Origin of the sequence: Nocardioides sp. ChNu-153 (assembly GCF_030466625.1) — a bacterium.
In the GTDB taxonomy this organism is placed as follows: Bacteria; Actinomycetota; Actinomycetes; order Propionibacteriales; family Nocardioidaceae; genus Nocardioides.
This window is the reverse complement of sequence record NZ_JADEVT010000004.1, coordinates 57,672-115,342: the sequence shown is the minus strand read 5'-3', so window position 1 is coordinate 115,342 and position 57,671 is coordinate 57,672. Positions and strand designations below refer to the sequence as shown.

The window sequence follows — 57,671 nt, the reverse complement described above, 5'->3', positions numbered from 1 at the left end:
CGAGTTCCTGCACCTGACGTCGACCGGCGACACCGCTGCCGCTCCCGTGTCGCGCCTGGCGGCGTGGCAGCGCGCCCCCTGCTGGTACCAGTGACGGGCGCACCGCCGGCAGCGACCGCCGGGGGCGTCAGGGGCGCTCCGTGCGACCGCCGAGGTAGGTGACGGCGTGGTCGAGGCCGACCTCCTCCTGCAGGCGCGCCGCGATCGCCAGACCCTCCGCGCGCCACGCCGCGGTGCCCGCCGTACCGGCCCGTGCGTGCAGCCGTGCCCGGCGCCACTGGACGATGCGCCGGTGCGTGGTCGTCGACCTGCTCACCTGCCGCAGGGGCACCGCGACGGGTCGACCGGCCACCGTGCGGGCCAGGTCTGCGCCCTCGCCCTCACCGGCCAGGACCAACGGTCGGGAGCCGGGGCCGTCCAGGCGCCAGACCTCGTGCTCGTCGCCGAACTCGAGCTGCACCAGGCGGGCGAGCTCGAGGGCCCGGACGTGGTGGTCCAGGAGGCCGCCGCGCATCGGGCCGCCGCTCGCCTCGACGCACCACGCCCTGAGTCGGGCCAGCAGACCGTCGCTGAGGCCCAGCTCGGCGGTGTCGGCGGGACCGACGTCGCCCGGGCCGGGCCCGTGCTGCCACAGCGGTTCGTAGTTGTCGTCACTGAAGAACTCGAGGTACATCTCCGCCCTCCCCGGTACGTCAGGCCGGGGACGTCAGGCCGCGGGGCGCGCGGGCCGGTAGCGCACGACGACGGCACCCGAGGCGAGCTCGCGACGGTCCACCAGCTCGAGCCGGATCCGTTCGCGCAGACCACCGAGCAGGCTGGGGCCGTGCCCGGCGAGGACCGGCTGCGCGAGGAGCTCGTACTCGTCGATGAGCCCCAGGTCCGCCAGCGCGGTGGGGAGCGTCACGCCGCCCACCCACAGGCGCCCACCCGGCTGCTGCTTGAGCCGCCGGACGGCCTGCCCCACGTCGCCCCGCACCAGCTCGGCGTTCCAGTCGACCTCGCCCAGCGTGCTCGACACGACGTACTTCCTCGCCCCGTCGATGGCCTCGGCGAACGGGAGCTCCCACGCGGCCACCCCGTCGGGCCACGCGCCCGACCCCGGCCGGCGCCACGCCGACTCCATCATCTGATAGGTCACCCGGCCGAGCAGCAGCGCGTCGGCCCCCGCCATCTCGGCGGCCCAGTAGCGCATCGACTCCTCGTCCGGGGGGATCCCCGCCTCGTGCGAGACCGAGCCGTCCAGCGTGACGTTGATCGAGTAGCGGAGCGGTCTCATGGTTCTCCCCGGGTGGACGGTGTGAGTCGGACGGTCATCAGACGGCTGCCGGTGACGTTTCTCATCGGTGACGCCCCCGTGCCCCCGTCGGACGACGCCGCCGCCGGACCCGAGGGGCTGCACGGCCCTCGCCGCCGCAACCGAGCAGGACTGCGGGATAGCGTCCACGACGCGTGCTTCGACCACGCGTCGGCGTCGGCGCGTCTGAGACCAGGAGACCACCGGTGTTCCGTCACGTCCCCGTCCTGCCCGTGGTGGTGCCCCTCGGCGTCATCGTCCTCGTCGCGCTCCTGGAGAGCCTGCGTCGCCGCCGCAGCCTCTCCCTGCCGCGAGCGACCGTGGCCGTGGCGTTGTCCGTGTACGTCGCCGGAGTGGTCGCCAACACCGTCTTCCCCATCTACCTGGACAAGCCCGGCCGTGACGCGTCGTGGGACGACTTCCTCGTCCTCGTACCGCTCGCCGACTACGAGGTCGCCGACGCCGCGATGAACGTCGCCGTCTTCGTGCCCGTGGGGGTCCTCGTGCCGCTCGTCCTCGTCGGGGCCTCGTGGGGGCGCGTGCTGGCGATCGCCGCGGCGTCCAGCCTGGGCATCGAGGTCGTCCAGTACGCGACGGCCCACCTGCTGAGCGGTGGCCACATCGCCGACGTGAACGACCTGCTCTTCAACGTCGCGGGCGCCCTGGCCGGCTTCGGAGCACTCCGGCTGCTCACGCGGATCTCGACCGTCGTCGCTCTGCGCGACCGGTTCAGCTGGCACTGAGGGGTCGCACGAGCGGTCGCGCCAGCTGCTCGGTCACGACACCGAACCGGGCCGTCGCGATCCACCGCAGGGTCCGCGCGGCTTTACGGAACCTTGACGCCCCGTCGCCGCCGCGTCGCGAGCACGACGGCGGGGCCGACGGCGAGCAGGGCGGCGAGGGCGACGTACCCCAGGGAGAGGCCGGCGACGGTGGCCACGGCGGCGACGAGGAGCGGCCCGCCGGCGTCGCCGAGCTCGCGGCCGAGCTCGGCGGTGCCCATCGTCTGCCCCATGCGTTCCGGCGGGGTGGACGCGGCGAGGGCCGCGAACCCCAGCGGCGTGATGACGCCGGTGCCCGCACCGACGAGCACCGCCGCGAGCAGCAGCCCGGCCACGTCGGGCACCAGCGGCGCGAGGAGGCCGAGGGCGGTCACGAGCAGCCCCACCCCCAGACCGGTGCGCACGTCGAGGCGCCCCGCGTCCAGCGCGCGACCGGCGCGCGGCTGCACGACGGCGGCCGTCGCGGCCAGCAAGGAGACGGCGGCGCCGGTGACGACGGGACCGAGACCGGCGTCCGCCCCGGTGACGGGGAGGAAGCCCACCCCCACCGACAGGGCTGCGGTCGCACCGGCGAGCGCGGCCGTGGGGACGAGGAAGCCGCCGTCCCCCAGGCGCCGCGCGAGGTCGAGGACCGTCTGGCGCGTGCGGGGCAGCGGGGGTACGGCGGGCACCGCGAGCAGGGCCCACACCGCGACGGCGAGACCGAGCGCGGCGGTCACCGCGAAGAGCAGCCGCAGCCCGCCGACGTGGATGAGCACGCCGCCGAGCAGCGGACCGAGGGTGTAGCCGACGCTCTTGAACGAGCCGTAGGAGCCGAACACCCGCCCGCGGCGGGCCGCCGGGTTCAGCCGTGCGACCAGGGACGAGGCGGCCGGGGAGAACGCCGACGCGGCGGCGCCCTGGCCGAGGCGAGCCGCCCACAGCCAGGCGGGGTCGTCGGCGACCACGAAGACCGCCGACGCGGCGGCGAAGCCGACGAGACCCGCCACGAGCACCGGTCGCGCCCCGACGCGGTCGGCGACCGTCCCGAACACCGGCTTGAGCAGCACCTCCGCGCCGTCGTAGAGGGCCAGCAGCAGTCCGAGCGTCAGCAGGGAGGGCACGACGCCCCCGGAGCCGGTCCCGAGGCTCGCGGCGACGGCGTGCGCCCCGAACGCCGTCGTGAACCCTGCGGCGTAGAGCGGCCACATGCGGGGGTCGCGCCGGGTCGACGGCGGGGCGGAGGCGCCCTCCGCGGGTGCGGTCGTCACGGCCGGGGGCTCAGAGAGCGGGGCGGTAGTACGTCTCGGTCGCGAACGGACCGCCCACGCGGGCGTCCTCCACGGCGTCCTCCGGTCGCGTCGGCAGCCGGTCGGCCCACGCCTCGGCGTCGTCCAGCGGCTCGTAGCCCAGGGCCCGCCCGGGCGCCAGGTCCCACCAGCCCCGGGTGTTGGCGGACACGCCGTACAGCACGGCGAAGCCGGGAGCGGGTGCGGTGAGGGCGGCGAGGACCATCCGCACGCAGTCGTCGGGGGACAGCCACGTCGCGAGGTTGCGGCGCGTCGCCGGCTCCTCCAGGAACGAGCCGATGCGGCACGCCACCGCGTCGATGCCGTACCGGTCGGCGTAGAGGGCCAGCACGGCCTCGGCCGCGACCTTCGCGACGCCGTAGAAGGTGTCGGGACGGGGCGGCGTCGTGACCGGCAGCGGGTCGGCGGGGGAGTACGGCGCGTGCGGCGTGCCCCCGACGGCGTGGTTGGAGGACGCGTAGACGATGCGGTCGACGCGGTGGGCCCGCATGGCGTCGAGCAGCGCCGCGGTGGTCGTCGTGTGCGACGTGAGCGCCTCGACGAGACCGTCCTCGTCGGGGTTCCCGGCGAGGTGGACGACGGCCTGCACGGGGGCGCCGGCCTCCGCCTGGGCGTCGAAGGCGGCGAGCACGGCGTCGGCGTCCGCGCACTCCAGCGTGTGCCAGGGCAGCGTCCAGCCCTCGGGCTCCGGGGCGCGGTCGGCGCCCACGACGTCGTGGCCGGCCGCGGTCAGGCCGCTCACCACCACCCGACCGATGCTCCCGGCCGAGCCGGTGACGAGTACGCGCACGGCGCCCACCCTAGGGGCGGCCCCGCCTCAGCGGCGGTACGACGCGAGGTCGGCGCCCAGCTCGCGGAAGAGCGCCTGGTTGAGGTCGAACGCCACGCGGACCTCGTCGACGACGCGCTGCTTCTCCTCGACGGTCAGGTCGAGCGCGTCGAGCCGGGCGCGGTAGGCGTCCTTGTACGGCTTCGGCTTGGGGATCGCCGGGAAGGCGTAGAAGGCCGTGCCGACGCCCGCCTCGAGGTCGAAGGCCCGCGACAGGATGCGGCCGATGGCCTGGCCGCCCGAGAGGTCGCCGAGGTAGCGCGTGTAGTGGTGGGCGACCAGCAGCGGCGCCCAGGCGGCGCCGGCGCGCACGCGGGCGGCGTACGTCGCGGCGGCCGGGCTGTCCACGGTGCGCGGTCCGCCCGGCGCCCAGTGGTCGAGGTCGGCGTCGATGGCCGCGAGGCGCTCCAGGTCGGTGTCGAGCACGGCGGCCACGGCCGGGTCGTGGGCGTGCGCGCACACCGTCTCCTCGATCGCGGCGTAGACCTGCCGCAGGCGCAGCAGGTAGGCGGCGTACCCCGCCTCGTTCACGCGGCCGGCCAGCAGCTCCGACATGAAGGACGAGTTCTCCGCCGCGGTGTGCTCGGCCTGCGAGCCCTCCCGCATGACGGTGGACAGCGGGGCGTCGAGGTCGGGACGGGTGAGGACGGTCATGGCGGGCTCCCGGGTGGGGCGGTGGGCGGTCGGGGCAGGGGGTGGGACGCGGCGCTGCGTCCGGAGGAAAAGATGCTGACAGAGTGTCGACATGTTCTCGACAGTCTGTCAAGATGTCGCCCGGCGGTAGGCAAGGCTAGCCTCACTTCGGTTAGGGTAACCTAAGTCGACCGCTCGGGGTCGGCACGTTGCCACGTCCCCGTCCTCGACCACGAGAGCCCGCGAGAATGCGCCCTGTCCTGCGACCCCGCCCGTCGCGTCGCCCGTCCCGTCGGCCCTCCCGTCGGCCGGCCGGCCGGACGGCGCTCCGTCCGACCCGCGGGGGCGTCACCGCCGCCCTGGCGCTCGTGCTCGCGGCGGCGCTCGGTGGGTGCGGCTTCGACGGCGTGGGCACGGCGGACGACGGCCACGCCGGCGCCTCCGGGCCCGCGGCGCCGCCGCTCGCCGACGTCACGCCGCTGGACGACGTGCGCGACTGGGAGGGCGAGGTCTCCGCCGTCCTCCCCGAGACGCCGGTCGAGCCGGTGGGGGACCCGACGCCGGAGCTGCCCGTCACCGTCACGGACGCCCAGGGCACGGAGGTGGAGGTCACCGACGTCAGCCGGGTTCTCGCGCTCGACGTCTACGGCACCCTCTCGCGCACGGTCTTCGAGCTCGGCCTCGGCGAGTCGCTGGTGGGGCGCGACGTCAGCACCCAGTTCGCCGAGGCCGCCGATCTGCCCCTGGTGACTCAGAACGGCCACGACCTCAACGCGGAGGCGATCCTCGCCCTCGACCCCACGCTGATCATCACCGACACCTCGCTCGGCCCCTGGGACGTGATGCTGCAGATGCGTGACTCCGGCATCCCGGTGGTCGTCGTCGACTCCCACCGTGGCCTCGACAACCTCGCCAGCCTCACGGGTGAGGTCGCGACGGCGCTGGGCGTGCCGGGGGAGGGGGAGCAGCTCGCGGAGCGCGTCGAGGCCGAGGTCGCCGGGGTGACCGCGCAGATCGCGGAGGTCGCCCCGACGAGCCCCGGCGAGCAGCTGCGCACCGTCTTCCTCTACGTGCGCGGCACCTCGGGGATCTACTACATGTTCGGCGAGGGCTCGGGCGCCGACGCCCTCATCACCGCCGTCGGCGGGTACGACGTGGCCGAGGAGATCGGCTGGGCCGGCATGCGGCCCGTCACGGACGAGGGCATCATCGCCGCCCAGCCGGAGCTCGTGCTGATGATGACGGACGGCCTCGACTCGGCCGGCGGCGTCGACGGCCTGCTCGAGCGGTTGCCCGCCCTGGCCGCCACGCCGGCCGGCGAGAGCCGCCGGTTCGTCGACATGGCGGACGCCCAGATCCTCGGCTACGGCCCGCTCACCGCCCAGGTCCTCAACGCCCTCGCCGTCGCCGTCTACGCGCCCGGGGAGGTGGCGTGACGACGACGCTGCAGCGCGAGGTCGCGGCCACTCCTCGCGGCCGGGTCCGCTCCGTCACCGGAGGCATCGGTCTCATCGGTGTCCTCGCGGCGGCGCTCGTCGTGGCCTGCGTGCTGTCCGCGGCCACGGGCCAGTTCCCCATCCCGCCCGGCGAGGTGCTCGGCTCGGTGCTCCACCGGCTCGGGCTCGACCTCGGCCCGCTGCCCACCCACCCGCAGGCCGAGAACAACCTGTGGAACGTGCGCTTCCCGCGCGTCGTCATGACCGCGATCGTCGGCGCCGCTCTCGCCACGGCGGGCGCGCTCATGCAGGGCGTGTTCGGCAACCCGCTGGCCGAGCCGGGCGTCGTCGGGGTCTCCTCCGGCGCCGCGGTGGCGGCCGCGACCGTCATCGTCTTCTCGCTCGACTTCGCCGGCAGCTGGACGATCGCCGTCTGCGCGTTCGCCGGGGGGCTCGTCACCACGCTCGTCGTCTACGTCATGGCCCGCGACGACGGACGCACCGAGGTGGTGACCCTGGTGCTCACCGGGGTGGCGGTCAACGCCATCACCAGCGCCGGCTTGTCGTTCCTGCTCTTCCTGGCCAACACCTCGGCCCGCGAGGAGATCGTCTTCTGGACCCTCGGCAGCCTCAACGGCTCCCGCTGGGCGGAGGTGCAGGTCGTCACGCCGCTCGTCGTCGTCGGCGTGGTGGCCGCGCTGGTGCTCGCCCGCCAGCTCGACCTCCTGGCCCTGGGGGACCGGGCTGCGCGCCACGTGGGCGTCGACGTCGAGCGCCTGCGCATGATCTGCATCGTCCTGGTCGCCCTCCTGACCGCGGCCGGGGTCGCGTTCTGCGGCGTCATCGCCTTCGTCGGCCTCGTGGTCCCGCACCTGGTGCGGCTCGTCGCCGGGCCGGGCCACCGCGTGCTCGTGCCCGCCAGCGCGCTGGGCGGCGCCGTGCTCCTCGTGCTCGCCGACCTGTGGGCCCGCACGGCGATCGCCAACGCCGACCTGCCCATCGGCATGCTCACCTCGCTGGTCGGCGGCCCCTTCTTCTTCTGGCTGCTGCGCCGCGCCCGTCGTACGGCGGGGGGCTGGGCGTGAGCGCCGGCCTGCGGGCCCGCGGGGTCGGGGTCGTCATCGACGGCACCCCGATCCTCGACGGCGTCGACCTCGACGTCGCCGCGGGCGAGGTCGTGGTGCTGGTCGGCCCGAACGGGGCGGGCAAGTCGACCCTGCTCTCCGTGCTCACCGGCGACGTCGCGCCCACCACTGGCACGGTCGAGCTGGACGGCCGCCCCGTGGCGTCCTACCGGGCGCGCGAGCTGGCCCGGCGCCGCGCCGTGCTGCTCCAGCAGCAGCGCCTCGCCTTCGGGTTCCGCGCCCGCGAGGTCGTCGAGATGGGCCGGGCGCCGTGGCACCGCTCCGCCGAGGCCGAGCGCGACCTCGAGGTCGTCGCCGCCGCCGAGGAGCGCGCCGACGTCGCCCACCTCGCGACCCGGCTCTTCCCCACCCTGTCCGGCGGGGAGCAGGCGCGCGTCTCGATGGCGCGGGTCCTCGCCCAGTCCACGACGCTGCTGCTGCTCGACGAGCCGACGGCGGCGCTCGACCTGCAGCACCAGGAGGCGGTGCTGCGCGTCGCCCGCGAGGAGGCCGCTGCCGGGGCCGCCGTCGTCGTCGTGCTCCACGACCTCTCGCTCGCCGCGGCGTACGCCGACCGCGTGTGCGTGCTCGCGGCTGGCCGGCTCCGCGCGAGCGGCACCCCCCGCGAGGTCGTCACGCCGGCGCTGCTCAGCGAGGTCTACCAGCACCCCGTCGACGTGGTGGAGCACGCCGGCCACCTCGTCGTCGTCCCCGTCCGCCCGCCCCGGGCGCCGGCCACCGCGCCGGCTGCGGCGGCGCCCGCCGTACCCGTCCCGTCCGCCGACCCGCACCAGGAGCAACCGTGCCCGGCCACCTGACCGTCGCGTCCCGTCGCGCCCCCGCCGCCCTGGCCCTCGTGCTGGCGTCCGTGGGCGTGCTCGTGCCGCTCGCCGCCGCCCCGCCCGCGCAGGCCGCGGCGCGCGTCACCGTCGCCAACCCCGACGGCGACGCCGTCGTCGACGCCACCTACGCGACCACGCTCACCGTCTCGGGCCGCGGCTTCCAGTCGGTCGCCGGCGGCCACGGCGGCGTCTACGTCTTCTTCGGCACCGTCGCGGACGGCTGGCAGCCCACCCGCGGCGGCCGCACCGGGGTCGACTACTTCTACGTGCCCGACTCCGAGAGCCGCGACAACCAGGGCTTCCAGAAGTTCGTCGCCTTCCCGGGCTCCGACACCGCGTCGTCCGCCAACGGCGGCACCATCGCCGCCGACGGCTCCTGGTCGACCTCCCTGGTCGTCCCGGGGGCGACCTTCACGGCCTACGACCGCGCGAGCGGCGAGCGCACCGTCGACTGCCGCGAGGTCACCTGCGGGATCATCACCGTCGGCGCCCACGGCGTCGCCAACGGCACGAACGAGACCTTCACGCCGGTCCGCGTCGCCGACCTGTACGACGAGCAGCCCGCCGCCGCGGCCCCCTCCGCGTCGGAGGGGTCGGCGGGGGCGGGCACCGGCACCGCGCCGGGTGCGGCCGCCACCCCGGGGACCCCCGCCGCGGCCGCCGCCCCCGTGGCCGCCGGCCCCGCCGCCCTCGAGGTCGACCGCGGCGCCGCGGTCGCGGGCCGCGTGCTGCCGTTCCAGGCGACCGGCCTCGTGCCCGGACGCCAGGTCAGCGTGACCTTCGACGACGGCGCGGCCGCCGCGGGACCCTTCCAGGTCGCGGCCGACGGCAGCATGGCCGGGGTCATCACCCTCCCGGCGGACACCCCGGCCGGGACGCACGAGCTGCGCATCTTCGGCCTCGACGAGCCGCTCACCGTCAGCTTCGCCGTCCGCGCCGCCGACGACGCCGCCGAGGTCGCGGCCTCCTCGGACGCAGCCCCCGCCGAGGACGCGGGCCCCGACCGCCTCGCCGTCGCGTTCGTCGTGGCCGCCGCCCTCGTGCTCCTCGCCGCCGTCGCCCGCGTGGTGCTCGTGCGAACCAGGGCCGCGCGGTGAGCGGCCGGCACCCCGGCGACCGCGCCGCGCGCCTGCGCGCCGCCGCCCTCGCCGGCGTCGGCGTCCTGGCCCTGTGCACCCTGCTGGTGTCGGTGCTGCTCGGCGTGCCCGGTCCCCGCGCCGCCCAGGCGGTCGAGGCGACCACCGATCCCGCCACGTCCACCCCGTCGGGCACGGCGCCCACCACTACACCCACCACCAGCCAGCCGACGACCGAGCCGACCACCCAGCCCACCACCGCGCCGACCACCCAGCCCACCACGGCACCCACCACCGAGCCGACGACCCCGCCGACGACCGGCGCCGTCGCGGTCGACGACGCCGTGCTGCGCTGGGGACTGACGAACGAGTCGAACAACGCCGCCCACGAGCCCGGCGCGCACAACTTCTTCTCCGCCGGACGCGCGGTGCCCGGGGTCGGCGTCCACCTCCGCGAGCGGCAGTGGGCCGCGAGCGACGGCGGCGTGAGCGTCGAGAAGTGGGACGGCTCGACCTGGCGCACCGCCACGTGGGACGGGCTGCGCACCACGAGCGCCGGAGCGCCCATCACCAACCCGAGCGCCGGCACGTTCAGCAACCACCAGGTCGTGCTGCGCGCCGGGGCGGGGGAGGTGGACCGCGCGGCCGGCACCGCCCGCATCGCGTGGACGGGCACCTTCACCGTCCTCTACTACTCCGGCCGCTCGTTCTTCCACGTCTCCGACCCCGTGCTCGCCGTCGCGGACGGGCGCGGCACCCTGACCGCGACCGTCACCGGCTACGCCTCGTCGCGCGAGGACCCCACGCAGCGGGAGCCCCTCGCGCCCCGGGAGGTGCGCCTCGCCGACCTCCCGGCCGTCGACCTCGATGACGTCACCGGCTTCACCACGACCCCCGCCTACCGCGGGGTGCGGGTGAGCGGCACGGCGCAGCGCACCGACGGCGCCGACGCCGGCTCCTTCCCGCAGTCGTTCGTCACCCTCATGGAGGAGCTCGGCACGGGCGCCTTCTGGTACTCCAGCGGCGCCTCCACCGACGCCTTCAAGGTGGCGCTGCCGGTGACGGTCTCGTACGACGCGTCCGCCCCCGTCGTCGTGCCTCAGCCCGCGCCGGCCCCGACCGTCGTCGTACCCGTGCCGGAGAACACGGCCCTCGCGCCCCCGCCACGCCCGGGCCCCGCTGCCCGGCCCGCCGGGCCGTCGGTCCCGTCGGCCCCGGCGGCGCCGCGGGCGACGGCCGCCCGGGCGCTGGCGGTCCCCGCCGCGGCCGCGGTGGCAGCAGCCGAGCAGCTGGGGTTCGGCTACGACCTCCGGTCGGTCTCCGCGGTCACCGCCGACGAGCCGGCGGCGACGACGGGGACGAGCCCCCTGTGGTGGGTCGGGGGCGGGCTGCTGCTCGCCGCGGCCGCCCTGCTCGCCGTACCCGCCCACCGTCTCCCGGGCCCGCTGGCCCGCTCCCGCCGCTCGGGCGGTGCCCACCCCACCCCACCCCCGGTCTGACCGGCCCTCCTCGGCGCGCCCGCGTCGACCCGAGAAAGGAAGCACCCATGCCCACCCCCACCCGAGCCGGAGCCCGTCGCGGTGTCCGCGCGAGCGCCACGGCGGCCGTCGCGGCCCTCGTGACGGCGCCCCTGGCGCTGGCGACCCCGTCCGCCTCCGCGGCCGACGAGCCCGCCGTCGTCCCCACCCTGCAGTGGGAGATCTCCCAGCAGTTCGACAACCACCTCGCGGTCCACGAGCTCGCCGACGGTGCCACGGAGGACGCGGACGGCGTCGTCACGTTCCCCGGCGGGGTGGGCACGTACGACCCGTTCACCGGCGCCGCGAGCGTCGCCTACGAGGGCTCGGTCTCGGGGACGTTCGGCCCGAACTTCGGGCTCCCCGCGCAGTACACCGTCACGGTCGCCGATCCCGTCGTGACGGTCGGCCCGTCCGGCGCGGGCACGATCGAGGCCACCGTCTCGGCGTGGAACACGGGCGGCTCGGGCAGCACCCCGGCCCAGACCGAGCCCACCCAGGTCGTCGTCACCACCTTCGACGCGCCCGCCGAGTGGACGGCCGGCGACGGCGTCGGCTCCATCACGGCCACGCCCGACTGGGTCGGCGTCCTGCCGGCGGACTCCGAGCAGGCCACCGCCCTCGGCATCCCGGCCGGCCAGCCGGTCGAGGGCGCGTCGTTCGCGCCCGAGTTCCTCGGCGCGCTGACGCCGGGCGTGCGGGCGCACTTCTACCAGAGCCGCGCGAACCAGACGGTCAAGAAGCCGTCGTCGTTCACGGCCACGGCGACCCCGGCCGCCCCGCCGGCGGTGACCTACGAGACGACGTCGACCTCGCACGAGGACGGGCTGCTGCTGCGCGTCTCCGGCACCGGCTTCCGCGGCGTGACGGTCGAGGGGGACAACGGCGTGTACGTCGGGCTCGCCCCGGCCGGCGAGATGCCCGACGTGTCCGACCGCGAGAACACCGCGCTGTTCGCCGGCGTGAACTGGGTGCCCGCGGCGTCCATCGGTGAGGGCGGCACCTTCACCACCTCGGTGAGCGCGCCGACCGAGAAGCTCGACCCGACGGTGGACTACGCGCTCTACACCTGGCAGGCGCACACCTACTCCAACGTCTCGCAGGACACCCAGACCCCGGTCACCATCGACTGGAGCGCCCTCGAGGAGCCCGTCGCCGACGTCACCCTCACCGCGACCGGCTCGACCGGGCAGCGCTACGCCACCACCACCTGGGTCGCCGCGAAGGTCGCCGGCGTCGCCGACGGTGCCGGCACCGTCACCCTGACGGGTGTCGGCGCGGCGCAGTCCACCCCGGTCAAGTACGGCCAGGCCGCGTTCCGGGTGCCCGCCACCCTCGCGCCGGGCACCTACACCGCGCGCTACACCCTCGCCACGGACGGCGCCGGTGACGGCACCACCACCACGACGACCTTCACGGTCCTGCAGGGCACGTCCACCACGGGCGCGTCGTTCCTGTCGAGCCCGTCGAGCCGCAACGCCAGCACGGTGCGCGTCGTCGTCGCCCCCAAGACCAACACGACGGGCGTCCCGGCCGCGGCCGGCCCCGTGGCCGTGAAGTTCTACCAGGGCAACCGCGTCGTCTGGTACTCCGGCGTGAAGCAGCTGGCCGGCGGCCAGCTGCAGGTCACGGTCCCGCGTCTCCCGGCCGGCCGCTACGCGGTCGTGATCGGGTACGCCGGCTCGAACCTGCTGCTGTCGTCGAACCACTCGCGCTACGTCGACGTGCGCTGACACCAGCTCCCACCCCGCACGGGGCCCGGTCCTCCCCAGGACCGGGCCCCGTGTGCGTCCGTGGCGTCTAGGGTGGGCTGGTCGGTGGCCGGGCGCCGGCCCCCGGCCGCACGAGGCGGCCGGGCACCGACGGGAGCCGACATGGGTGAGCAGCGCCGTACCACCGGGGCGAGGTCGTCCGTGCCCGTCCTCGCGGTCGGCGCGGCCGTCGTCGTCCTCGCGGTCCTGGCCGTCCTGGCGTTCGTGCTCCCCGGCGGCCCCGACCCCGCCACGGCGCGCCCCGGTGAGACCGACGGGGCCGGTGGGGCCGCTGGGTCCGACGGGGCCGTCGAGCTGCGGGTGGACGGCCCCACCAGCCTGACCTACGGACGCGTCGACGCGGCGCTGCAGGGCTTCACCGCGTACGTCGCGGGCGACGTCGGGGACGAGGCCCGCGTCGAGGTCAGCGGGGTCGGTGAGCCGACGACCCTCCCGCTCTCGTGGTCCGGCCGCGCCCACGTGCGCCCCGACCCCGCGCTCGGGGCCGGACCCCACGAGGTCGTGGCCACGCTGGACACCGCCGGGGGAGAGGGCGACGGCCTGCGCGCCACCCACGCGTTCGAGGTCCGCAGGGCGGAGTCCGTCGTGGGCGCCTCCTTCATCCGGCCGCCCACCACCCGCGACACCGGCCTGCTGCTCGTGGCGCCCTTCGTCCGGGGCCTCGACGTCACGCCGCCGCAGCCCGACGCCACGGTGTCGGTGAAGGTCTACCTCGGCACCGACAGCGTCTGGAGCTCGGGCACGCTGCCGGTCACCGCCGACGGCACGGTGGTGGTGCGGGTGCCCGTGCTGCGGGCGGGCGACTACCGCCTCGCCGTGGGGTACGGCGGCTCCGCGAACCTCGAGCCCGGCGCCACCGTGCGCGGGCTGCGCGTGCGCTGAGGCGCCGAGCGCCCGACCTCCTCCGCCCGACCTCGCTCACCCCGGGGCGCCCGACGGCCTCCCGGCCGGGGCCCGCGAGCGCTAGGGTCGGGCGTTCGCGGGGGCGGACGCACCGGCCCCTGATCCTTGCTCGGAAGGACCACCGTGACGGCTCGTCGTACCCCCACCCGCTCCTTGCGCCGCGTGGCGCTCGCCTCCCTCGCCGCGCTCGCGCTCGGCGGACCGGCCCTGCTCGCCCCCACCGGCGCCGCCACCGCCGCGGCCACTGCCCCCGCCCCCGCCATCGCGCCCGGCGCCGTCCAGGCCGCCGAGGACGCGTTCACCCTCGACGCCCGGGTGCGCTCCGCCTCGTCCGCCGGCCTCGCGGTCGACGCCACGGCCCGCGGGGTGGTGCTGCCCGCCGAGGGTGGCGGCGCGACCGTGACCTTCGCGCTCGGCCCGGCCGGGCTCACCGATCCCGCGTCCGTCGACCCGTCGGCCTTCGCCGCGGTCGTCGAGGAGCCCGCCGCCGCCGCGGAGGAGTACGCCGGAGCCCTCACCACGACCCTCACCGCGGAGGCCGACCGGGTCCTCGCCGACGCCGACCACGCGGTCTACGCCTGGCAGTCCGACGGCGAGGCGGGCCCGGGCGGCTCCGCCTCGACGCCGCTGGAGGTCGACCGCGACGCCCTGGGCGGCGACGTCGTCGTCGAGTCGTCCGGCCCGAGCGCCCACACCTTCGGTCGCACCGACACCTTCGTCTGGCTCGCCGTGCGCGGCGTCCAGCGGCCCGCCGCGCTCGGCGGACTGCTCACCGGCCTGGACGGTGCCCGGGTGGTGGCCGAGAACCGGGGCGGGGGCGTGCTGCGCTTCCGCGTCCCCGAGCGCACCCTGCCGGGCACCCGCACGCTGCAGCTCGAGGTCACCAGCCCCGAGGCGGCTGCCGACGGGCTGGTCGTCACGCGCCGGCTCGTGGTGTCCCGCGCCGCGACGACGGCCGTGTCGTCCTTCGAGGTCGCGCCCGGTCCCCGGCGGACCGGCAGCCTCCTGGCCGGAGCCGTGGCGACCGACCCCCGGACCGGGTCCACGGTGCCCCGCGCCCGTGGGCCGATCGCGGTGAAGGTCTACCGCGCCGACGGCTCGGTGGCGTGGTCGTCCGGCGTCCAGCAGCTCGTCGCGAACGCGGCGTTCGACGGCCTGCGCCGCTTCGCGGTGCCGGCGCTCCCGGCCGGGTCCTACCGGCTCGTCGTCGGGTACGGCGGGTCCAACGTCTTCGAGCCGTCGAGCGCGACGCGCACGTTCAGCGTGCGCTGATCCCGCCGAGGACGAACTCGACCACGACGTCTGCGGGCACCTGCCGCGGGTTGAGGCAGGCGTGGACGAGGGGGAGGACGGCGTCGACGTCGCGCACCGCGAACTCGCCGCTCGCCACCCCCTCGTCCACGATGTCGCGCAGCACGGTCTCGACCGCCACCACGTGCTCGCGGATCTCGCGCAGCGAGGAGTCCGAGAGCAGTCCGTAGACCTGGGGGCCGAGGCCCAGGTGGAACTGCTCGCCCTCGGCGAGGTGGTGGTGCAGGTAGCGGCGCAGCCGCTCGGTCGGGCTGCCGGCGTCCGCCAGCACCGCCTCGAGCGTCTCGAGGTAGCGGGTCGTCTCGTGGGAGGCGAACGCCACCACCACCGCGTCCTTGTCGGGGAAGTGGTGGTAGATCGACGTGCGTCCCACGCCGGCCCGCGCGGCGAGCTGGGCCATGGTGATGGCCTCGAAGCTGCGCTCGCCGACGAGCTCGACGAACGCCGCGAAGACCCGCTCGCGGATCTGCTCGCGGTGGGCCGACAGGGACTCTCCCGAGATCTTCGGCACGGGCGGCCTAGAGCCTCGGCACCACGGCGCCGAGCAGGGTGCCCATGCGCGTGGCCGCGGAGCGACCGGCCTCGAGCACCTCGGCGTGGTCGAGCGGCTCGCCGGAGATGCCGGCCGCGAGGTTGGTGACCAGCGAGATGCCCAGCACCTCCATGCCCGCCTGACGGGCGGCGATGGCCTCCAGCGTGGTGCTCATGCCGACGAGGTGGCCGCCGATGGCGCGCACCATGCCGATCTCGGCCGGGGTCTCGTAGTGGGGACCGGGGAACTGCACGTAGACACCCTCGTCGAGCCCGGGCTCGACCTCGCGGCACAGGGCGCGCAGCCGGGACGAGTAGAGGTCGGTGAGGTCGACGAACTGCGGGCCCTCGATCGGGGAGCGGCCGGTCAGGTTGATGTGGTCGCTGATGAGCACGGGGGTGCCGGGGGACCAGGTGTCCTTCAGGCCACCGCAGCCGTTGGTCAGCACGATGGTGCGGCACCCGGCGGCGGCGGCGGTGCGCACGCCGTGCACGACGGCGCGCACGCCCCGGCCCTCGTAGTAGTGGGTGCGGCTGAGGAAGACCAGGACGGAGCGGTCGCCGGCGCGCACGGAGCGGATCTTGCCGGCGTGGCCGGCCACCGCGGCGGGGGCGAAGCCGGGCAGGTCGGTGGTGGCGATCTCGGCGACCGTCTCCCCGAGCATGTCGACGGCCGGGAGCCACCCGGAGCCCAGGACGACGGCGGCGTCGTGGCGCTCCACCCCCGTCAGCTCGGCGAGGCGGGCGGCGGCAGCGGTAGCGGCCTCGGTCGGGTCCAGGTCGTCGTGGTGCACGTCGCGAACTGTAGGCCAGAGTGGCGCGCGACACCCGTCGGCGCACGCGGGCGACGTACCTCCCGGCCCCGTTCGCGCAGGGCGTACCGGGCGGTAGCCATCCCGCCCGGGACGGGGCCGTCCGGGTGGATAGTCTGGTCCCCGTGACCCACTTCGATGTCCTCGTCCTTGGTGCCGGCCCCGGTGGATACGTCGCGGCGATCCGAGCCGCCCAGCTCGGCAAGTCCGTCGCCGTCATCGAGGAGAAGTACTGGGGCGGTGTGTGCCTCAACGTCGGCTGCATCCCGTCCAAGGCGCTCCTGAAGAACGCGGAGCTCGCCCACACGCTCACCCACGACAAGGCCAAGTACGGCATCGAGGGTGACGTCACGATGTCCTACGGCCCGACGTTCAAGCGCTCGCGCCAGGTGAGCGCCGGCATCGTCAAGGGCGTCCACTACCTGATGAAGAAGAACAAGATCACCGAGATCGACGGGTGGGGCACCTTCACCGGCCCCAAGTCGATCGACGTGAAGGGCTCCGACGGCTCCACGACGACCTACACCGCCGACGACGTCATCATCGCGTCCGGCGCGAAGGTGCGCACGGTGCCCGGCGTCGAGATCAGCCAGAACGTGGTCACCTACGAGGAGCAGATCCTCGACGAGGACCTGCCGGGCTCGATCATCATCGGCGGCTCGGGCGCGATCGGCGTCGAGTTCGCCTACGTGATGAAGAACTTCGGCGTCGACGTCACCATCGTCGAGTTCCTCGACCGCATCGTGCCGACCGAGGACGCGGACGTGTCGAAGGAGCTGCTCAAGCACTACAAGAAGCTGGGCATCAAGATCATGACCTCGACCGCCGTCAAGGGTGTCGAGGACACGGGCTCGGGCGTGAAGGTCACCGTCGCCCCGGCCGCCGGCGGCGACGAGCAGGTGCTCGAGGCCGACAAGATGCTCGCCGCGTTCGGCTTCGCGCCGCGCACCGAGGGCTACGGCCTGGAGAACACGGGCGTCGAGCTCACCGAGCGCGGCGCCATCGCGATCGACGAGTACGGCCGCACCAACGTGGACGGCGTCTACGCGATCGGCGACGTCACGGGCCGCATGATGCTCGCCCACGTCGCCGAGGCCATGGGCATCGTCGCCGCGGAGGTCATCGCGGGCGCCGAGACCATGCCGGTCGAGTTCGACTTCATCCCGCGCGCGACGTACTGCCACCCCCAGATCGGCTCGTTCGGGTACTCCGAGCAGCAGGCCAAGGACAAGGGGTACGACGTCAAGACGTCCACGTTCCCGTTCAGCGCCAACGGCAAGGCCCAGGGCCTCGGCGACGGCGTCGGGTTCGTCAAGGTGGTCGCGGACGCGGAGCACAACGAGATCCTCGGCGCCCACATGATCGGCCCCGACGTGACCGAGCTGCTGCCCGTGCTGACGCTGGCCCAGAAGTGGGACCTGACCGCCGACGAGGTCGGGCGCAACGTCTTCGCGCACCCGACCCTGACCGAGGCCGTCAAGGAGGCCGTCCACGGCATCTCCGGCCACATGATCAACCTCTGAGGTGCCGATGAACCGCGTCGTCATCGTCGGGGGCGGGCCCGGCGGCTACGAGTCCGCGCTCGTCGCCGCCCAGGCCGGGGCCGAGGTCACCGTGGTCGACACCGACGGTCTGGGCGGCTCGGCCGTGCTGACCGACTGCGTGCCGAGCAAGACCCTCATCGCCACGAGCGAGCTCATGTCGGAGCTGTCGGGCTCCGCCGAGCTGGGGCTCAGCTTCCTCGACGTCGAGGGCGACGCGGCCACCTCGATCCGCGTCGACCTGGGCCGGGTCAACACCCGGGTCAAGCAGCTCGCGGCCGACCAGTCGAGCGACATCGCCCGGCGTCTCGACCGGGAGGGGGTGCGGCTGGTCCACGGCCGCGGCCGCCTGGACGGCCCGAGCCGCGTCGTGGTCGACCTCGTCGACGGCGGCGAGGAGACCCTCGAGGCCGGAGCGGTGCTCGTCGCGACGGGCGCCTCGCCGCGCGTCATCCCGAGCGCGGTGCCCGACGGGGAGCGCATCCTCACCTGGGAGCAGGTCTACGACATCGCCGACGTGCCCGAGAAGCTCGTCGTCGTCGGCTCGGGCGTCACCGGCGCCGAGTTCGCCTCGGCGTACCTCTCGCTGGGCATCGACGTCACCCTGGTGTCCTCGCGCGACCGGGTGCTGCCCGGTGAGGACGCCGACGCGGCCGGGGTGCTCGAGGAGGTGCTGACGCGGCGCGGCATGAAGGTGCTGAGCCGCTCGCGGATGGAGTCCGTCACCCGCTCGGGCGACGTCGTCACCGTGCGGCTGACCGACGGCACCGAGGTGGAGTGCTCGCACTGCATCCTGGCGCTCGGCTCCGTGCCGAACACCGAGGGGCTCGGTCTCGAGGAGGCCGGGGTGCGCCTGAAGGACGGCGGCTTCGTCGGCGTCGACCGCGTCTCGCGCACGAGCGCGCGGGGCGTGTACGCCGCGGGCGACTGCACCGGCGTCCTCATGCTGGCCTCGGTGGCGGCGATGCAGGGCCGGATCGCCATGCAGCACCACCTCGGCGACGCGGTGCAGCCGCTCGACCTGCGCAAGGTGTCCTCGAACGTCTTCACCTCCCCGGAGATCGCCACGGTCGGCTGGTCGCAGCAGTCGGTCGACGAGGGCGAGATCCAGGCCGAGACCGTGCTGCTCCCGCTCTCGGGGAACCCCCGGGCGAAGATGCAGGGCGTGCGCGACGGCTTCGTGAAGCTGATCTGCCGCCCGGGCACGGGCATCGTGGTGGGCGGCGTCGTCGTCGGCCCCCGCGCCTCCGAGCTCATCCACCCGGTCGCCGTCGCCGTGGGCGAGGGCCTCACCGCCGACCAGCTCGCCGCGGTGTTCACCGTCTACCCGTCGATGTCCGGGTCGATCGCCGAGGCGGCCCGCCGGATGCACCACGTCTGACCCGACGCCAGCATCAGCACCACCCCCAGCACGACGACGGGGCCCGCCGCGCGGCGGGCCCCGTCGTTGTGCGCGGACCCGGGGCGCTAACTACCCCTCTGTAGTTCAAGCGTTCCGATTGCACGGCCCCGCGGGCCTGTGATCCGATCGTCGTGCACATCCGTCACACCCTTCACACCAGCCCCGGGTAGCCCCCGCCCGGGGCTGCCGCCTGCCGCCGAGTGCCCCAGGAGCCCCACCCGTGCCTGTCCGTCCGCGCCGTCCCCGCCTGCGCCGTGCCCGCCTCCTCGCCTCCCTGCTGCTGGGCGTGGGCCTCGTCGCCGCCGGCGGCGGCCGCGCGGGCGCCGTACCGGTCGACGACCAGTGGTGGGCGGTGCCGAACGCGGCCACGATCGCCATCGACGGCCACGGCTTCGGGCACGGCAACGGGATGTCGCAGTACGGCGCGTACGGCGCGGCGCAGCGCGGCGTGAACGTGCGCGAGATCCTGCGCTTCTACTACCCGGGCACCACCGTCACGACGGCCGGCGGCACCATCAGCGTCCGCATCAGCGCCGACGACGACGGCGACACGATCGTCGGCTGGCGCGAGGGCCTGACGGTCGTCGACCGCGGGACGAACGCGCGCCTGCCCGTCCCGGCCGGCGTGTCGGGCAGCTGGCGGGTCAGCTACGGCGGCTCGGACACCTCCATCGTCAGCTTCGCCCGCGGCGGCAAGTGGGTGTTCTGGAAGCGCACGCAGGGCGAGGCCGAGCTCTACGCCAGCGGCGGGGCGATCCCGCTGATCCTCGACGGCGGGCGCTCGACGGTGCAGTACCGCGGCACCCTGCGCGCCGCCATCAGCGAGCCCGGCGCCTCGCGCCGCGACACGGTCAACCACGTGACGCTCGAGCACTACCTGCGCGGCGTCGTGCCGCGCGAGATGCCGTCCTCGTGGACCCCGGCCGCCGTGCAGGCGCAGGCCGTCGCGGCCCGCACGTACGCCGTGCAGCAGCGCTCCGAGCCCAAGGCGCGCCACTACCAGATCTGCGACACCACCACCTGCCAGGTGTACGGCGGGTACACCGCCGAGAAGTCGGGCTCCAACCGCGCGATCGACGCGACGGCGGGCGCCATCCTCAGCTACCAGGGCGAGCCGGCGTTCGCGCAGTTCTCCTCGTCCAACGGCGGGTGGACCAACAACGGCTCCGCGCCGTACCTCACGGCCCGCCAGGACCCCTACGACAGCACGTCCGCCAACCCCAACCACACCTGGCTGCTGCGCGTCACCGACGTCACCATCGAGCGGGCCTGGCCCCAGCTCGGCAACCTGCAGGCCATCGCGGTCTCCGACCGCAACGGGTACGGCGAGTGGGGCGGCCGGGTGAACTCCGTGACGTTCCGCGGCAGCGCCGGGACCGTGACGGTCACGGGCGCGACGGTGCGCTCCAAGCTGGGGCTGAAGTCGACCTGGTTCACCTTCCGGGTGGCCCCCCGCAGCTGACCCCGCGCGGAGCCGCCCCCAGCGGTCCCCGCGGCGGAGCCGCCCTCAGGCGAGCTCGTCGAACGACAGCCACGCCCCGTGGCCGAGGTCGAGCACGTCCCCGCTGGCGAGCACGACCGGCTCGTCCCGCAGGCGGAGGGGCTCGTGGTCGGGGCGGCGCAAGAAGGTGCCGTTGGTCGAGCGCCGGTCGAGGGCGACGACCTGCCAGCCGTCGGGGCGCACCTCGACGTGGGTGGCGGAGACGTGGCCCTCGGGCACGGCGACCAGCCGCACCGTGCCCGGTCGGGGCACCAGGTCCGGCCGGGGGGAGCGGCCCACGACGACGGGGGCGTCGATCTCGACGACCTCCCCGGTGCTGACCGTCATCCGGCCCCGGACGGGTGCGGCGACCGGACGGACGTCGCGCGTGACGAGGACCCCGCACACGCGGCACGTCGTGCGGTGCGGGGGGTTCGGGTGGCCCTCGGGGCAGGCCACCGACGGCAGCGTGCCCGGGCCGGCCGCGCCGTCCGCCGGTCCTCCGGGCCGGACGGGCCCGCCGCGGGAGCCGAGCCGCGTGGTGCCGATGCCCTCCTCGGGCGGCACCGCGAGCGGGGCGAGGGGCCGGTGCAGCGTGCCGGACACGTCGACGGATCGGTCGGGCGACCCGCCCGGGCGCAGCACCGGGCGCCGTGCGCCCGCGTCGGGGAGGGCCCGGGCGAGCCGGCCGGCGAGCTGGCCGGCGTGGCCGGCGACGTGGTCGGCGCCGGCGCCCGCGTCGGAGCGGCCCCAGCCGGGGGAGTGCAGCCGGCGGGCGGGCGCGACCCCGGAGACGATGGGGAGCGCGGGCGGTGGCGCCGTGGGCGTGGCGTCGCCGCTCGCGCCCGGCGGGGTGGCCCGCACGGCGATGCGCTGGGCGCCGTCCACGGTGCGCTCGGTCCAGGTGGCGGCCCCGGTGCCCGCCACGGCGTGGTCGGTGTCGCCGCTCGCGCTGGCGACGAAGCCCGTGCCGCGGGCGGCGAGGTGGGTGCGACGCTCGGGGGTCGGGCCCGACCACAGGGCGATCGCGAACGGCGGCAGGTCGAGCAGGGTGCGCTCGCTCACCGCGCCGAGCGCCGCGAGGAACACGCCGAGGTCGGCGCCCTCGCTCAGCACCTCCCACAGCACGGTCGCGGCGGGTGCCCCGACGGTGCGGTCGACGATGGCGACGCCCGCCTCGCAGACGACGCCGAGGTGGTCCCCGGGGAGGTGGAGGAAGTGGGCCGGGGGCCGGCCGCCGGGGCGGGTCATCGACCGCCCCCCGTCGCGAGGCGGCCCGTGCGTCGGGCGTCGAGCACCACCGCGGTCGCGTTGTCGCGCCCGCCCGCGTCGACGGCGGCCGCCACCAGGGTCTCGGCGGCGAGCCGGGGGTCGGGGTGCGCGAGCAGCACGGCGGTGACGAGCTGGTCGGTCAGCTCGCCGCAGACGCCGTCGGTGCACAGGAGCACCCGGTCGCCCGCCCGGGCCGGGTGGAAGGTGACGTCGAGCTCGGGTGCGTCACCCTCAGCCGTGCCCTGGCCCGCGCCGAGGGCCCGGGTGAGCACGTGTCCGTCGTCGGCCACGTCCGCCCCGGCCACGCCGACCCCCTGGTCGAGCAGCTCCTGGCGCCGGGTGTGGTCGGTGGTGAGGCAGGTGAGGGCGCCGTCGCGCAGCAGGTACGCGCGGGACTGCCCGAGGTGGAACACCAGCCACCCCGCTCGCCCGTCCTGCTCCGCCACCGCGACGCCGGTCAGGGTCGAGCCCGGGGCGGCGCCCGCCCCGTCGGCCAGGCCCGCCACGCGGCGGCTCGCCTCGGACACGGCGGCCCGCAGGCCGGCGGCGTCCACGCCGTACGTCCAGGGCTGCTCGGCCAGGGTGCGCGCCACGAGCGCCGCGGCGGCGGCTCCGTCGTGGTGCCCGCCCATGCCGTCGGCGACCAGGCAGACCCGGTCGTCGGCGTGCCACGCGTCCTCGTTCTCGCGACGGCGCACGCCCACGTCGCTCGCCGCTCCCCGGTCGGTGTCGAAGGGGACGGGCGCCGGTGCGTGCCTGGCCACGACGTGCGCCCTACTCCACGACGGCGACGAGGTCGCCGCCCTCGACGGGGCGGGTGCCGGTCAGGGCGAGGCGCCGGACGGTGCCGGCGCGCGGCGCCGTGATGGCGGCCTCCATCTTCATCGCCTCGATGGTGGCCAGTACCGCGCCGGCCTCCACCTCCTCGCCCTCGCCGACCACGACGGTGACCACGCCCTGGAACGGGGCGGCCACGTGGGTGGGATCGCTCGGGTCGGCCTTCTCCGTGCTCTGGTCGTCGGCGGCGATGGAGCGGTCGCGCACCGACAGCGGCCGCAGCTGGCCGTTGATGGTGCACATGACGGTGCGGAAGCCGCGCTCGTCGGGCTCGCTCACGGCCTCGAGGCCGAGGATGAGGGTCTTGCCCTCGTCGAGCTCGACGGTGTGCTCCTCGCCGCGGCGCAGGCCGTAGAGGTAGTCGAGCGTCGGGATGCGGCCGACGTCGCCGTACGTCTCGCGGGCCGCGCGGAAGTCCTTCGTCGGGCCGGGGAAGAGCAGCTCGTTGAGGGTGCCGCGCGGGTCCGAGGCGAGCCCGGCGCGCTGCTCGTCGGTCAGCTCGGCCGCGGGCTGCTTCCACGTGCGGCCCTCGAGCGCCTTGGTGCGGAACGGCTCGGGCCAGCCGCCGGGCGGGTCGCCCAGCTCGCCGGAGAGGAACCCGATGACGGAGTCGGGCAGGTCGTAGTCGCCCGGGTTCTCGGCGAAGTCGGCGATCTTCTCGGGGGTGTCGGCGCCCGTGCCGACGAGGTGGAGGGCGAGGTCGCCGATCACCTTCGACGACGGTGTCACCTTCGGGATGTTGCCGAGGATGTCGTTCGCGGCGGCGTAGGTGTCCTCGATCTGCTCGAACTTCTCGGCGAGACCCAGCGCCGCGGCCTGCTGGCGCAGGTTGGAGAGCTGGCCGCCGGGGATCTCGTGGCGGTAGACGCGGCCGGTGGGCGAGGACAGGCCGGACTCGAAGGGGGCGTAGACCCGGCGCACCGCCTCCCAGTAGGGCTCCAGCGCGCCGACGGCCGCGAGGTCGAGGCCGGTCTCGCGCGCCGAGTGGTCGGTGGCGGCCACGAGGGCCGTCAGCGACGGCTGGCTGGTGGTGCCCGCCATGGTCGCGGTCGCCGCGTCCACGGCGTCCACCCCGGCGTCGATCGCGGAGAGCAGGGTCGCGAGCTGGCCGCCGGCGGTGTCGTGGGTGTGCAGGTGCACCGGCAGGTCGAAGCGCTCACGGAGCGCGGTGACGAGCGTGCGGGCGGCGGGCGCGCGGAGCAGGCCCGCCATGTCCTTGACGGCCAGCACGTGGGCGCCGGCCTCGACGATCTCCTCGGCCAGGCGCAGGTAGTAGTCGAGCGTGTAGAGCCGCTCGCCCGGGTCCGACAGGTCGCCGGTGTAGCAGAGCGCGACCTCGGCGACGGTCGTGCCGGTGGCGCGCACGGCGTCGATGGCGGGACGCATCTGGGCGACGTCGTTGAGGGCGTCGAAGACGCGGAAGACGTCGATGCCGGTCGCCGCGGCCTCCGCGACGAAGGCGTCGGTCACCTCCGTGGGGTACGGCGTGTAGCCCACCGTGTTGCGCCCGCGCAGCAGCATCTGCAGCTGGATGTTCGGCACCGCTTGGCGCAGCTGGGCCAGGCGCTCCCACGGGTCCTCGGACAGGAAGCGCAGCGCCACGTCGTACGTCGCGCCGCCCCACGCCTCGAGCGACCACAGCTGCGGCAGCGTGCGGGCCACGACGGGCGCCGCGGCCATCAGGTCACGGGTGCGCACGCGGGTGGCGAGCAGCGACTGGTGGGCGTCGCGGAACGTGGTGTCGGTGACCGCCACCTGGGTCTGCGCGCGCAGCCGTCGCGCGAACTCCTCGGGGCCGACCTCCAGCAGGAGCTGGCGGGAGCCGTCCGGTGCGGGCACCGCCTCCTCGACGGCCGGCAGCTTCGTGGCCGGGTCGAGGGTGACCGGCGCCTCGCCGTGCGGCTTGTTGACGGTGACGTCGGCGAGGTAGCGCAGCAGCTTCGTGCCGCGGTCGGCCGACGGGCGCGCGGTCAGCAGCTCGGGGTGGGTCTCGATGAAGCTCGTCGTCACCCGCCCGGCGGTGAAGTCGGGGTCGGCGAGCACGCCGGAGAGGAACGAGATGTTGGTGCGCACGCCGCGGATGCGGAACTCGGCGACCGCGCGGCGCGCCTTCTCGACGGCCTTCTCGAACGTGCGGCCCCGGCACGTGAGCTTGGCCAGCATCGAGTCGAAGTGCGGGCTGATCTCGGCGCCGGCGTACGTCGTACCCCCGTCGACGCGCACGCCCGGGCCGCCGGGGGAGCGGTAGGTGGAGATCTTGCCGGTGTCGGGCCGGAAGTCGTTGGCCGGGTCCTCGGTCGTGATCCGGCACTGCAGCGCCGCCCCGCGCAGCCGCACCGTGTCCTGCGACAGGCCGAGGTCGGCCAGCGTCTCCCCGGCGGCGATGCGCAGCTGGGACTGCACGAGGTCGACGTCGGTGACCTCCTCGGTCACCGTGTGCTCGACCTGGATGCGCGGGTTCATCTCGATGAAGACGTAGTTGCCGTCGGGGTCGAGCAGGAACTCGACGGTGCCCGCGTTGCGGTAGCCGATGTGGCGCGCGAACCTCACGGCGTCGGCGCACATGCGGTCGCGCAGCGCCGGGTCGAGGTTCGGCGCGGGCGCGATCTCGATGACCTTCTGGTGGCGCCGCTGCACCGAGCAGTCGCGCTCGAACAGGTGGATGACGTCACCGGCGCCGTCGGCCAGGATCTGCACCTCGATGTGGCGCGGCTCGACGACGGCCTGCTCGACGAAGACGGTCGGGTCGCCGAACGCGGCCTCGCCCTCGCGCATGCACGTCTCGACCGCCTCGCGCAGCGCCTCGGGGCGCTCGACGCGACGCATGCCGCGCCCGCCGCCACCGGCGACGGCCTTGACGAAGAGCGGGTAGGGCAGCGACGACGCGGCCTCGACGATCGCGTCCACGTCGGTGGACGGCTCGACGCTGGCCAGCACGGGCACGCCGGCCTCCTTGGCGGCGGCGATGGCGCGGGCCTTGTTGCCGGTCAGCTCGAGGATCTCCGAGGTGGGGCCCACGAACGTGATGCCGGCGTTCGCGCACGCCTCGGCGAGCGCGGGGTTCTCCGACAGGAACCCGTAGCCCGGGTAGACCGCGTCCGCACCGCAGGCCACGGCCGCCGCGACCACGGCGTCGGGGTCGAGGTAGTTGCGCACCGGGTGGCCGCGCTCCCCGATCTCGTAGGCCTCGTCGGCCTTCAGCCGGTGCTCCGACCAGCGGTCCTCGTGGGGGAAGACGGCGACGGTCCGGACGTCGAGCTCGTACGCCGCCCGGAACGCTCGGATCGCGATCTCGCCCCGGTTGGCCACCAGCACCTTGGAGAACATGGGGGGAGGCTATCCACAACCTCACCCGTGCGGGTGCACGAGGCCCGGGTGGCGGACGGTCGGGTACGGCGGAGGTTCAGCGCCGACGCCTGCGGGCAGGCCGGCGGGGCTCGCGGCCGGACCGTGGGCCGGACCCACGTCCCTGCCGCTTGCGCAGGTCGACCGGACGCGACCGGTCCGAGGACGACCGCCCGGGCGATCCGCCGGCGAGCGGCTGGTTCGCGAACGAGCGGCCGGTGCGGACGCGCACGATCCCGACGAGGATCCACAGCACGCCGCTGACGGCAAGGCCCGCCAGGACCCCCGCGACGACCCCGAGCACGGCGTCCCCCCGGCGGTCGTCCGGTTCGTCCGCCGTCGCCTCGACGGCGGTGATGTCGGGCGGGATGGCGCGCGCCCACTCGGTGAGCCGGTCCTCGGCCCGGCCGAGCATCTCGTAGGAGGAGATCCGGTCGTAGACCGCGGCGTCCTGCGGTGCCAGCACGACGCCGGCCTCCTCGAGACGGTACGAGGGCGGCATCGTCCGGTGGCCCGTCAGGGCCACGTCGCCGTTCCCGTCGCCCTCCCAGATCACGACGACCCCGTCGACCTCGACGGCGGCCATGAGCTGGTCGAGGGCGTGGCCGGCCTGGGCGTAGCCCGCGTTCCAGGACTGCTCGACGACGAGCACGTAGAGGGGGGCGCCCTCCTCGGCGACCACCCGCTCCACCTCCGCCTCCTCCTCCGGGGCGAGCAGTGCGCTGCTCCCGGGGGCGACGACGACGTGGTCGCCGGCCGCCCAGGCGTCCATGGCGTCCCTCAGGACGTCGCCCGCCGCGAGGTCGTCACGCGGCGCTCCCGGGGCACCTGGGTCGCGCCACGCGCCGACGGCCGCGAGGCCGCCGCACGCGAGGCCGACGGCCCAGGCGAGGGTGCGGGAACGGAGGAACGCGTTCACGACGTCCCCCCTCCGGCGCGCGCCCGGCCGACCTCGCTCCACAGGTCGTCGACGAGGGCGCCGTACCCCGTGCGCGCCCACACGCTCCCGGTCTCGTAGTAGGGCCTGCGCCGCAGGCCGTGACGCACGGTCAGCGGGTCGGTGATGGCGCCGACCGCGCAGGCCCGGCACACGGGGACCTCGACCCCGGAGCCGGTCACCTCGCGGGTGCGCTCGGCACGTCCGTGCAGCGGGTTCACGAAGCAGGGTCGGTACGGCGCTCGCCCCGGCTCGTCGAGAGCCGCGGCCGCGACCCGGGCGAGGACGAGGGCCCCCACGAGGTCCGCCCGTCGGGTCCGGCCGGGCGACGCGCTGTCGAGGACGGCCTGGGCGGTGGCGTACGAGCCGTCCACCCGGGTGCGGGTGGTGGCGTCGAGCGGTCGGCCCGCCCGCTCCGCGCGACGACGTCCGACGGCGTCGAGCTCGCGGCGGGCGGTCTGCTCGAGAGCGCGCAGGCCGTCGGGCGAGTCGACCCCGGCGCCGCCCGGCGTCGGGGAGGCGACGGCGACGTCGCCGCTGCGCTGCGTGCGCGCTGCCACGGGTGCCGTCTCCCTCCAGCGGGCCACGTTGCGGAGCAGGAGGGTCACGCCGATCCCGACGGCGACGAAGGCGAGCGCGGGCACGAAGGAGGCGGTGAAGGCGTCGGAGGGGCCGTCGTCCCCGACGTCCCAGTCCGGCCGCTGCCACATGCCGGTGACGTACTGCCCCGGGTCGTCCTCGGTGCCAGCCAGCTGGTCCAGGCTCCAGGCGACGTCGCCCACGAGGGACGACCGGCCGCCGTCACCCTGGCCCGGCACGTAGTCGAGGTACGTCTGGGCCCACTCGCCGGTCCCGAGGGACGCGGAGACGTTCGAGTGCGGCTCCGTCGCCGTGAGGTAGTACCCGTCGCCGAGCTGACGCGACAGCAGGATCGCGAGCTCCTCGGCTGCCTCGCTCCCGTAGTCGCCCTCGGCGAGACCCGGGACCCCGGGCACGAGGGCGACGTACACGGGGACGCCCTCCGCGCGCGCTGCCTCGGCCCGGGCGGTGAGGGCGGCGTCCACGGCGTCGCGCGCGCCGTTGCCGAAGAGCGGGTGCACGAGCACCGGGTCCTCGCGCAGCGCGGCCACGACGTCGTCGACGTCGGGCGCGGGGCCGAGGTCGTCGTCCGGGAACGCGGTCACGGCGCTCACCGCTGCCGCAGGCGGTGGACCGCCCCGACCAGGTCGGGCTGGAGCGCCCCGAAGCCGGTCGAGGCCCAGGGCTCCACGCCGCTCTCGAAGTAGTGCCGCGGCCGGCCGTCGACCATGACGTCCAGGATCTCGGGCCGTGCGCCCTTCTTCAGGTCACGCCGGCACCGGTTGCACAGCGGCGCGTGCAGCCGCTCACCGGCCACCTCGACGTCGCGCACGTTCTCGCCGGGCCCGTGGAGGGGGTTGAGCAGGCACGGCGGTGTGGGCGAGTACGCCCGTCCCCGGAGCGCCGCGGTCAGGGCGGCGCGCCCGCGCTGGGCCAGCACCAGGCCGCCGACGCCGTCGAGGAGGGGCACGTCGTCCGTGGGATCCTCAGGGCGCAGGACCCGTCGAGCGGCGTCGTAGTGGTCGAGCGCGGACTGCCACGCCGCGGCGTCGCCCCTCGGGGTCAGCTCCGCGGCGTCGACGGCCTCGCCCAGCGCGAGCAGCTCGTCGCGTGCGCGGCCGACCACGCCGGCGTCGCGCGCCGAGCGCACGAGCTCCAGGGCGGACGGGGGCAGGACGAAGGCGCCGTCACGGGCCGTTCCCGCGGGAGCGCCGGCACTCGACGGTCGTCGACGCACGGCGCGGACGACCAGGGCGACCAGCAGCACGCCCCCCAGCAGGATGCCGGCCGTGGCGCCGGTCCCCAGCCCGTCACCGTCGGCGGACGGCGATTGCGCGTAGCTCTCCTCACGGGTCTCGCGGACCTCCTCCTGGTAGTCCAGCCACTCCGTCTGCTCGCTCGTGGTGGCGTAGGACACCAGGGCGTCGGTGAGCCGCACGAGCGCCGGCCCCAGCTCCGGCTCGACCACGTCGACGTCGAGGGCGTCGAACGTGTCGGGCAGCGCGACCGAGGTGCCCCACTGCTGCTCGGTGAGGGTGTACTCGGGGCCGCCGTTCTCCTCGACGTAGGCCGGCTCGTAGAACCAGTCCGTACCGAGGTACAGACCGTCCCCGCCCGTCTCGTCGTGCACCGAGACGAGCAGGTTGTCCATGTCACCGGCGAAGTCCTGGCCCTGGAGATCGGCGACCACGACGTACACCGGCGCTCCCGCCGCCTCCAGGGTGGCGAGGTTCTCGGTGACGGCCGCGACCTCGTCGGGGGTCAGCATGGGGGCGGCGCTGGGCGCGACGTACAGGCCTGTCTCGTCGAGAGCGGTGATGACCGCGGTCAGCTCGTCCTCGGCCACGTGTCGGTGCCCCCCTCGCGCGTCGTACCGGCGCCCGGCGCCGTGGCCGCCCCTCGCCGGCCACGCCCATTCTGCGGCACGCGCCCGGCCCGCGGGTGTGCGGGCCGGGCGCATGGGTCGTGCTGGTGGAGCGGGGGAGCCCCGGATCAGGGCGCCGCGGCCCGCAGCTTCTCGAGCAGGGGCTCGGCGGCCTCGGCGAGGAACTCGTCGACGGTGTCCCCGCCGACCTGCACGAGGGCGATGTCGGTGAACCCGGCCTCCCAGAACGGTTTGACGGCCTCGACGACGGCGTCGAGGTCGGGCCCGCACGGGATGGTCTCGGCGACGTCCTCGGGGCGCACGTACTGCGTCGCGCCCGCGAAGCCGGCCGTGGTCGGCAGGTCGGCGTTGACCGCCCAGCCACCGGCGAACCAGCGGAACTGCTCGTGGGCCCGCTGCGTGGCCTCCTCGACGTCGCGGCCCCAGGCGATGGGGATCTGGCCGACGGCCCGGCCGGGCGAGCCGATGCGCGGGGCCCCCTCGGTCGCGTTCCACGTCTCGATGAGCCCGGCATCCGGCTCCGTGGCGACGAGGTGGTCGGCGAGCGGGCCGAAGCGGTGCACGGCCTTCTCGCCGCCGACCGCGATGCCGATGTCGACCGGCTCGTCGGGCAGGTCCCACACGCGGGCCGAGTCGACCCGGAAGTAGTCGCCCTCCCACGTCGTCAGCTCGCCCGTGTGCAGCGCCCGGATGATCTCGACGGCCTCGACCAGCATGTCCTGGCGGGCGTCGACGCTCGGCCAGCCCTCGCCGACGACGTGCTCGTTGAGGTTCTCGCCGGCGCCGAGGCCGAGCGTGAAGCGGTTGTCGGACAGCAGCCCCAGCGTGGCGGCCTTCTGGGCGACGACGGCGGGGTGGTAGCGGATCGTCGGGCAGGTCACGTAGGTCATCAGGTCCACCCGCTCGGTGGCGTGGGCGACGGCGCCGAGCACGCTCCAGGCGTACGGCGCGTGCCCCTGCGCCGAGAGCCACGGGAAGTAGTGGTCGCTGGAGACCTCGAAGTCGAACCCGACCTGCTCCGCCGCGACGGCGTGACGCACGAGGTCCTTGGGGCCGGACTGCTCTGTCATGAGGGTGTAGCCGAAACGGGTCGTCATGGATCCACCCGAGCACGCCGGTCCAAACGCCCTGGCGGGGCCGGGGACGCACGACGCCGGGCCGCCCGCGAGGGGCGACCCGGCGTCGTACCGGTGCGTGCCGGCGTGCTGGTGACGGGGCCCGTCAGTCCTTGAGCTCGCAGACGACGGCGCCGTTCGTGACGGTGGCGCCGACCTCGGCGGTCAGGCCCGTCACGGTGCCCGCCTTGTGCGCCTTGAGCGGCTGCTCCATCTTCATGGCCTCGAGCACGACGATCGTGTCGCCCTCGGCGACCTCGTCGCCCTCGGCGACGACGACCTTGACGATCGTGCCCTGCATGGGGGAGGTGACGGAGTCGCCCGAGGCGGCCGCGCCGGCCTTCTTGGCGCCGCTGCGCTTCGGCTTCTTCGCGCCGCCCGCACCTGCGCCCGCGGCGGCGACCCCGCCGAGCCCGGCGGGGAGCACGACCTCGAGGCGGCGACCGCCGACCTCGACGACGACCGTCTGGCGCTCGCCCTGCTCCTCGGCCTCGCCGGCCGCGCCCGCGTAGGGCTCGATCTGGTTGTCGAAGTCGGTCTCGATCCACTGCGTGTAGACCGTGAACTCGCCCTCGCCGCTGGGGGTCGAGGCGCCGACGTACGCCGGGTCCTCCACGACCGTGCGGTGGAACGGGATGACGGTCGGCATGCCGTCGACCTCGAACTCGGCGAGCGCCCGGCGGGAGCGCTCGAGCGCCTGGGTGCGGTCGCGGCCGGTGACGATGAGCTTGGCGATGAGGGAGTCGAACGCGCCGGGGATCGTCTCGCCGTTCTCGTAGCCGCCGTCGACCCGGACGCCGGGGCCCTGCGGGGGCGACCACTTCGTGAGCGTGCCGGGCGCGGGCATGAAGTTGCGCCCGCCGTCCTCGGCGTTGATGCGGAACTCGATGGAGTGGCCGCGGATCTCGGGGTCGTCGTAGCCCAGCTCCTCGCCGGCCGCGATGCGGAACATCTCGCGGACCAGGTCGATGCCCGTGACCTCCTCGGAGACGCAGTGCTCGACCTGCAGCCGGGTGTTGACCTCGAGGAAGGAGATCGAGCCGTCCTGGGCGACGAGGAACTCGCAGGTGCCGGCGCCGTGGTAGCCGGCCTCCCGCAGGATCCGCTTCGACGACTCGTAGAGCTCGGTGAGCTGCGCCTCGGACAGGAACGGCGCGGGGGCCTCCTCGACGAGCTTCTGGTTGCGCCGCTGCAGCGAGCAGTCGCGGGTGGAGACGACGACGACGTTGCCGTGCTGGTCCGCCAGGCACTGGGTCTCGACGTGGCGGGGCTTGTCGAGGAACTTCTCCACCAGGCACTCGCCGCGACCGAACGCGCCGACCGCCTCGCGGACCGCCGACTCGAAGGCGTCGGGGATCTCCTCGATGGTGCGGGCGACCTTGAGGCCGCGCCCGCCACCGCCGTACACCGCCTTGATGGCGATGGGCAGGCCGTGCTCCTGCGCGAAGGCGACGGCCTCGTCGGCGTCGGCCAGCGGGTCCTTGGTGCCGGGCGCGAGCGGCGCGTTCGCCTTCACCGCGATGTGCTTGGCCTTGGCCTTGTCGCCCAGCGCCTCGATCGCCGCCGGCGGGGGACCGATCCAGGTCAGCCCGGCGTCGATGACGGCCTGGGCGAAGTCGGCGTTCTCGGCGAGGAAGCCGTAGCCCGGGTGCACCGAGTCGGCGCCGGACTTCTCGGCGACCGCGATGATCTTCGCGATGTCGAGGTAGGAGTCGGCGGGCGTCGCGCCGCCGAGCGAGTGCGCCTCGTCGGCGAGCCGCACGAACAGGGCGTCGCGGTCGGGCTCGGCGTAGACGGCGACGCTGCCGATGCCGGCGTCCTTGCAGGCGCGGATGACGCGCACGGCGATCTCACCGCGGTTGGCGATGAGGACGCGACGCAAGGGCTTGATCTCGGGCACGGGCACTCCTCGAAGGCTCGGGTCACTCGACTCACGGCGCGCCCCGCGGCGCCACCGCAGCGGAGTCTAGGGGCACCCGGGCCGTCGTGAGCGAGCGGATCCGGAATTCGGTCCCTGTCGGCCGGTACGGCGTACCGCACCGCCCCGCGGGGCGGCGTGCGACGCCCGGGGCGCGCGGAGGATAGCCTGCGACCCATGGGACGGCGGCGGTGGCGACGGCTGGCCGCCGAGGTCAGCAAGTTCAGCCTCGTCGGCGTCCTCGCGACCCTCGTGTCCTTCGTGCTCTTCAACGCCCTGCTCCACGGCGCCTGGGTGGTCGACCCCGTGCTGGGCGACCGGCCCTACTCGTCGTACGTGCTGGCCAACACGGTCGGCATGCTCGTCAGCTACAGCGGCACCAAGCGGTGGGTCTTCCGGCACCGCCAGGCCCCGGGGGCCGACGGCGGTTTCCTGGCCTACGTCGCGATCAACGTGGTGACGATGGTCCTGCCGATGGCGTGCCTGTGGTTCAGCCGCTCGGTGCTCGGCCTGAGCGACCCCGTAGCCGACAACGTCTCGGCGAACGTCATCGGGCTGTCGGCCGGCTTCGTCGCCCGCTTCTACCTGTTCCGCACCTACGTCTTCAACAGCCCCGTGCAGCGGGCGAGGACGCTGCCGGCCGCCGTCATCGGGGAGACCACAGGTCCGTCCACCGCAGCCCCAGGTCGGCGCACAGGGTCCGCAGGAGAGGCACGCTGACCCCGACCACGTTGTGGGGGTCGCCCTCGACGCCCGTGACGAACGCGGCGCCCCGCCCCTCCAGCGTGAACCCGCCGGCGACGCCGAGCGGCTCCCCGGTCGCCACGTAGGCGGCGACCTCCTCGTCGTCGACGTCCGCGAAGTGCACGACGGTCGAGGCGACCGCGGTCGTGCTCCGGTCACCGGCCAGGTGCACGAGCGCGTGCCCGGTGTGGAGCACGCCGGAGCGCCCGCGCACCTGCTGCCAGCGCCGCGTCGCCACCTCCGCCGTACCCGGCTTGCCGTGGGCGACGCCGTCCACCTCGAGCACCGAGTCGCACCCGAGGACCAGGGCGTCGTCGGGGAGGCCGCCGCGGCGCACGACGGCGTCGGCCTTGCGGACGGCCAGCTGCCCGGCCATCTGCGCCGGGGGGAGGTGCTCGAGCCCCGACTCGTCGGCGCCCGAGACCACCACGAGGGGGTCGACCCCCGCCGTGCGGAGGGTGGCCAGGCGGGCGGGGGAGGCGGAGGCGAGCACGAGCGTCGTCACCCGCACGAGCCTAGGTCCGGCGACGTGCGGAATGTCGGTCCCGTCTCCTAGGTTGGACCACCGTGCCAGCCTCCTCCCGCGACCGTTCCACCACCGCGGCCGGCCTGAAGGTGCTCGGCGTCGCGATCCGGCGCGAGCCCTGGGTGTTCACCGTCTCGGCGGTCGGCAGCGTGCTCTTCGGCGCCCTCACCGTGGCCGACGCCTGGGTGCTCGGCTGGTCCACCGACCACGTCGTCCTCCCCGCCTTCGAGACCGGGGAGGTGGGCGCGGGCGCGCTGTGGGCGGTGTTCGGCCTGTTCGTCGGCGTCGCCATCCTCCGCGCGGTCGGCATCGTGGCGCGGCGCCTCGGGGCCGGGATCATGCAGTACCGGATGGAGGCGCACTACCGCCGCGCCGTCACGCGGCAGTACCTGTCGCTGCCCATGTCGTGGCACCACCGCCACCCCACCGGCGTGCTGCTGTCGAACGCGAACTCCGACGTCCAGGCGGCGTGGGGCCCGGTCGCGCCGCTGCCGATGGCCGTCGGCACCATCGCGATGATGGTCGTGGCCGTCGCGCAGATGCTCCTCACCGACGTCGTCCTCGCCGTGGTGGGCCTCCTCGTGTTCCCGGCCGTCATCGCCGTCAACCTGTGGTTCCAGCGCGTCACCTCCCCGCTGATGACCCGGGTGCAGGAGCTGCGCGGCGAGGTCAGCGAGATCGCCCACGAGTCGTTCGAGGGCGCCCTGGTGGTGAAGACCCTGGGCCGCGAGGCCGAGGAGACCGAGCGCTTCGCGCGCCGCACCGCCGACCTGCGCGACGTCGCCATCGAGGCGGGCCGGCGCCGGGCGCTCTTCGACCCGCTGCTCAACGCCCTCCCGAGCATCGGGGTGCTGCTCGTGCTGGTGGTCGGCGTCGTGCGCGTGCTCGACGGCGACACCGACGCGGGCGCCGTGGTCACGGTCGCCTACCTGCTGACCGTCGTCGCCTTCCCCATCCGCTCCATCGGCTGGCTGCTCGGCGAGCTGCCGCGAAGCGTCGTGGGCTTCGACCGCGTGCACGCCGTGCTCGAGGAGCGGGCCGGGATGGAGTACGGCGTGAGCCCCGCCCCCCGCACCGACGCGGGCGGTGCGCTGCTCGAGGTCGAGAACGTGCGCTACGGGTACGACGCGGCCGCCCCCGTCCTGCAGGACGTGTCCTTCCGGGTCGAGCCGGGCCGCACGGTCGCCCTGGTGGGCCCGACGGCGTCCGGCAAGAGCACGCTGACGGCCCTGCTGAGCCGGCTGGTCGACCCCGCCGCGGGCCACGTGCGCGTGGACGGCACCGACCTGCGGGACCTTGCGCCCGGCGCGCTCGCCGAGGTGCTCGCCGTCGTGCCGCAGACCGCCTTCCTCTTCGACGACACCGTGCGGGGCAACGTCGCGCTCGGTGCCGACGTCACCGACGACGAGGTGTGGGCCGCGCTGCGGGTCGCGCAGGCCGACGGGTTCGTCGCTCGCCTGCCCCAGGGGCTCGACAGCCAGCTGGGGGAGCGCGGCACCACCCTGTCCGGCGGGCAGCGCCAGCGCCTCGCGCTGGCCCGGGCGCTCGTGCGCCGCCCGCGCCTGCTCGTCCTCGACGACGCGACCTCCGCCGTCGACCCCGAGGTCGAGGCCCGCATCCTCGCGGCGCTGCGGGAGGGCGCCGACGGCGCCACCGTCGTCGTCGTGGCCTACCGCAAGGCCACCATCAGCCTGGCCGACGAGGTCGTGCACCTCGACCAGGGCCGCATCGTCGACCGCGGCCCCCACGCCGCCCTGCTCGAGCGCAGCCCGGCGTACGCCCGGCTCGTCAACGCCTACGAGGCCCTGCCCGAGGAGGTCCAGGCGTGAGCGCCGTGACCAGCCCGACCCGCCGTGCGACGACGAGCGTCGGCACGGGCGACGACATCGGCGCCGTCGACACCATCCGTCGGGGGGTGCGCCACTCCCCGGAGCTCGTCGACGGCATGGTCGGCACGCTGCTGCTCGCGGTGCTGTCCACCGTCGGCCAGGTCGTCGTGCCCGTCGCGGTGCAGCAGACGCTCGACCGCGGCATCGGCGCGCCCGGTGGCCCCGACGTCGGCTTCACCGTCCTCATGGCGGTCGCCGCCGGCGTCGCGGTGCTGGTGACGGGCGTGGCGTCGTACCTCATGACCGCCCGCCTGTTCGTCGCGGCCGAGACCGGCCTGGCCACCCTGCGGGTCAAGGCGTTCCGGCACGTGCACGACCTGCCCATGGGCACGCAGGACACGGAGCGCCGCGGCGCCCTGGTCTCCCGGGTGACGAGCGACATCGACCAGGTCAGCCAGTTCATCGTCTTCGGCGGCGTGCTGTTCATCGTGAGCATCGGCCAGATCCTGGTCGCGACCGTCGTGATGGCCGTCTACGACTGGCGCCTCACCCTCGTGGTCTGGGTCTGCTTCGCCCCGCTCTTCGCCTCGCTGCGCTACTTCCAGCGCAAGCTGTCGCAGGCCTACGGCATCGTGCGCAACCAGGTCGGCGTGATGCTCTCCGCCATCGCCGAGCCCGTCGTCGGTGCGGCCGTGGTCCGCTCGTACGCGGTGGAGGCCCGCACCCAGGCCCGCATCGACACCTCGATCGACCGGTACCGCTCCGCCGCGACCAAGGCGCAGGGTTTCACCGCCGTCTCGTTCTCGCTCGGCGGCATCTCGGCCGGGCTGGCGAACGCCGGCGTCATCGTGGTCGGCGTCTGGCTCGGGCTCGCCGGTGACGTCACCGCGGGCGAGATCCTGGCCTTCGCCTTCCTCGTCACCCTCTTCGTCGGCCCGGTGCAGATGGGCACGCAGATCCTCACCGACGCCCAGAACGCCATCGCGGGCTGGCGCCGGGTCGTGGCGCTGCTGGACACCCCCGCCGAGCTCGTCGACCCCGGCGAGGACGGGGCGGAGCTGCCCGACCGCGCGGTCGACGTCGAGCTCGACGACGTGTGGTTCGCCTACGGCGGCGGCGAGCCCGTGCTGCGCGGCATCACGCTGCGCATCGAGGCGGGGCGCCGCGTCGCCGTCGTCGGCGAGACCGGTTCGGGGAAGTCGACGATCGCCAAGCTGCTGACGCGCCTGGCCGACCCGACCGACGGCGCCGTGCGGCTCGACGGCGTCGACCTGCGCGAGGTGCGGGGCGGCTCGCTGCGCCGCCGCGTCGTGCTGGTGCCCCAGGAGGGCTTCCTCTTCGACGACACGGTGCTGGCCAACCTCCGGTACGGCGACCTCGACGCCGACGAGGAGCGCGTGCTCGCCGCCGCTGCCGAGATCGGCGTGGACGACTGGCTGCTCGGGCTGCCCGAGGGCGTGCGTACCCGCGTGGGCCAGCGCGGCGAGTCGCTGTCCGCGGGGGAGCGGCAGCTGGTCGCCCTCCTGCGCGCCCACCTCGCCGACCCCGACCTGCTCGTGCTGGACGAGGCGACGAGCGCCGTCGACCCCGCCCTGGAGATGCGGATCAGCCGCGCGCTCGAGGCCCTCATGGACGGCCGCACCTCCATCACCATCGCCCACCGCCTGACGACGGCCGAGAACGCCGACGAGGTGGTCGTGGTCGACGCCGGCCGGGTCGTGCAGCACGGGCCGCACGCGGCGCTCGTCGCCCAGCCCGACGGCGTCTACGCGCGGCTGCACCGCTCGTGGGTGGCCCAGCAGGCCGTGGCGACCGAGCGGTGAGCGGGCCGGTGAACGGCCCCGTCCCGGGCGGCGCGGATACTGGCGGGGTGAGCACCCTGGCCCCCGAGATCGCCGCCCGCCTCAAGCGCACCGAGGACGGCCTGGTCCCCGCCGTGGTGCAGCAGCACGACACGGGCGAGGTGCTCATGCTGGGCTGGATGGACGACGAGGCCCTGGCCCGCACCCTGGCGACCGGGCGTGCGACCTACTGGTCACGCTCCCGCCGGGAGTACTGGGTGAAGGGCGAGACCTCCGGCCACCGCCAGTGGGTCAAGGACGTGCGCCTCGACTGCGACGGCGACACGCTGCTGGTGAAGGTCGACCAGGAGGGCGCGGCGTGCCACACCGGCGACCGCACCTGCTTCGACGCCGTCCGGCTGGGCCCCGCGTGAGCGCAGCGGCCCCCGGGCCGGAGCGTCGCCGCCGCACGGTCGGGCCCGTGGTCCTCGTCGGGCTCGCCGCCAGCGGCCTCACCGCGCTGGGCGGCACGCGCGCCTGGGTGGGCACCGACGGCGCGACGGGACGCGTCGCGGGCATCGGCCCGAGCGGCCTGGCGACGACCACGGACGTCGGCGAGGCCCCCCTCGCGGCCGCCCTCGGGCTCGTGCTGCTCGCGTGCTGGGGCGTGCTCCTCGTGACGCGCGGCTGGTTCCGCCGCGCCGCGGCCGCCCTCGGCGCGCTAGCGGCGGCGGGCGTGGTCGCCGTCGCGGTCACCTCGGCGCGCACCCTGCCCGACGACGTGACCGAGCAGCTCGCGCGCGGCGGCACGACCGACGTCGACCCGGGGATCACCGCGTGGCTGCCGGTCACCGCCCTCGCCGCCCTGCTGGCTCTCGCCGCCTGCGTCGCCGCGGTGCGCCTCGCCCCGTCGTGGCCCGAGATGGGCTCGCGGTACGACGCGCCCGCCGACGCCGCGACGACGGCCACGACCCGGGCCCCCGAGACCTCGCTCGACCTGTGGAAGGCCATCGACGAGGGCGAGGACCCGACGCGCTGACCGCTCGGCGGGCCACCTAGGATCGGTCTCGGCCCGGTGAGCCCGGCGCCGACGCTGCCCCCCGACCGAGGAGCCCCGCATGTCGAACAACCACGGCAACACCCCCGCGGCCTGGACGGGCGTCACGGTCGCCCTGGTCGGCTTCGCCGTCGGGTCCGTGGGCCTCATGCTCGACCCGATCAACCTCGTCGTGTTCTACATCGGCCTGGGTCTCGCCATCGGCTCGTTCGTCCTCTTCCTCGTGATGGCCAAGCTCGGCCTGCACGAGGAGACCCACTGACCGCGGTGACCGTCCTCGACGAGATCGTCGCAGGGGTCCGCGAGGACCTGGCGCGCCGCGAGGCCGAGGTCGACCTGGCCGGGCTGCGCGCGCGGCTGGCCGACGTCGACCCGCCGCGGGACCCCATGCCGGCGCTGCGCGCCGCGGGGTCGAGCGTCATCGCCGAGGTCAAGCGGCGCAGCCCCAGCAAGGGGCACCTGGCCGACATCCCGGACCCCGTCGCGCTGGCCTCGGCGTACGCCGCCGGCGGTGCCGCGGCCATCAGCGTGCTGACCGAGGAGCGCCGCTTCGGCGGCTCCCTGGCCGACCTGGTCGCGGTGCGCGCCGCCGTCGACGTGCCGCTGCTGCGCAAGGACTTCGTGGTGACGGAGTACCAGGTGGTCGAGGCCCGTGCCGCGGGCGCCGACCTCGTGCTGCTCATCGTCGCCGCGCTCGACGACCCGACGCTGCACCGCCTGCACGACCTGGCCCGCGAGCTCGGTCTCACCGTGCTCGTCGAGGTGCACGACGAGGCCGAGACGGAGCGCGCCGTGACCCTCGGCGCGGAGCTCGTGGGCGTCAACGCGCGCAACCTCAAGACCCTCGCCGTGGACCCCGGTGCGTTCGGCCGTCTCGCGCCGCTCCTGCCCGCCGACCGCGTGCTCGTCGCCGAGTCCGGCATCGGGGGCGTCGCCGACGTGCGGGGGTACGTCGAGCAGGGCGCCCGCGCCGTGCTCGTGGGGGAGACCCTCGTGCGCGACGGCGACCCCGAGGGCGCCGTGCGCGCCATGTCGGGCATCACCAGCACCCAGCCGGCACCCCAACCGACTCCCCAGCCGACTCTCCAGCCGACTCCCCAGCCAAGTCCCCAGCCGACCGTGGAGGTCACCCCGTGAGCCGCTTCGACGCCGACGACCGCGGCTTCTTCGGCGAGGCCGGCCAGTGGGGCGGCCGGTTCATGCCCGAGGCGCTGGTCTCCGCGCTGGACGAGCTCACGGACGCGTGGCACACCGCCCTCGCCGACCCCGGCTTCACGGCCGAGTTCGAGACCATCCTGCGGGAGTACGCCGGCATCCCCAGCCCGCTGTACGAGGCGACCCGCCTCTCGGAGCAGGTGGGCTGCCGCGTGCTGCTCAAGCGCGAGGACCTCAACCACACGGGCGCGCACAAGATCCGCAACGTGCTGGGCCAGGCGCTGCTGACGAAGCGGATGGGCAAGAAGCGCGTCATCGCCGAGACCGGGGCCGGCCAGCACGGCGTGGCCAGCGCGACCGCGGCGGCGTACTTCGGTCTCGACTGCACCATCTACATGGGCGCCGTCGACACGCGACGCCAGGCGCTCAACGTCGCCCGCATGCAGCTGCTGGGGGCGGAGGTCGTCGCGGTCGACACGGGCAGCGGCACGCTCAAGGACGCCATCAACGAGGCGTTCCGCGACTGGGTCGCCAGCGTGGACCACACGGCGTACCTGTTCGGCACCGCCGCGGGTCCGCACCCGTTCCCCTCGATGGTGCGCGAGTTCTGCCGCGGCATCGGCGACGAGGCCCGGGCGCAGGTGCTGGAGCGCTACGGCCGGCTCCCGGACGCCATCGCGGCGTGCGTCGGCGGCGGCTCCAACGCGATCGGGCTCTTCGCGGGCTTCCTCGAGGACGACGACGTGGCCGTCTACGGGTTCGAGCCCGGCGGCGACGGGGTCGCGACGGGACGCCACGCGGCCACCATCACCGCCGGCGAGGCGGGCGTGCTCCACGGCGCCCGCACCTTCCTCCTCCAGGACGACGACGGCCAGACCGTCGAGTCGCACTCGATCTCCGCCGGCCTCGACTACCCCGGGGTGGGCCCCCAGCACTCCCACCTCGCCCACGTCGGGCGGGCCACCTACGTGCCGGTCACGGACGCCGCCGCCATGGACGCCATGGCGCTGCTGGCCCGCACCGAGGGCATCATCTGCGCGATCGAGTCGGCCCACGCCGTCGCCGGTGCGCTCGACGTCGCCCGCGAGCTGGCGGCCACGAAGGGGCCCGAGGCCACCGTCCTCGTCAACCTCTCGGGCCGCGGCGACAAGGACATGGGCACCGCGATCGAGTGGTTCGGGCTCGGCCGCACGGAGAAGGAGGTCGAGGCATGAGCACCGCTCCCGCGTTCGCCCGCGCCCGCGAGGAGGGCCGCGCGGCCCTCGTCGGCTACCTGCCCGCCGGGTTCCCCGACGTGCCCGGCGCCATCGAGGCGCTGCGCACGATGGTCGAGGCCGGCTGCGACGTCATCGAGGTCGGCCTGCCCTACAGCGACCCCGTGATGGACGGCCCCACCATCCAGGCGGCCGCCCAGCAGGCGCTCGACGGCGGGTTCCGCGTGGCCGACGTGCTGCGCACCGTCGAGGCCGTCGCCGCGACCGGCACCCCCACCCTCGTCATGACCTACTGGAACCCCGTCGAGCGGTACGGCGTGGAGCGGTTCGCGCGCGACCTGGCCGAGGCCGGGGGAGCGGGCCTCATCACCCCCGACATCACGCCCGACTACGGCGCGGAGTGGATCGCGGCGGCGGACGCCCGCGACCTCGACAAGGTCTTCCTCGTCGCGCCGTCCTCCACCGACGAGCGGGTCGAGATGACGACGGCGGCCTGCCGCGGCTTCGTCTACGCCACCGCCGTCATGGGCGTCACCGGTGCCCGCACCACCTCCAGCGAGCTCGGCGGCCCGCTCGTCACCCGGGCCCGCGCGCTGCAGCCCAGGGGCGCCGACCTCCCCGTCGGGGTCGGCCTCGGTGTCGGCAACGGCGACCAGGCCGCGGACGTGGCGGCGTACGCCGACGGCGTCATCGTCGGCTCGGCCTTCGTGCGCACGCTGCTCGACGCCGGCACCGACCGCCAGGCGGGCCTGGCCGCGCTGCGCACCCTCACCGAGGACCTCGCCACGGGCGTGCGCCGGGGGAGCGCCGGCGGTGCGTGAGTCCACCCCGGCCCGGGTACGCCGTGCTGCCGCCGTCGCCGCCCTCGCGCTCGCCGGGCTCACCGCCTGCGGCGGCACGGCCGAGCCGCTCAACCCGATGGTGGGCGCGGAGATCAGCGACGACGCGCTCTACGGCTCGGTCATCGACCAGGCGCCCTACCAGGTCCCCGACGTGACGCTGACCTCGACGCTGGGCGACGCGGCGGAGGGCACGCCGTACTCGTTGACGGCCGACTCGACGGCCGACCTGACGCTGGTCTTCTTCGGCTACTCGAACTGCCCCGACATCTGCCAGATGGTGATGGCCAACGTCGCCAACGCCCTCGACCGGCTCGAGCCGGCCGACCAGGAGCGGGTGCAGGTCCTCTTCGTCACGACCGACCCGGCGCGCGACGACGTCGCCACGCTGCGCACCTACCTGGAGCGCTTCGACCCCGCCTTCGTCGGGCTGACCGGCGACATGGCCGCGCTGCAGGAGGCCGGCGACGGCTTCCACGTCTACTTCGAGGAGGGCGCGCGGCTGCCGAGCGGCGGCTACGACGTCACCCACAACGACCAGGTGAGCGGCGTCGACACCGACGACACCGTGCCGGTGCTGTGGATGCGGGACACCTCGCCCCACCAGCTCGCCACCGACGTCGCGACCCTCCTGGCGCGGCCGGCCGCCTGACGGGCGATGATGGGCCCCATGCTCACGGCCCTCGACGCGTTCCCGGCGCTCGTCCACGCCCTGCCCAGCCCGGACCAGGGCGTGTGGCACCTGGGTCCGCTGCCCCTGCGCGGCTACGCGCTGTGCATCATCCTCGGCGTCGTCGCCGCCGTGATCATCGGCGAGCGCCGGTGGGTGGCCCGCGGCGGGCAGTACGGCGACGTGCAGGACATCGCGGTCCCCGCGGTGCTGTTCGGCATCGTCGGCGCCCGGATCTACCACGTCGCGACCGACTGGGAGCTCTACTTCGGCGAGGGTCGCGAGCCGATCCGCGCCCTCTACCTGTGGGAGGGCGGCCTCGGCATCTGGGGCGCGATCGCGTTCGGCGCGCTCGGCGCGTGGATCGGCGCCCGCCGCAAGGGCATCCGGTTCCTGCCGCTCGTCGACGCCCTGGCGCCCGGCCTGCTGGTGGCCCAGGCCATCGGCCGGTGGGGCAACTGGTTCAACCAGGAGCTGTTCGGCCGCCCCACCGACCTGCCGTGGGGGCTGAGCATCGACCTGGAGAACCGCCCGACCGGCTACACGCAGTTCGAGACCTTCCACCCCACGTTCCTCTACGAGTTCCTCTGGAACCTGGCGGCCTTCGCGCTCGTCGTCTGGCTCGACCGCCGCTACCGCCTCGGTGGCGGTCGCGTCGTCGCGCTGTACGTCGCGACCTACACCGTCGGGCGGGCCTTCACCGAGTCGCTGCGCATCGACGAGGTGCAGCTCGACGACGTGCTCGGCCTGCGGCTCAACGTGTGGACCTCGATCGTGCTGTTCGTCGCCGCCGTCGCCTACCTCGTCGTCACCCGCGGGCGCGGCCGCGAGGAGGACGTGTACGTCGAGGGCCGCCGCCCGGTCACGGACGACGACGCGGTGCACGAGACGGCCGACGCCGACGAGACGGCCGACGCCGACGCGGACGACGCCGAGCCCGGGGTCGCCGCCGACGCCCGCGCCGGTCGCACGGGCACCACGGCGACCACCCAGGACACCGAGGGCGGCGCGCCCGCGCCCCCGCGACGCCGCCGGTTCCGCTCGCGCGGCTGAACGTCGTACCGCCACCGTGTGGCCGTCGCGCACCAGCGACGTTTCGCGGTGGTAACCTCACCGCCTGCAGGGCCAACGTCGTCCCTTCGAAGGTGGGCCCGGGGCCTCGCACCCAGCCGGCACGACAGCCACGCGCTGCCGCGCCGCGCGACGCCACGACCACCCCGCACCAGTGATCGCCCGGCGCGCCCCCACGCCCGCCGGGCCCCGACGACGGGAGATGTCCACGTGCCCATCTCGCACGCGATCCCCGAGGCCCAAGGGCTCTACGACCCGCGGTTCGAGCACGACGCCTGTGGTGTCGCCTTCGTGGCCACCATGACCGGCGAGGCCAGCCACGACATCGTGGCCAAGGCCCTGCAGGCGCTGCGCAACCTCGACCACCGCGGCGCCGCCGGCGCCGAGGTCAACTCCGGCGACGGCGCCGGCATCCTGCTCCAGGTCCCCGACGCGTTCCTGCGCGCCGTCGTGGACTTCGACCTGCCGGCCGTCGGGGCGTACGCCGTCGGCACCGGCTTCCTGCCGCGCGAGGGTGACGACCTGGCGAAGGCGCGCACCACCATCGAGGAGATCGCGACCCAGGAGGGTCTCGAGGTCCTCGGCTGGCGCGACGTGCCGGTGGAGCCCGCGGTGCTCGGCTCGATGGCGCTCGGCGTCATGCCGACGTTCAGCCAGCTCTTCGTGGCGCCCGTCGACCGCTCCGTGTCCGGCATGGACCTGGAGCGGCTCGCGTTCTGCCTGCGCAAGCGTGCGGAGCGGGAGGCCGCGGCCTACTTCCCGTCGCTGTCGTCGCGCACCCTCGTCTACAAGGGCATGCTCACGACCGACCAGCTCGACCACTTCTTCCCCGACCTGGTCGACGAGCGCGTGGCGTCCGCGATCGGCGTGGTGCACTCGCGCTTCTCGACGAACACGTTCCCGAGCTGGCCGCTGGCGCACCCGTTCCGCTTCATCGCCCACAACGGCGAGATCAACACGGTCATGGGCAACCGCAACTGGATGCGCGCCCGCGAGGCCCTCCTGGCCTCCGACGCCATCCCGGGCGACCTCGACCGGCTCTTCCCGATCTGCACCCCGGGTGCCTCGGACTCCGCGTCCTTCGACGAGGTGCTCGAGCTGCTCCACCTCGGCGGCCGCAGCCTGCCGCACTCCGTGCTCATGATGATCCCGGAGGCGTGGGAGAACCACGGGGAGATGGACGAGGCCAAGCGGGCCTTCTACGAGTTCCACTCCACGATGATGGAGCCGTGGGACGGCCCGGCCTGCGTCGTCTTCACCGACGGCACGCAGATCGGCGCCACCCTCGACCGCAACGGCCTGCGTCCCTCGCGCTTCTGGGTCACCGACGACGGTCTCGTCGTCCTGGCCTCCGAGGTGGGCGTGCTCGACATCGACCCCGCCACCATCGTGCGCAAGGGTCGCCTGCAGCCCGGCAAGATGTTCCTCGTCGACACGGCCGAGCACCGGATCGTGGAGGACGAGGAGATCAAGTCCGGCCTCGCGGCCGAGCAGCCGTACGCCGAGTGGCTCGCCGACGGCCTCGTGCACCTCAAGGACGTGCCGGAGCGCGAGCACGTCGTGCACACGCACGCCTCGGTCACCCGCCGCCAGCAGGTCTTCGGCTACACCGAGGAGGAGCTCCGCGTCCTCCTCGCGCCGATGGCCAACGCCGGCGCCGAGCCGATCGGCTCGATGGGCACCGACACCCCGATCGCGGCGCTCAGCGAGAAGCCGCGGCTGCTGTTCGACTACTTCTCCCAGCTGTTCGCGCAGGTCACGAACCCGCCGCTGGACGCCATCCGCGAGGAGCTCGTCACCTCGCTCAACGGCTCCATCGGCCCGGAGGCCAACCTGCTCGAGCCGGGTCCGGACTCGTGCCGCCAGGTCGTGCTGCCGTTCCCCGTCATCGACAACGACGAGCTGGCGAAGATCCGCCACATCAACCGCGACGGCGAGCACCCCGGCTTCGTCACGCACGTCTCCCGCGGCCTGTACCCGGTCGAGGGCGGTGGCGCGGCGATGGCCGCCCGCCTGCGCGAGATCTGCGCCGAGGTCAGCGCGGCCATCGCCGACGGTGCGCGCATCATCGTGCTCTCGGACCGCCACTCCACCCGCGAGCTGGCCCCGATCCCGTCGCTGCTGCTCACGGGCGCGGTGCACCACCACCTGGTGCGCGAGAAGACCCGCACCCAGGTCGGCCTGCTCGTCGAGGCCGGCGACGTGCGCGAGGTGCACCACGTCGCGCTGCTCGTCGGGTACGGCGCGGCCGCCGTCAACCCGTACCTCGCCATGGAGTCCGTCGAGGACCTCGCGCGGGCGGGCTACTACGTCAAGGCCGAGCCGGAGGTCGCGGTCAAGCACCTCGTGAAGGCGCTCGGCAAGGGCGTCCTCAAGGTCATGAGCAAGATCGGCGTCTCGACGGTCGCGTCCTACACCGGTGCGCAGATCTTCGAGGCCGTCGGCCTCTCCCAGGAGCTCGTGGACGAGTACTTCGTCGGCACGACGTCCAAGCTCGGCGGCATCGGCATCGACACGGTCGCGGAGGAGGTCGCGCGGCGCCACGCCGCGGCGTACCCCCCCAGCGGGGTGGCTCCGTCGCACCGCGAGCTGGCCATCGGCGGCGAGTACCAGTGGCGCCGCGAGGGCGAGCCGCACCTGTTCGACCCCGAGACCGTGTTCCGCCTGCAGCACTCGACGCGGGCGGGCCGGTACGACGTGTTCAAGCAGTACACGAGCCGGGTGGACGAGCAGTCCGAGCGGCTCATGACGCTGCGCGGGCTCTTCCGGTTCAAGGACGCCGGCGCGACCGGCCGCCAGCCGATCCCCGTCGAGGAGGTCGAGCCGGTCTCGGAGATCGTCAAGCGGTTCTCCACCGGCGCGATGTCGTACGGCTCCATCTCGCAGGAGGCGCACGAGACCCTCGCGATCGCCATGAACCGGCTCGGCGGCAAGTCGAACACCGGTGAGGGCGGCGAGGACCCGGACCGCCTGCACGACCCGGAGCGCCGCAGCTCGATCAAGCAGGTCGCCTCGGGGCGCTTCGGCGTCACGAGCGAGTACCTGACGAACGCGGACGACATCCAGATCAAGATGGCGCAGGGCGCGAAGCCCGGCGAGGGCGGCCAGCTGCCCGGCCACAAGGTCTACCCGTGGGTGGCGCGGACGCGGCACAGCACGCCCGGCGTGGGCCTGATCTCCCCGCCGCCGCACCACGACATCTACTCGATCGAGGACCTGGCGCAGCTGATCCACGACCTGAAGAACGCCAACCCGGCGGCGCGGGTCCACGTCAAGCTCGTCTCCGAGGTCGGCGTCGGCACCGTCGCCACCGGCGTCTCGAAGGCGCACGCGGACGTCGTGCTCATCTCCGGCCACGACGGCGGCACCGGCGCGTCCCCGCTGACGTCGCTGAAGCACGCGGGCGGCCCGTGGGAGCTCGGTCTCGCCGAGGCCCAGCAGACGCTGCTCATCAACGGCCTGCGGGACCGGATCGTGGTGCAGGCCGACGGCCAGCTCAAGACCGGTCGCGACGTCGTGATCGCCGCCCTGCTGGGTGCCGAGGAGTTCGGCTTCGCCACCGCCCCGCTCGTCGTCTCGGGCTGCATCATGATGCGGGTCTGCCACCTCGACACCTGCCCCGTGGGCGTCGCGACGCAGAACCCGGTGCTGCGCGAGCGCTTCAGCGGCAAGGCCGAGTACGTCGTCAACTTCTTCACCTACATCGCCGAGGAGGTGCGGGAGTACCTGGCGCAGCTGGGCTTCCGCAGCATCGACGAGGCCGTCGGCCAGGTCGGTGCGCTCGACGTGGCGCAGGCCGTGGACCACTGGAAGGCGGCCGGTCTCGACCTGACGCCGATCCTCCACGAGCCCGACACCACGGCGTTCCCGGAGCAGGACCTGCGCTGCACCAAGGTGCAGGACCACGCGCTGGAGAAGGCGCTCGACAACGAGCTCATCGCCATCGCACGCCCGGCGCTCGAGGACGGCGAGCCCGTCCGCGCCCAGGTGGCGGTGCGCAACGTCAACCGCACGGTCGGCACGATGCTCGGCCACGAGGTGACGAAGCGCTACCGCGGCGAGGGCCTGCCCGACGGCACGATCGACATCACCCTGACCGGCTCGGCGGGGCAGTCGTTCGGCGCCTTCGTCCCGCGGGGCGTGACCCTGCGCCTCGAGGGCGACGGCAACGACTACGTGGGCAAGGGCCTCTCGGGTGGCCGCCTCGTCGTCCGCCCGGACCGGGCGGCGACGTTCGCCTCCCACGAGCAGATCATCGCGGGCAACACGATCGCGTACGGCGCCACGTCGGGCGAGATCTTCATCCGCGGCGGGGTGGGCGAGCGCTGCTGCGTGCGCAACTCCGGGGCGGTCGTCGTCACCGAGGGCGTGGGCGACCACGCCTGCGAGTACATGACCGGCGGACGCGTGGTGGTGCTCGGCAAGACGGGCCGCAACTTCGCGGCCGGCATGTCGGGCGGCATCGCGTGGGTGCTCGACCTCAAGCCGTGGCGGGTCAACGGCGAGCTGGTCGACCTCCACCCGGTCGAGGGCGACGCGGCCGAGGAGCTCCACGGCCACGTCCGCACGTTCTTCGAGGAGACCGGGTCCGTGGTCGCCGAGCAGCTGCTCGCCGACTGGCCCGCGTCGCTGGCGCGCTTCACCGAGGTGATGCCGCGTGACTACAAGCGGGTGCTCGACGCCCGAGCCGCTGCGGAAGCCGAGGGCCTCGACGAGGACCAGACGGCCGCCCGGATCATGGAGGTGCTGCATGGCTGACCCGAAGGGCTTCCTCAAGGAGGGCCGCAAGGTCGCGACCCGTCGTCCCGTCGAGGAGCGCGTCAACGACTGGAACGAGGTCTACCCCGACGGCATCGGCCGCGCGCTGCTGCCGATCATCACGCCGCAGGCCGGCCGCTGCATGGACTGCGGCATCCCGTTCTGCCACCAGGGCTGCCCGCTGGGCAACATCATCCCGGAGTGGAACGACCTGGTCTGGCGCGACGACTGGGAGGAGGCGATCGAGCGGCTGCACGCCACGAACAACTTCCCGGAGTTCACCGGTCGCCTCTGTCCGGCGCCCTGCGAGACCGCCTGCGTGCTGGGCATCAACCAGGACCCGGTGACGATCAAGAACGTCGAGGTCTCGATCATCGACCGCGCGTGGGAGGCCGGCTACGTCAAGCCGCAGCCGCCCGAGTGGCTGTCGGGCAAGACCGTCGCCGTCGTCGGCTCGGGCCCTGCGGGCCTGGCCGCCGCGCAGCAGCTGACCCGCGCCGGCCACACCGTCGCGGTCTACGAGCGCTCCGACCGCATCGGCGGCCTGCTGCGCTACGGCATCCCCGAGTTCAAGATGGAGAAGCAGCACGTCGACCGCCGCCTCGACCAGATGCGCCGCGAGGGCACCGTGTTCCGCACGGGCGTCGACGTGGGCACGGACGTGACCGGTGACGACCTGCGGGCCCGCTACGACGCCGTCGTGCTGGCCACCGGGGCGACGATCCCGCGCGACCTGCCGGTCCCGGGGCGCGAGCTCGGCGGCATCCACCAGGCGATGGACTTCCTGCCGCAGGCCAACCGCGTCGCGGTCGGGGAGACGGTCGAGGGCCAGGTGCGCGCCGACGGCAAGAACGTCGTCATCATCGGCGGCGGCGACACGGGCGCGGACTGCCTCGGCACCTCCATCCGCCAGGGCGCCGCGTCCATCACGCAGCTCGAGATCATGCCGCAGCCGGGCGGCGATCGCCCGAGTGCGCAGCCGTGGCCGACGTACCCCGCGCTGTTCCGTGTCTCCTCGGCCCACGAGGAGGGCGGCGACCGGGTGTACGGCGTCTCCACCAAGGAGTTCCGCGGCGACGAGGACGGCAACGTGCGTGCGCTGCTGCTCGTCGACGTCCGCCTCGAGGACGGCCGGTTCGTCGAGGTCGAGGGCTCCGAGCGGGAGATCCCGGCCGAGCTGGTGCTCTTCGCGATGGGCTTCACGGGCCCGGAGACCGACTCGGTCGTCGCGCAGCTCGGGCTGGAGCTCGACGAGCGGCGCAACGTGAAGCGGGACCCGACGTACCGCACCTCGGTCGAGGGCGTGTTCGCGGCCGGTGACGCCGGCCGCGGCCAGTCGCTCATCGTGTGGGCCATCGCCGAGGGTCGTGCGGCTGCGGCGGCGGTGGACGAGTACCTGACGGGCTCGACGTCGCTGCCGGCGCCCATCAAGTCGACGGAGCGACCGCTGGTCGTGTGAGCGAGCGCCGCACCCGCCCACGGGGCCGGGACCCCCTCCGGGGTCCCGGCCCCGTTGCGTTGCTGTGAAGTTCATTTGAACGATCCAGACCAGTGTCACCCGTGAGGGTGGTCGGCAGTACCGTTGCCTCGTGCGCAGAGCCAAGATCGTTTGTACGTTGGGTCCCGCGACCTCCTCCGCCCGCCGTGTCCAGGAGCTGGTGTACGCCGGCATGGACGTGGCGCGCCTCAACATGAGCCACGGTGCCTACGCGGACCACGAGCAGGTCTACCAGCACGTCCGCCAGGCGTCCGACGCCAGCGGCCGGGGGGTGGGCATCCTCGCGGACCTGCAGGGACCGAAGATCCGCCTGGAAACGTTCTCCGACGGCCCGGTGCTGCTGCGCCGCGGCCAGAGCTGGACGATCACCACCCGCGACGTCGACGGCGACGCGTCGATCTGCGGCACGACGTACAAGGGTCTGCCCGGCGACGTGAAGCCGGGTGACGCGCTCCTCATCGACGACGGCAAGGTCCGCATGCGGGTCGTGTCGACCACCGAGACCGACGTCGAGGTCGAGGTGCTGGTCGGCGGCCGGGTCTCGAACCACAAGGGCATCAACCTGCCCGGCGTGGCCGTCTCGGTGCCGGCGCTGTCGGAGAAGGACGTGGCGGACCTGCGCTGGGCGCTGCGGATCGGCGTGGACATGGTGGCGCTCAGCTTCGTGCGCTCCGCCGCGGACGCCGAGGACGTGCGCGCGATCATGGCCGAGGAGGGGCGCAGCGTCCCCATCATCGCCAAGATCGAGAAGCCGCAGGCGATCGACAACCTCGAGGAGATCATCGACGCGTTCGACGCCTTCATGGTGGCGCGCGGCGACCTCGGCGTGGAGTGCCCGCTGGAGGACGTGCCGTTCCACCAGAAGCGGATCGTCGACCTGGCCCGCCGCAACGCCAAGCCCGTCATCGTGGCGACGCAGATGCTGGAGTCGATGATCGGCGCCCCGGCCCCGACGCGCGCCGAGGCCTCCGACGTCGCCAACGCCGTGCTCGACGGCGCGGACGCCGTCATGCTGTCGGGCGAGACGAGCGTGGGGGAGTACCCCGTGACCGCCGTCGAGACCATGGCCCGCATCATCGAGAGCGCCGACCGCCACGCGGCCGCCGACATCCGCGCCATCGACTGGGACCCCCACACCAAGGGCGGCATCATCGCGCTCGCCGCGGCGCAGGTCGCGGAGCGCGTCGGCGCGAAGTACCTCGTGGCGTTCACGCAGAGCGGCGACTCGGCCCGGCGCCTGGCCCGCTACCGCGGTCCCATCCCCATCCTGGCGTTCACCCCGCTCGCGTCGACCCGCTCGCAGCTGGCCGCGACCTGGGGCGTGGAGACGTTCAAGACCGCGCAGGTCGAGCACACCGACGAGATGGTGCGGCAGGTCGACGAGGCGCTGCTGCGCATCGAGCGCGTCAAGGAGGGTGACCTGGTCGTCATCATCGCCGGCGCCCCGCCCGGCATCCCCGGCTCGACCAACGCGCTGCGCGTGCACCAGATGGGCGACGCGATCAACGAGGTCGCCCCGGCGTACCGCCGGGCCGCGCCCGCCTGATCCTCCTCTCTCCCAGCACGCCGCACGGCCCCGGGTGACCCCGGGGTCGTGCTGCGTCGCGGGGGCGCTCAGGCCTTCGGCCCGAGCGGGGGCGCTCAGGCCTTCGGCCCGAGCGGGGGCGCTCAGGCCTTCGGCCCGACGAGCGCGTCGAGGCGGGCGACGGCGTCGCGGCGGGACACGCTGATCGTGCGGGGCCCGGACGCCCGCCAGTCCACACCCACGAGGTCCAGCGCCCAGCAGCAGAGCCCGCGGATGTCGGCCGACGCGTTGACGAACTGCCAGCGCGGGTAGTCGTAGCGGCGCTGGTCGCCGGCCACGACCCGGGTCGCCCAGTTGCGCACCCGCGCGCCGTCGGAGTGCAGCAGACCCCGCAGGAAGTCGCCCGGGTGACGCTCGACGACCTCCCGCTGCCACGCCTCGAGCACGATCGGGCGCTCGTGCTTCCGCCCCGGGCCGTGCTGGGGGAGCAGGCAGGGCCAGTGCTTCCACGAGACGGTGGTGATGACCGACCCCGGTCGGTCCCGGGTGTGGGGTCGGCTCCCGGGCTTGACGGCCCGCATCAGGTCCTGGATCCGCGCGTTCGCGACCGGGTAGCTGAGGTCGTTGATCACGTGGAGCGCGTACACGTCGCGGCGTCCCCGGGATACGTGACCGTCGCCGAGGTACCACCCCAACAGCTCGGCGTACGCAGCGCCGTCCAGGGGGACGGCGTCGCACCGCGGACACCGGGCGGTGAGGTGGGCCTGGCCGCGGGGACGCCCTTGCTCGAGGTAGAGGCGCCGCCACCGGCGGATCGTCCCCGGCGCCACGCCGTGCTTGCGCGCGTTCGCCGCGTCCGGGACTCCCGCGCGCATCGCTGCCAGCGCGGAGGCGACGGTCTCGGTCGGGCGTACGTGCACGGCACGAGTGTGTCGGCGACCGCCGACCGTCCGAGAGCGGGTGTCGCCTGGTGCCGGGTGTGGGACTCGAACCCACACGCCCTCTCGGACAATGGTGTTTGAGACCATCGCGTCTGCCGTTCCGCCAACCCGGCCAGGCAGACGCAGACCCTACCGCAGCGTGAGCCCCGCCTCTCCGCGAGACGTACGGTCTCGGACGCCGCTGCCGAGGGCTAGCCTTCACCCCGTGACCGATCAAGCCCCGGGTGCCCGCCGACGCGTCGTGATCGCCGAGGACGAGGCGCTCATCCGCATGGACCTCGCCGAGATGCTGGCCGACGAGGGGTACGAGGTCGTCGGCGAGGCCGGCGACGGGCAGAAGGCGATCGAGCTCGCCGAGGAGCTGCGCCCCGACCTGGTCGTGCTCGACGTGAAGATGCCCGTGCTCGACGGCATCGCGGCGGCGGAGCGGATCGCCGCGCAGCGCATCGCCCCGGTCGTGATCCTCACCGCGTTCTCCCAGCGTGAGCTGGTCGAGCGGGCGCGCGACGCCGGGGCGATGGCGTACCTCGTGAAGCCGTTCTCGGCCACCGACCTGGTGCCGGCGATCGAGATGGCCGTCAGCCGGTTCGCCGAGCTCAGCCAGCTCGAGCAGGAGGTCGGCGACCTCACGGAGCGGCTCGAGACCCGCAAGGCCGTCGACCGCGCCAAGGGTGTGCTGCAGAAGGACCTCGGGCTGTCGGAGCCGGACGCGTTCCGGTGGATCCAGAAGACGGCGATGGACCTGCGCCTGTCGATGCGGCAGGTGGCCGAGGGCGTCGTCGCGCACGGTCCGGGGGCCTCCGGCACCGCGTAGCGGGCCCGCGGTGGCCGCGTCCGCCGTACCGATCACGGTCGGAGACTGAACTGTTACCTCCGGGGGTCCGAAACCCGCGTTGAGGCGTCGTCGGCGCCGTTAGGGTGTCCCGACCGACGAGCGCGCAGCGCGCTCCAACGACAGGAGTCACCGCGTGCGAATGCGTTTCATGGCGCTTCTCGCCCTGCTCGTGGTGCTGATGCTTCCGCTCAGCGCCGCCCATGCCGCCGAGGAGACGGACGCACCCACGCCGTCCCCCAGCGCCGGCGCCACGAGCGAGCCCGGATCCGGCGAGACCACGGCCCCGGCGGCCCAGCCGCCGGCCGAGGGCCCCTACGTGCGCGTGCGTCTGCTCGACGAGGCCGCCGACGAGCCGGTCGCCGGCGTGACGCTGACGGTGGAGTCGGAGGGCGGCGAGGAGGTCGGGTCGGCGCAGACCGACCCCGACGGCGTCGTCATCGTGCCGATCCCCGAGCTGGGCACCTACACGGTGACGCTCGACGAGGACTCCCTGCCCGACGGCATCGAGCTCGGCGACGACACGAAATCCGAGATCACCATCACCGCCCGCATCAACGGCGCCAACGGCGGCCTGTTCCCGATCGGCGTGCAGGAGGTCGAGTCGGTCTCGTTCGCGGACCGGCTCACGACCAGCCTCGTCTCCGGCGTGAAGTTCGGTCTCATCGTGGCGCTGGCGGCCCTGGGTCTGTCGCTGATCTTCGGCACCACGGGGCTGACGAACTTCGCGCACGGTGAGCTCATCACGTTCGGGGCGCTCGCGACGTACGTCGCCAACCGCGGCCTCGGCATGCCGGTCGTGCTCGCCGGCGTGGTGGCGGTCGTCGTCTCCGCGGCGTTCGGCTGGGCGCAGGACCGGGGCCTGTGGCGCCCGCTGCGACGGCGGGGCACGGGTCTCATCGCCATGATGATCGTCTCCATCGGCCTCAGCCTGCTGCTGCGCAACCTCTACCAGTACTCGATCGGCAGCTCGCGCAAGTCGCTGAGCGAGTACGTGAGCCAGGCGCGCACCGACTACGGCATCGTCAGCCTGGCCGACAAGGAGATCGCGATCATCGGGATCTCGGTCGTCACCATCGTGGTCGTCTGCATCGCCCTGATGCGCACCCGGATGGGCAAGGCCATGCGGGCGGTCTCCGACAACCCCGCGCTGTCGGCGTCCTCGGGCCTCAAGGTCGACCGGGTCATCAGCTCGGTCTGGGTGCTCGGCACCGCCCTGACGGGCCTCGCCGGCGTGCTCCTCGCGATCAACAGCCAGATCAACTTCCTCATGGGCTTCAAGCTGCTGCTGCTGGTCTTCGCGGCGGTCACCCTCGGCGGCCTCGGCACCATCTGGGGTGCGCTGTTCGGCTCGATGGTCATCGGCATCATGGTCGAGGTCGGCCCGCTGTTCGGGGTGCCGTCGTCGATCAAGGAGGTCGGCGCGCTCGTCGTCCTCATCCTCGTCCTGCTGATCCGGCCGCAGGGCATCCTCGGTCGCCGCGAGCGGATCGGGTGACGGCCATGTCCACCTCGACCGTCCCCTCGCCCGCCGCCCACGATCGGAGCAACGCATGAGCGACACCTCGACCACGGCGAAGCCCGCTGCCCCGGTCGTGGCGCAGCAGAACAACCGCGGTGCCGTGACCTCCGTGGTCCTCGGCATCCTCGGCATCACCCTCGCGTTCGGCTTCACCTCGCCCTTCGCCTGGCTCGCCGGCCGCAAGGCCGTGCGCGAGATCGAGGCGTCCGACGGCAGGCAGGGCGGGCGCGGCCTCGCGATCGCCGGCCAGGTCCTCGGCGTCATCGGCACCGTCTACCTCGTGCTCTGGCTGATCATCGGCTTCACCGCCGGGATCTCCGACGTCGAGCTGACCGGGGTGTTCCGCACGGCCCTCAACCAGGCGTTCGGCCCCAACGCGATCGTCTACGCGCTCGCGGCCATCGGCCTCAACGTCCACTTCGGCTACACGGGCCTGCTGAACTTCGGCCAGGCCGGCTTCATGGCCGTGGGTGCCTACGGCCTCGCGGTCAGCGTCGTGACGTGGGACCTGCCGTTCTGGATGGGCGTCCTCATCGCCCTGCTCGCGCCCGTGGCCCTCGCGATCGTGCTCGGCCTGCCGACACTGAGGTTGCGGGCCGACTACCTCGCCATCGCCACCATCGCGACGGCCGAGATCCTGCGGCTCGTGTTCGGCGCGGTCGAGACCAAGGACGTGTTCGGCGGCTCGAACGGCCTCAACGGCTTCGCCGGCACCTACCAGGACATGAACCCGTTCAGCGAGCGGCTCGACCTCGGCATCGTCTCGTTCAGCGCCCGCGACCTGTGGTCCATGGTCGTCGGCTGGACGCTCGTCGCCCTGTGCTGCCTCCTCGTGTGGGCGCTCATGCGCAGCCCCTGGGGCCGCGTGCTCCGCTCCATCCGCGAGGACGAGGAGGCCGTGCGCTCGCTCGGCAAGAACGTCTTCGCCTACAAGATGCAGGCGCTGGTCCTCGGTGGTGTCTTCGGTGGTCTGGCGGGTCTGTTCCTGGCCCTCAAGCAGGCCTCGGTCGTGCCGAGCGACTACTCCACCAACATGACGTTCCTGGCGTTCACCGCGCTGCTGATCGGCGGGGCCGCTCGTGTGCTCGGCCCGGTCGTCGGCGCGATGATCCTCTGGTTCCTCATCGCCGGTCTCGGCGACTTCTTCGACCAGGCGACGTCGGGCCCCAGCCCGCTCATGCCGGACTGGTTCATGGACAACACCCAGGCGAGCCTCGTGCGCTTCATCGCGACGGGCCTCGGACTCATGCTGCTGATGATCTTCCGTCCCCAGGGGATCTTCGGTGACCGAAGGGAGATCGCGATCGATGGCCGCTGAACTCGCCAGCACCTCCGTCCAGCCGCGCCCGCGCCCCGACCTGTCGGGCGTCGGCAGCGAGCCGGGCTCGCCCAAGCCGGACCCGATCATCGTCGGGGACAGCATCACGCGTCAGTTCGGCGGCCTGAAGGCCGTCGACGTCGACCACATCGAGATCCAGCGCGGCGCGATCACGGCCCTCATCGGGCCCAACGGCGCGGGCAAGACGACGCTGTTCAACCTGCTCACCGGCTTCGACGTGCCCGACGAGGGCAAGTGGAGCTTCAACGGGCGCTCCCTGCAGCGCGTGGCGCCGTACAAGGTCGCGCGGCTCGGGATGGTGCGCACCTTCCAGCTCACGAAGGTGCTCGCCAAGCTGACCGTGATCGAGAACATGCGCCTCGGCGCGACGGGCCAGCGCGGTGAGCGCATGTGGCAGGCGGCGTTCCCCTTCCTGTGGAAGAAGCAGGAGGCGGAGAACACGGTGCGGGCCGACGACCTGCTGCGCCGGTTCAAGCTCGACGCCAAGCGCGAGGACTTCGCGGGCTCGCTCTCGGGCGGCCAGCGCAAGCTGCTCGAGATGGCCCGCGCCCTCATGGTCGACCCCGAGCTGATCATGCTCGACGAGCCCATGGCCGGCGTGAACCCGGCCCTCAAGCAGTCGCTGCTCGGCCACGTGAAGTCGCTGCGCGACGAGGGCCGCACCGTGCTGTTCGTCGAGCACGACATGGACATGGTCCGCGACATCTCCGACTGGGTCATCGTCATGGCGCAGGGCCGGATCGTCGCCGAGGGCACGCCCGACCGGGTCATGCAGAACCAGGCCGTGATCGACGCCTACCTCGGCGCCCACCACGACACCGACCTCAGCGAGATGGACGAGGCCGCGCTCGAGGCCGAGGCCAACGCGGAGATCGAGGCCGTCAACGAGGAGGAGAAGCACTGATGACCGCTGCGACCACGACGCCGGAGCGCGAGGCGCACCTCGCCGCGGCGGGCGACGCGATCCTCCGCGCCGACGACCTCACCGGCGGCTACCTGCCGGGCGTCAACATCCTCAACGGGGCCGACCTCTACTGCAACAAGGGCGAGCTCGTCGGCATCATCGGCCCGAACGGCGCCGGCAAGTCGACGCTGCTCAAGGCGCTCTTCGGCCTGGTCAACGTGCGCAGCGGTTCCGTCACCCTCGAGGGCCGCGACATCACCAACAAGCGCGCCGACCAGCTCGTCACGGCGGGCATCGGCTTCGTCCCGCAGACGAACAACGTGTTCCCCAGCCTGACCATCGAGGAGAACCTCGAGATGGGCTGCTACCAGGCGCCGAAGAAGTTCACCGAGCGCTTCGACTTCGTGACCGACATCTTCCCGCGCCTCGGCGAGCGCCGGAAGCAGCGCGCCGGCTCCCTGTCGGGTGGCGAGCGCCAGATGGTGGCCATGGGCCGCGCGCTCATGATGGCCCCGTCGGTGCTGCTGCTCGACGAGCCGTCGGCCGGCCTCTCGCCGGTGCTGCAGGACGAGGTGTTCGTGCAGACGCGCAACATCAACCGCGCCGGCGTCTCCGTGATCATGGTCGAGCAGAACGCCCGCCGCTGCCTGCAGATCTGCGACCGCGGCTACGTGCTCGACCACGGCCGCAACGCCTACACGGGCACGGGCCGCTCGCTCGCGAACGACCCGAAGGTCATCCAGCTCTACCTGGGCACGCTCGGCGCCGCCGAGACGAAGGACGAGGGCACCACCCCCGCCTGACGCGACCCCGCACGACGAGGGCCCCGGACCGCACCAGCGGACCGGGGCCCTCCGTCGTACCTGGAGGTGGGGGAGCGGGTGTGGGGGCGCGGGGGTGGGGCGGCGGCGGGGGTAGGGCGGCGGCGGGGGAGCGCGCGGGGTGCGCGGGACGTCATGCGCATCGTGCGCCCTGGCCCACCCTCCGCATGACGTACGGCGTAC

The 57,671-nt window shown here is 74.2% G+C and carries 49 protein-coding genes and 1 tRNA gene (1 of these 50 only partly in view); 32 read left to right on the top strand and 18 right to left on the bottom strand.

Features of this window, described 5'->3' with window-relative positions:
• Window positions 1-94: the 3' portion of a hypothetical protein gene (locus INN71_RS08050; RefSeq protein ID WP_277500168.1), read on the top strand. The gene continues 440 nt to the left of window position 1, outside the view; only the last 94 of its 534 coding nucleotides appear in the window; its start codon lies beyond the left edge, outside the window; its stop codon occupies window positions 92-94.
• A gap of 33 nt (window positions 95-127) precedes the next feature.
• On the opposite strand, the gene INN71_RS08045 is transcribed toward INN71_RS08050, so the two are convergent.
• Together INN71_RS08045 and INN71_RS08040 are read right to left on the bottom strand one after the other, a co-directional pair.
• Window positions 128-673, bottom strand: a complete 546-nt coding sequence (locus INN71_RS08045) for a hypothetical protein (protein WP_277500167.1) — start codon at window positions 671-673, stop codon at window positions 128-130.
• 33 nt (window positions 674-706) lie between these two features.
• Window positions 707-1,276 carry a dihydrofolate reductase family protein gene (locus INN71_RS08040; RefSeq protein WP_277500166.1) on the bottom strand — a complete coding sequence of 190 codons (570 nt, stop codon included), beginning with the start codon at window positions 1,274-1,276 and terminating at the stop codon, window positions 707-709.
• A 224-nt stretch (window positions 1,277-1,500) separates the two neighbouring features.
• Between INN71_RS08040 and INN71_RS08035 the strand changes: the two genes are divergently transcribed.
• Entirely contained in the window at window positions 1,501-2,037 is a 537-nt protein-coding gene (locus tag INN71_RS08035; RefSeq protein WP_277500165.1) for a VanZ family protein, read from the top strand.
• Between the two features lie 83 nt (window positions 2,038-2,120).
• On the opposite strand, the gene INN71_RS08030 is transcribed toward INN71_RS08035, so the two are convergent.
• From INN71_RS08030 to INN71_RS08020, 3 genes are read right to left on the bottom strand one after another with little or no spacing between them, the layout of a single operon-like run.
• Window positions 2,121-3,326, bottom strand: a complete 1,206-nt coding sequence (locus tag INN71_RS08030; RefSeq protein WP_277500164.1) for an MFS transporter — start codon at window positions 3,324-3,326, stop codon at window positions 2,121-2,123.
• Window positions 3,327-3,336: 10 nt separating this feature from the next.
• The gene (locus INN71_RS08025; RefSeq protein ID WP_277500163.1) at window positions 3,337-4,155 is read right to left on the bottom strand and encodes an NAD(P)-dependent oxidoreductase; all 819 of its coding nucleotides are present in this window, start codon (window positions 4,153-4,155) and stop codon (window positions 3,337-3,339) included.
• 27 nt (window positions 4,156-4,182) lie between these two features.
• On the bottom strand, window positions 4,183-4,848 hold the full coding sequence (locus tag INN71_RS08020) for a heme oxygenase (biliverdin-producing) (protein WP_277500162.1): 666 nt from the start codon (window positions 4,846-4,848) through the stop codon (window positions 4,183-4,185).
• Between the two features lie 347 nt (window positions 4,849-5,195).
• On the opposite strand from INN71_RS08020, the gene INN71_RS08015 reads away from it, so the two are divergent.
• The 8 genes from INN71_RS08015 (at window position 5,196) to INN71_RS07980 (ending at window position 14,769) form a co-directional block, all read left to right on the top strand.
• Window positions 5,196-6,263 (top strand): hemin ABC transporter substrate-binding protein, encoded by a 1,068-nt coding sequence (locus INN71_RS08015; protein WP_277500160.1) that lies wholly within the window; start codon window positions 5,196-5,198, stop codon window positions 6,261-6,263.
• Window positions 6,260-7,348 (top strand): iron ABC transporter permease, encoded by a 1,089-nt coding sequence (locus tag INN71_RS08010; RefSeq protein WP_277500159.1) that lies wholly within the window; start codon window positions 6,260-6,262, stop codon window positions 7,346-7,348. Before INN71_RS08015 ends, INN71_RS08010 begins: the two co-directional genes overlap by 4 nt.
• Window positions 7,345-8,205, top strand: coding sequence for a heme ABC transporter ATP-binding protein (locus tag INN71_RS08005; RefSeq protein ID WP_277500158.1), 861 nt, complete (start codon window positions 7,345-7,347; stop codon window positions 8,203-8,205). The genes INN71_RS08010 and INN71_RS08005 overlap by 4 nt, the downstream gene beginning before the upstream one ends.
• Window positions 8,190-9,326, top strand: a complete 1,137-nt coding sequence (locus INN71_RS08000) for a hypothetical protein (protein WP_301800053.1) — start codon at window positions 8,190-8,192, stop codon at window positions 9,324-9,326. The genes INN71_RS08005 and INN71_RS08000 overlap by 16 nt, the downstream gene beginning before the upstream one ends.
• Window positions 9,323-10,804, top strand: coding sequence for a hypothetical protein (locus INN71_RS07995; RefSeq protein WP_301800052.1), 1,482 nt, complete (start codon window positions 9,323-9,325; stop codon window positions 10,802-10,804). The genes INN71_RS08000 and INN71_RS07995 overlap by 4 nt, the downstream gene beginning before the upstream one ends.
• Window positions 10,805-10,851: 47 nt before the next feature.
• Window positions 10,852-12,555 (top strand): HtaA domain-containing protein, encoded by a 1,704-nt coding sequence (locus tag INN71_RS07990; RefSeq protein WP_277501545.1) that lies wholly within the window; start codon window positions 10,852-10,854, stop codon window positions 12,553-12,555.
• 180 nt (window positions 12,556-12,735) lie between these two features.
• On the top strand, window positions 12,736-13,476 hold the full coding sequence (locus INN71_RS07985) for a hypothetical protein (protein ID WP_277501546.1): 741 nt from the start codon (window positions 12,736-12,738) through the stop codon (window positions 13,474-13,476).
• 144 nt (window positions 13,477-13,620) lie between these two features.
• Complete coding sequence (locus INN71_RS07980) at window positions 13,621-14,769, top strand: hypothetical protein (RefSeq protein WP_277501547.1); 1,149 nt, start codon at window positions 13,621-13,623, stop codon at window positions 14,767-14,769.
• Here the strand turns inward: INN71_RS07980 and INN71_RS07975 are convergent.
• Together INN71_RS07975 and INN71_RS07970 are read right to left on the bottom strand one after the other, a co-directional pair.
• On the bottom strand, window positions 14,756-15,319 hold the full coding sequence (locus tag INN71_RS07975) for a TetR/AcrR family transcriptional regulator (RefSeq protein WP_277501548.1): 564 nt from the start codon (window positions 15,317-15,319) through the stop codon (window positions 14,756-14,758). The two genes, INN71_RS07980 and INN71_RS07975, sit on opposite strands and share 14 nt — an antisense overlap.
• 7 nt (window positions 15,320-15,326) lie before the next feature.
• Window positions 15,327-16,133, bottom strand: coding sequence for a purine-nucleoside phosphorylase (locus INN71_RS07970; protein WP_277501549.1), 807 nt, complete (start codon window positions 16,131-16,133; stop codon window positions 15,327-15,329).
• 143 nt (window positions 16,134-16,276) lie between these two features.
• On the opposite strand from INN71_RS07970, the gene lpdA reads away from it, so the two are divergent.
• From lpdA to INN71_RS07955, 3 genes are all read left to right on the top strand, one after another.
• On the top strand, window positions 16,277-17,674 hold the full coding sequence (gene lpdA / locus INN71_RS07965; protein WP_277501550.1) for a dihydrolipoyl dehydrogenase: 1,398 nt from the start codon (window positions 16,277-16,279) through the stop codon (window positions 17,672-17,674).
• Between the two features lie 7 nt (window positions 17,675-17,681).
• Window positions 17,682-19,073: an NAD(P)H-quinone dehydrogenase gene (locus INN71_RS07960; protein WP_277501551.1), complete on the top strand. Its 1,392-nt coding sequence runs from the start codon at window positions 17,682-17,684 to the stop codon at window positions 19,071-19,073.
• 241 nt (window positions 19,074-19,314) lie between these two features.
• Window positions 19,315-20,556: a SpoIID/LytB domain-containing protein gene (locus INN71_RS07955; protein ID WP_277501552.1), complete on the top strand. Its 1,242-nt coding sequence runs from the start codon at window positions 19,315-19,317 to the stop codon at window positions 20,554-20,556.
• Between the two features lie 45 nt (window positions 20,557-20,601).
• On the opposite strand, the gene INN71_RS07950 is transcribed toward INN71_RS07955, so the two are convergent.
• From INN71_RS07950 to INN71_RS07915, 8 genes are all read right to left on the bottom strand, one after another.
• Window positions 20,602-21,825, bottom strand: coding sequence for an FHA domain-containing protein (locus tag INN71_RS07950; protein WP_301800051.1), 1,224 nt, complete (start codon window positions 21,823-21,825; stop codon window positions 20,602-20,604).
• Entirely contained in the window at window positions 21,822-22,610 is a 789-nt protein-coding gene (locus INN71_RS07945; protein WP_277498650.1) for a PP2C family serine/threonine-protein phosphatase, read from the bottom strand. The genes INN71_RS07950 and INN71_RS07945 overlap by 4 nt, the downstream gene beginning before the upstream one ends.
• A 10-nt stretch (window positions 22,611-22,620) precedes the next feature.
• Window positions 22,621-26,010, bottom strand: coding sequence for a pyruvate carboxylase (locus INN71_RS07940; protein ID WP_277498648.1), 3,390 nt, complete (start codon window positions 26,008-26,010; stop codon window positions 22,621-22,623).
• Window positions 26,011-26,086: 76 nt separating this feature from the next.
• On the bottom strand, window positions 26,087-26,947 hold the full coding sequence (locus INN71_RS07935) for a hypothetical protein (RefSeq protein ID WP_277498647.1): 861 nt from the start codon (window positions 26,945-26,947) through the stop codon (window positions 26,087-26,089).
• Window positions 26,944-28,149: a hypothetical protein gene (locus INN71_RS07930; protein ID WP_277498646.1), complete on the bottom strand. Its 1,206-nt coding sequence runs from the start codon at window positions 28,147-28,149 to the stop codon at window positions 26,944-26,946. Before INN71_RS07930 ends, INN71_RS07935 begins: the two co-directional genes overlap by 4 nt.
• Window positions 28,150-28,154: 5 nt before the next feature.
• Entirely contained in the window at window positions 28,155-29,390 is a 1,236-nt protein-coding gene (locus INN71_RS07925; RefSeq protein WP_277498645.1) for a hypothetical protein, read from the bottom strand.
• A gap of 146 nt (window positions 29,391-29,536) precedes the next feature.
• Window positions 29,537-30,526 (bottom strand): TIGR03557 family F420-dependent LLM class oxidoreductase, encoded by a 990-nt coding sequence (locus INN71_RS07920; RefSeq protein ID WP_277498644.1) that lies wholly within the window; start codon window positions 30,524-30,526, stop codon window positions 29,537-29,539.
• Window positions 30,527-30,650: 124 nt separating this feature from the next.
• A complete protein-coding gene (locus INN71_RS07915) occupies window positions 30,651-32,444 on the bottom strand; it encodes a biotin carboxylase N-terminal domain-containing protein (protein WP_277498643.1) in 1,794 nt (597 codons plus the stop codon).
• A 195-nt stretch (window positions 32,445-32,639) separates the two neighbouring features.
• On the opposite strand from INN71_RS07915, the gene INN71_RS07910 reads away from it, so the two are divergent.
• Window positions 32,640-33,182: a GtrA family protein gene (locus INN71_RS07910; protein ID WP_277498641.1), complete on the top strand. Its 543-nt coding sequence runs from the start codon at window positions 32,640-32,642 to the stop codon at window positions 33,180-33,182.
• Here INN71_RS07910 and INN71_RS07905 read toward each other — a convergent pair.
• On the bottom strand, window positions 33,109-33,711 hold the full coding sequence (locus INN71_RS07905) for a nucleoside triphosphate pyrophosphatase (protein ID WP_277498640.1): 603 nt from the start codon (window positions 33,709-33,711) through the stop codon (window positions 33,109-33,111). The two genes, INN71_RS07910 and INN71_RS07905, sit on opposite strands and share 74 nt — an antisense overlap.
• A gap of 62 nt (window positions 33,712-33,773) precedes the next feature.
• On the opposite strand from INN71_RS07905, the gene INN71_RS07900 reads away from it, so the two are divergent.
• The 13 genes from INN71_RS07900 (at window position 33,774) to pyk (ending at window position 51,150) form a co-directional block, all read left to right on the top strand.
• The gene (locus INN71_RS07900; RefSeq protein WP_277498639.1) at window positions 33,774-35,561 is read left to right on the top strand and encodes an ABC transporter ATP-binding protein; all 1,788 of its coding nucleotides are present in this window, start codon (window positions 33,774-33,776) and stop codon (window positions 35,559-35,561) included.
• Complete coding sequence (locus INN71_RS07895) at window positions 35,558-37,384, top strand: ABC transporter ATP-binding protein (protein ID WP_277498638.1); 1,827 nt, start codon at window positions 35,558-35,560, stop codon at window positions 37,382-37,384. Before INN71_RS07900 ends, INN71_RS07895 begins: the two co-directional genes overlap by 4 nt.
• A gap of 47 nt (window positions 37,385-37,431) precedes the next feature.
• Complete coding sequence (gene hisI, locus INN71_RS07890; protein ID WP_277498637.1) at window positions 37,432-37,776, top strand: phosphoribosyl-AMP cyclohydrolase; 345 nt, start codon at window positions 37,432-37,434, stop codon at window positions 37,774-37,776.
• A 47-nt stretch (window positions 37,777-37,823) separates the two neighbouring features.
• A complete protein-coding gene (locus INN71_RS07885) occupies window positions 37,824-38,381 on the top strand; it encodes a Trp biosynthesis-associated membrane protein (RefSeq protein ID WP_277498636.1) in 558 nt (185 codons plus the stop codon).
• A gap of 79 nt (window positions 38,382-38,460) precedes the next feature.
• Window positions 38,461-38,661 carry an HGxxPAAW family protein gene (locus INN71_RS07880; RefSeq protein WP_277498635.1) on the top strand — a complete coding sequence of 67 codons (201 nt, stop codon included), beginning with the start codon at window positions 38,461-38,463 and terminating at the stop codon, window positions 38,659-38,661.
• Window positions 38,662-38,666: 5 nt separating this feature from the next.
• Window positions 38,667-39,536, top strand: a complete 870-nt coding sequence (gene trpC, locus INN71_RS07875) for an indole-3-glycerol phosphate synthase TrpC (protein ID WP_301800050.1) — start codon at window positions 38,667-38,669, stop codon at window positions 39,534-39,536.
• Complete coding sequence (gene trpB / locus INN71_RS07870) at window positions 39,533-40,768, top strand: tryptophan synthase subunit beta (protein ID WP_277498633.1); 1,236 nt, start codon at window positions 39,533-39,535, stop codon at window positions 40,766-40,768. Before trpC ends, trpB begins: the two co-directional genes overlap by 4 nt.
• On the top strand, window positions 40,765-41,589 hold the full coding sequence (gene trpA / locus INN71_RS07865) for a tryptophan synthase subunit alpha (RefSeq protein ID WP_301800047.1): 825 nt from the start codon (window positions 40,765-40,767) through the stop codon (window positions 41,587-41,589). The genes trpB and trpA overlap by 4 nt, the downstream gene beginning before the upstream one ends.
• The gene (locus tag INN71_RS07860) at window positions 41,582-42,259 is read left to right on the top strand and encodes an SCO family protein (protein WP_301800046.1); all 678 of its coding nucleotides are present in this window, start codon (window positions 41,582-41,584) and stop codon (window positions 42,257-42,259) included. The genes trpA and INN71_RS07860 overlap by 8 nt, the downstream gene beginning before the upstream one ends.
• Before the next feature lie 18 nt (window positions 42,260-42,277).
• Window positions 42,278-43,330, top strand: coding sequence for a prolipoprotein diacylglyceryl transferase (gene lgt, locus INN71_RS07855; RefSeq protein ID WP_301800045.1), 1,053 nt, complete (start codon window positions 42,278-42,280; stop codon window positions 43,328-43,330).
• A gap of 228 nt (window positions 43,331-43,558) precedes the next feature.
• A complete protein-coding gene (gene gltB, locus INN71_RS07850; protein WP_301800044.1) occupies window positions 43,559-48,106 on the top strand; it encodes a glutamate synthase large subunit in 4,548 nt (1,515 codons plus the stop codon).
• Window positions 48,099-49,565 carry a glutamate synthase subunit beta gene (locus INN71_RS07845; protein WP_301800043.1) on the top strand — a complete coding sequence of 489 codons (1,467 nt, stop codon included), beginning with the start codon at window positions 48,099-48,101 and terminating at the stop codon, window positions 49,563-49,565. The genes gltB and INN71_RS07845 overlap by 8 nt, the downstream gene beginning before the upstream one ends.
• A gap of 130 nt (window positions 49,566-49,695) precedes the next feature.
• Window positions 49,696-51,150: a pyruvate kinase gene (gene pyk, locus INN71_RS07840; RefSeq protein ID WP_301800041.1), complete on the top strand. Its 1,455-nt coding sequence runs from the start codon at window positions 49,696-49,698 to the stop codon at window positions 51,148-51,150.
• 122 nt (window positions 51,151-51,272) lie between these two features.
• On the opposite strand, the gene INN71_RS07835 is transcribed toward pyk, so the two are convergent.
• A complete protein-coding gene (locus INN71_RS07835) occupies window positions 51,273-52,049 on the bottom strand; it encodes a helix-turn-helix domain-containing protein (RefSeq protein ID WP_301800039.1) in 777 nt (258 codons plus the stop codon).
• Between the two features lie 48 nt (window positions 52,050-52,097).
• Window positions 52,098-52,183 (bottom strand) — tRNA-Leu (locus INN71_RS07830).
• 92 nt (window positions 52,184-52,275) lie between these two features.
• Here INN71_RS07830 and INN71_RS07825 point away from each other — a divergent pair.
• From INN71_RS07825 to INN71_RS07805, 5 genes are all read left to right on the top strand, one after another.
• Window positions 52,276-52,884: an ANTAR domain-containing response regulator gene (locus INN71_RS07825; RefSeq protein WP_277498623.1), complete on the top strand. Its 609-nt coding sequence runs from the start codon at window positions 52,276-52,278 to the stop codon at window positions 52,882-52,884.
• 169 nt (window positions 52,885-53,053) lie between these two features.
• Window positions 53,054-54,400, top strand: coding sequence for a SpaA isopeptide-forming pilin-related protein (locus tag INN71_RS07820; protein ID WP_301800038.1), 1,347 nt, complete (start codon window positions 53,054-53,056; stop codon window positions 54,398-54,400).
• Window positions 54,401-54,455: 55 nt separating this feature from the next.
• Window positions 54,456-55,742, top strand: coding sequence for a DUF4190 domain-containing protein (locus tag INN71_RS07815; protein WP_277498621.1), 1,287 nt, complete (start codon window positions 54,456-54,458; stop codon window positions 55,740-55,742).
• Window positions 55,732-56,667, top strand: a complete 936-nt coding sequence (locus INN71_RS07810) for an ABC transporter ATP-binding protein (protein WP_277498620.1) — start codon at window positions 55,732-55,734, stop codon at window positions 56,665-56,667. The genes INN71_RS07815 and INN71_RS07810 overlap by 11 nt, the downstream gene beginning before the upstream one ends.
• Window positions 56,667-57,470: an ABC transporter ATP-binding protein gene (locus tag INN71_RS07805; RefSeq protein WP_301800037.1), complete on the top strand. Its 804-nt coding sequence runs from the start codon at window positions 56,667-56,669 to the stop codon at window positions 57,468-57,470. The genes INN71_RS07810 and INN71_RS07805 overlap by 1 nt, the downstream gene beginning before the upstream one ends.
• Window positions 57,471-57,671 lie beyond the last annotated feature (201 nt).

Bases quoted from the DNA above. Each gene is read 5' to 3' on its own strand.
- INN71_RS07820 (WP_301800038.1), top strand. From the start codon at position 53,054: ATGGCGCTTCTCGCCCTGCTCGTGGTGCTGATGCTTCCGCTCAGCGCC.
- INN71_RS07805 (WP_301800037.1), top strand. From the start codon at position 56,667: ATGACCGCTGCGACCACGACGCCGGAGCGCGAGGCGCACCTCGCCGCG.
- INN71_RS07920 (WP_277498644.1), bottom strand. From the start codon at position 30,526: ATGACGACCCGTTTCGGCTACACCCTCATGACAGAGCAGTCCGGCCCC.
- lgt (WP_301800045.1), top strand. From the start codon at position 42,278: ATGCTCACGGCCCTCGACGCGTTCCCGGCGCTCGTCCACGCCCTGCCC.
- INN71_RS07910 (WP_277498641.1), top strand. From the start codon at position 32,640: ATGGGACGGCGGCGGTGGCGACGGCTGGCCGCCGAGGTCAGCAAGTTC.
- INN71_RS07950 (WP_301800051.1), bottom strand. From the start codon at position 21,825: ATGACCCGCCCCGGCGGCCGGCCCCCGGCCCACTTCCTCCACCTCCCC.
- INN71_RS07810 (WP_277498620.1), top strand. From the start codon at position 55,732: ATGGCCGCTGAACTCGCCAGCACCTCCGTCCAGCCGCGCCCGCGCCCC.
- INN71_RS08045 (WP_277500167.1), bottom strand. From the start codon at position 673: ATGTACCTCGAGTTCTTCAGTGACGACAACTACGAACCGCTGTGGCAG.
- INN71_RS07815 (WP_277498621.1), top strand. From the start codon at position 54,456: ATGAGCGACACCTCGACCACGGCGAAGCCCGCTGCCCCGGTCGTGGCG.
- INN71_RS07990 (WP_277501545.1), top strand. From the start codon at position 10,852: ATGCCCACCCCCACCCGAGCCGGAGCCCGTCGCGGTGTCCGCGCGAGC.
- INN71_RS07940 (WP_277498648.1), bottom strand. From the start codon at position 26,010: ATGTTCTCCAAGGTGCTGGTGGCCAACCGGGGCGAGATCGCGATCCGA.
- INN71_RS08040 (WP_277500166.1), bottom strand. From the start codon at position 1,276: ATGAGACCGCTCCGCTACTCGATCAACGTCACGCTGGACGGCTCGGTC.
- INN71_RS07960 (WP_277501551.1), top strand. From the start codon at position 17,682: ATGAACCGCGTCGTCATCGTCGGGGGCGGGCCCGGCGGCTACGAGTCC.
- INN71_RS08020 (WP_277500162.1), bottom strand. From the start codon at position 4,848: ATGACCGTCCTCACCCGTCCCGACCTCGACGCCCCGCTGTCCACCGTC.
- trpA (WP_301800047.1), top strand. From the start codon at position 40,765: ATGAGCACCGCTCCCGCGTTCGCCCGCGCCCGCGAGGAGGGCCGCGCG.
- INN71_RS07845 (WP_301800043.1), top strand. From the start codon at position 48,099: ATGGCTGACCCGAAGGGCTTCCTCAAGGAGGGCCGCAAGGTCGCGACC.
- INN71_RS07880 (WP_277498635.1), top strand. From the start codon at position 38,461: ATGTCGAACAACCACGGCAACACCCCCGCGGCCTGGACGGGCGTCACG.